Genomic DNA, 57,671 nt, shown 5'->3' with positions numbered 1-57,671 from the left:
CGTCTCCGGCAAGGGGATTGTGTTAAATGAGCCATCAGTAGTTGCTGTCAACACAAGTACAAACAAAGTGGTAGCAGTGGGAACCGAAGCATATAAGATGGTTGGCCGGACTCCGGGCAACATTCGGGTTATTCGTCCACTTAAAAATGGGGTAATTGCCGACTTTGACATTACCGAAGCGATGCTATCGTACTTTATTGAAAAATTAAACGTAAAAGGCTTCATGTCCAAGCCAAATATTTTGATTTGTGCGCCAACTGGTGTAACTTCAATTGAGCAGAAAGCAATTATTCAGGCAGCAGAAAAATCTGGTGGCGGTAAAGTCTACCTTGATTTTGAGCCGAAGGTTGCTGCTGTCGGTGCTGGTTTAGATATTTTTAAGCCGCAAGGTAATATTGTGATTGATATTGGTGGGGGAACAACTGATATTGCTGTTCTGTCAATGGGTGAAATTGTTACCAGCCAATCTTTGCGTTATGCCGGCGATCATATGAACCAAGCAGTTGTGTCTTACATTAAGAATAAGCATAATTTACTAATTGGTTCTCGGACTGCTGAACAGATTAAGATTGAAATTGGTAGTGCATTTGAGCCGGATAAAGATGAGACCATTACGGTGCGTGGCCGGGATATGGTCGATGGCTTGCCTAAGCAGGTAACTGTTTCTGCACCTGAAATTCAGGAAGCACTGCAAGATGGTCTGATGACGATTATTGCCTCAACCAAAGAGGTTTTGGAGAAGACCCCGCCAGAGTTATCCGCTGATATTATTGACCGCGGAATTATGCTTACTGGTGGTGGGGCATTGCTCAAGAACATTGATAAGCTGATTTCATACTATTTGAAAGTTCCTGTTTTGACAGCTGACCACCCATTAGAAGCTGTTGCCTTGGGGACAGGTACCTTGCTTAAAAATATTGAAAAGCACCAACGTCATTAATTCGCGGGGGAAGTTAACTTGCGTAAGATTTTGATTTTTTTAGTTAAAATTTATCAGAACTTGATTTCACCAATTTTGCCGCCAACATGTCGGTACTATCCAACGTGTTCAACCTATATGATTGATGCTCTGACAAAGCATGGTCCCTTGTTAGGGCTAATTATGGGCATTAGCCGCATTTTGCGGTGTAATCCGTTTGTTCGCGGCGGTGTTGACCCTGTTCCTGATAATTTTACTATTTTTCGTAATCCCCATCCTGAAAAGTATGAGGATGAGATCATTGCAAGAAAATTTCACCCAGATGTGAAGTAGGAGATAAAATGTCAAAAAAACCAGAGAATATTAATATTGAAATCAATGAAGTCAAGGGCAAAGAAGTCCCGACTTGGGAAGTGGTTATCCCGAACAAAAAGTCAATTGGCTTAATTGAAAAGATTACCGGTCGTTATCGGGCTACTACTGTTAAAACTAACAATGTTTTATACGCAAAGACACTTGAAAGCAGTGTAAATGACCTATTGTCATACTTTGCGCTACATGAAAAATAGATGTGATAAATAATGGTAAAAGTAGAAAATAAAACGGATTTATTTGACCGGATTGCGTGGAATATTGTTATTCCTGTTATCCTACTTGCTTTAGTGGGTCTGTATTCGATTTATTTTGCGGCAATTGATGATCCCAGTCATATGGGTAGTCCGATAAAAGCGGTCGTTATGCAAGGGCTGTGGTACGTCATTTCCCTTGCAATTGTCGTCTTTGTTATGCAATTTGACGCGGACCAATTATTGCGCATCGCCCCGTACATTTATGGCTTCGGCATTATCTTGCTGATTGCCGTCCTGTTTTTCTATAATCGCGGCGTTGCGGGAGATACAGGTGCTAAGAGTTGGTTTAAGTTAGGACCAATTTCGTTCCAGCCATCAGAGGTCATGAAGCCGGCATTTATCTTGATGCTGGCGCGAGTCGTTCATGAGCATAACCAAAAGTTTGCGCATACGATTAAAAATGATTGGCTGCTGATTGGTAAGATGGCTGGCTGGTTATTACCGATTGCGATTTTGTTAAAATTACAAAACGACTTCGGAACCATGCTGGTGTTTATCGCCATTGTTGGTGGTGTTGCCTTAGTTTCGGGTATTTCTTGGAAGATTATTGCTCCGATGTTTGCCGCCGTGTTTGTTTTAGCGGCAGTTGTGATTTTCATGGTAACGACACCGGGAGGGCAGGCTTTTCTTAGCCATTTCTTCCAGGCCTACCAATTCAAGCGGATTATGTCATGGCTCAATCCGGCAACTGACACCTCAAAGGGTGCTTATCAGTTGTGGCAAAGTATGCAGGCTATCGGCTCCGGACAGCTGTTTGGTAATGGCTTTGGTAAGTTAAGCGTCTATGTGCCGGTTCGCGGCTCAGACATGGTTTATTCCGTTATTGGCGAGTCATTTGGCTTTGTCGGCAGTGTGGCGGTTATCTTGCTTTATTTATACCTAATCATTCAAATGGTTAAGATAACCTTTGATACGCGGAACGCTTTTTATTCTTATGTATCCACAGGGGTTATCATGATGATTTTGTTCCACGTTTTTGAAAATGTGGGTATGAGCATTGATTTACTGCCGCTTACGGGGATTCCGCTACCGTTTATTTCACAAGGTGGTTCGGCTTTGATTGGTAATATGATTGGAATTGGGATGATTTTATCCATGAAATTCCATAATCGAGATTACATGTTCAGTCAAGCAGGCGACTTTTAAATATGAAAAAAGCATTCAACTTAGTTGAATGCTTTTTTGTGTTGTCGAATAATTATTTAGTTAAAGCTGAATTTTCTTTTGAACGGCAAACTAGAACGTCACAATTTGCTGTTCTAGTAACGTATTCAGTTACACTACCGATTAATAGACGTTCAACAGCGTTAAGTCCAGTGGCACCAATGACAATCAAGTCAACTTGATGCTTTTTAGGGAAATCATGCGCAATAATTGCTTTTGGTGAGCCAAATTCAATTGAAAAATGAACTTCCTGCACACCTGCTTGCTTGGCATCCTTGTAGTATTGTTCCATTTTTTCTTTTGCATCATTAGAAACTTGTTCAATCATTTCAGAGTCAAAGCTCGATACATTTTGGAATGACCGCGTATCAATAACGTGCAGGATTTCTAATGTTGCGTCGTTGCGCATGGCAACAGAAGTTGCTTTTTTGAAGGCTAAGTCAGCCTCTTTAGAACCATCAACAGCGACTTGGATGTGGTGATATTGTTTCATCATTTAAAAACACCTCTTTCACCATCTATTTTACCAAATTTTTGGTTAATTATTCATTCTTTTGATTAATTAATAGGCTAAAAATCAAAATTGTCAGCGAACTAATAATCAAAGTCAGCAAGTTGAGATAGCGATTTCGCTGCAGTAGTAGGAAAATGCCCAAAATTATTTCAATCATAAGCAGGATAGAGGTCCAACGCATAATTGTCTTAAAATTAGCGGTACTTTTGCTACTATAGATTAAAAATTGCTTGTCTTGACAGTGCCAGAGATAAAGGGAAGTCATCAGTAAGATTAGGAGATAAATCCCCATAATAATTTTAATAGCCATAAAAACTCCACAAAAAAACGGTCTAACGACCGTTTACTTAAATTTCAAAATAAATCCGAGCTGACCAAACATAGCATAATGACGCTTGTTGAACCCGCAGTGTTCAAAAATTGAGTAGTAGCGCAGCGAATATGGATCCTATTCAATGATAGTTTTCCGATTCGGTAGTTATTTACTAACTCGCACGTCTTTAGTTTGATCGGTCAACTTTAATACATTTAAGCCTGTCGATCAACTCAGATCAGTTATTATACTACCCAAGATCAGAATAAATGTCAAGAGTTTAACACACCTATTAGTTAGCGCTTTCAAAATAACGAATAAATTTTAGAAATGTCGTGATTAAGAAGGTTGGTCACTTTAATACTTATAATTGATTTTATGCAGTTTTGTATATTTAACAATGATGAATAATTTGTTTGTAAAAAAATATCATAAAGCATGAATTGCTTAGCGGAAATTAGATATATTAATATTCTGGTTTGCTTAATAATTCTTGAAAGTAAGTTTATATATTAATCTCTTTAATAATTTAAAATAATAAAATTAAAATTATATAAATTTATCTTTAAAAGTTCGAATAAATTATAGTCATAAATATCATTTAAGTAAGTAACACGGCGGATTTTGTAAATGGAAATAAGAATTCTATTTTTAAATATTATTGTATAGTTATTTATCTAATAAAAATTTTGTAAGCGATTTCCAGATAAACAAAAATACTTTTTAGACAAAAACATGTTAAATGTTATGTTATTTTATATGCTATATAAAGCTATAATAAGCTGGATTTTTGAAATGAATTTGTTCTTTAGCAAAAAGGATTAGTGAAAAAATGTAAATTATTGTTATTTATAAAAGCACAAATAATAACAAAGCTTATATTTACATTTATAATCAGATAATTTACAATTTAATATGTATATTCGTATTTGATTGGGAAAACTTATAAGGAGTAATTATGCTAAGTAAAAATAATTTCAATGAAAGATTAAGAAAAATGGAAATGCAAGTCAAGCAGGACCATTTTTCGATTCGAAAATTGAGTATTGGTGCGGCTTCGGTGCTGCTTGGCTTTACCTTTTTTGGTATGGGCAGTCAAAGTGTACAAGCGGATACTGTGACCCCCGCATCGCAGATTAAGGACGCTGCAAATCAACCAGCTTCTACTGAGTCTGCAGCTAATAATGAGTCAGTTGATAAGGCTAAACAGATAGTTACGGCGCCAAAAGCTGATGACGATTCGCAAACTAAAAAGGTCGACAATGACAAAAAAGAACAGAAGCTTGATACTTATGAAAAGTTAAGCAAATTCCTGCGTGATGGTGTAGCTGTTGCAGTTAGTGACGGTAGTGTAGCTGAACCATCTACACCAACTAGTTCAACTGAACCAGTAGCTAAGCCGGACCAAAAGCCGACTACCCCAACAGGTACCAATACTGCAAGTGATATTACTGCTAATAATGGTACGACTGTACCAGCAAACACTAACAAGCCTACAGATGATAAGCTGCCAGCAGATGCCGATATTGCATCTGCAACTGCTAAACCTAACCAAAAGCCAGTTACTACTGATCCGGTTACTGGAAGTGCGACAATCACAAATGGTGATAAGCCAACTGCCCCAGAACAAGACGACAAGAAGAAGCCAGCAACTCAGGATGAAGTCACGTCACAGAAACCAACAGATGGTTTAGGATTTGATAAAACCACAGATGCTATTGTTTATGTAGCAAATTGGGATGATTTTGTTGATTCAATAGGTAATGTAAATGTTCATAATATTGAAATTATTCATGACTTTTCTGCACCTGAAACTGGAGAACTTTATGTTGGTACACCTGAAAGACAGCTAACTATTGAGTCAAGTAATAAATTTAGTAACATGCCTAAAGGTGGCTTTAATTTAGATTTTAGAAATTTCTCACCAAGAATGGCGATTCCTTCTTGGTATACATCAAATATAACTAAAATATATAGACAGGCTGGTTCTTATGATAAGGGTACCAAAGGTAGTTTAGATGTAACTTATAACAATTTACGTTTGTTTGGTGAATCTTACTTTGGTTTATTTAATACTTATGACAACATGGATGGCGATGGTGCTAGAGTAACTCTTAAAGATGTTACATATACTGGCTCACAGACCTTATATACAGGTGCGTTTACTGAAGTTCATATTCAGGGTAATGTAACAGTTGATTCCGTTGGTTCATATATTAGTCCAATTGATGGGGCAATTTGCAAAACTCAGGGTGGTGATGGTCAACAAGTTTTTGAACTGCAAAGAACAGGTGATACAATAACTTTTGATAAGGATTCTGTTTTTACAGGTTCATCAAGTGATGGTAATGTAATTGAGTTGCATTCTGGTGATAATGGGACAACAAATGTTGTTGTTAATGGTCAAACTAAGACGCTATCTAATCGAGATGTAATTAATATTGAATCTGGTGCTACAGTTACTTTAAATCCTCGTAAAAATGAACATCGTTCAGATATTTATAATGCTCAAAATACGTATAAATCAGCAGCGATTAATGTTTATACTGGTTCAGGTGATATAAATATTGCGACTGGCGGCATATTAAATATAAATGTTGCCCCTGCTAGTGGTGGCTTTAATAATGGTAAAACTACAGCAATTTTAATGAAGCCAGATGATGATAATGCTACAGTTGATGCTAATATAAATGTTAGTGGAACAATTAATGTAACTACTAATGGTAACATTAGTGATTGGGGCAATATGCATACTGATCCAAGTTTCAAAAAGGATGATAATGTTCTTGTTTATGATGGAGGTAATTTAAAAGTTAACCCAGGTGGAGCTCTGAATATCATTGGCACTAATATGAGGACATATTCTGGTACTTTACTATATATCGGTGGTAAAGCTGATCTAGAGAATGGTACTTTGGATGTTGAATTGCAGAATGATCCTAATTATCCAGATGATCCAAATTATGGTGCTGGTACTGGAAAGATAATATTGGTTGATGTTGCCAGTACAGATGCTTTGAAAGTTAACAACCCACAGAAGCTGGTATTAAATGCTTCATTGAATAATGCTGATGGTACAAGTATTATTGGTAATAATGAAATTGATATTACTAATGTTCGTCAAGTATTTGATTTTTCTGACAAGTTTCCTAATATGTCACCGATTATGTTACCAGCATTCCACGTGTTAAAGATTAAAAAGACTGATTCAGGAATTAGTGTTATTCCTAATGGGATTGAGGTCTTAAATGGTAAACAATCGCTTAGTAGGGATGTTCTGAGCACCATAGCTAGTGATCTGAAAGAGAAACCTGAACTAGCAAATATACTGATACAAGCATTTGGAGTTTCGGATGCCAATACTTTATTTGATACTCTTCAAAACGTTGCAACTTCTAAAGTGTCATTTGACACAATTTTTGAAAATGTTATTGAAAAAGCCTTCACATCCAAAGGTAATATTGGATATAACAACATTACAATGGTGCCAGCTAATTCTGGTGGTTTCTTAAATATTCAAGATGACAATGGAAATGTAGGCAAGCCTTCATATCATCAAAACGATGATGGTTCTTTGACTGTTAGCGGGAAAGTCACTGGTTATAATAAAGATGTCGATGGTTACGATCAACCGAATAATTTATTTAGTAAATTAATGCATTGTGGTACTGATATTTATATTGCTGTAAAGATTGGTAACTCAACAGAATACTATAAGCCAACTAAGCCAATTGAAGACCCATATGTAGATACTAATGACGGACAAAAAGGAGTTACTAATGATTTGCCTCATACTTATGTAGCAAAGGCTGATCCGGATACCGGCGTATTTTTATTTACATTGCCTGCTGGCGTATACCAAAAGGGTGATGTAATTAATGTTGTTCCAGAAGCTAACTTTATTAGCTATGATCCTAAAGATCCAGCAGATAGTCATTCTACAGGATTAAATGATGGCATTGCAGATCCTGCTGGAAAGCAAAAAGATGCAGTCAATGCAATTAATACGGCAGCAAATAATGCAAAAGAAGCAATCGATGCTGCTGCTAAGGCAGATCCTAATCAAACTCCAGAACATCAACAAAAGTATACAGATTATAAGCAAGCAGTTGACGATGCAGTTAATGCAGCTACTGCTAAACCAACTTTAGATAATGGTCAGCCTAATCCAAATTATGATGCAGATAAATCTTTTTATGGTTCTGATGATTTTGGTAAAATTAACACGGCTAAAACTAATGCGCTGAATTTAATTAGTGCAGCTCAAAATAAGGCTCAAGCATACAGCGATATTCAACAATATATTGCAAAAGCTAAGGATGATTTGAATAAGGCAGGAGTTGATACTGCTGACTTTGCAGGTGAAGGCTCTGGCTTAACTGATGCTGATATTGATAACGCGCTTGATTCCATGATTGCTGATGGTTCTAACAAGGACACGGTTGTTAATGGTGTTAAGCAAACAGCTTTTAATAAATATGAAGAAAAGATACCGACTGCAATTACAGATTATGATGGTACAAAAGGTACCGAATTATCCGGTTTGACATTACCTACTGGTTCTACATATCAAAGTGACATTGATAATTCTAAAAATAATGTTGCTAATGGCTTAACATTTAAAGGTGACGGCAACGAGTTTACTGGCAGTACTAACATCACTAATGCTAAGAAAGCAATTGATTTAACCGTTGCTAAGGCAAATGCTGCTTCTGAGTTGCAAAAGTATACTAATAGTATGACGAATGCGCATACAAATTGTATGGCTGCTATTAATGCTGCTAATAATGATATGCAGGCTGCAATTAGTGGGGAATCTAATATTGCCAACTTGCAAGATAGTACTCATGCCAATGCTAATGCAGACAACCATGACAGCGTTACTGATGTTAAAAATGGTATTGATGCAATTAATAATGCTATTGCAGGCTATAAAGATGGGTTGAAGAGTCACCTTAATGCTCAAATTAATGGTGGTACTGATAAGAACGGTAATACTTACGAGAGTTTGACCAATAAAGTTAGTGACTTGAAGGGTAACCTAGATGGAGCTGGGATTGGTACAGATACTGATATTGTCCAAGGAATTAATGCGCTTAACAAAGAACTAAATGATGCAGCTGCCATTGCTAAAGACGGTGGTGCCATTGATACTGCTAAGAATGATACGGATGCTGCCACTAAGAATAAGCAAGCACAAGCCTTAATTGATGATGCTACTAAACGTTTAGCTGCACTTAATAAATTAAAGTCAGCAGCTGATCAGGCTAAACAGACTCACCCTGAACAAGCACCGGCTATAAATAATGCTTGGAAACAAGCAGTTAAAGATGTACTTAATGCAGCTAAGGATACGGACAAGAATACTGATAAGAATGGCAATGGTCCTATTGAAGCAGCAGCTGATAATGGAGGCAACATAATTAATAATGCTGTTCTACATGATGATGCAGAAAAAGCAATCTATCAAGCCTATCAAGCTGCCAAGACTAGAGTTAAGAATTCCAATTTGTCTACAAGTCAACAAGATAAATATAACCAAGCTCTTGATCAAGAATATAAGAATGCGACTGACAAGACTAATGCAAATAGCAAAGATTCAATTTTTGCTACGAATAATACTAATTATATTAATAATCGCAAGCAAAGAGCTCTTAATAAGTTTAATATGGAAGCTACTCAAGCAGAAGTTGCCGGTTATGCAAATCAAATTAAAAACGATTTAGGTATCACAGATGATAATAAGAATATTGATTATGGGTTAAATCTTGGTGAAGGATTGTTTAATAAGATTCCTGAAACTTCAGCAGATAATTCCAAGGTAATTGCTTCAAATGAACAAGCAGCCAAGGAAATTATTCTTACATTTGCTAAACAAGCTGCTCAAGATTTGCTTGCTCAAAAAGAAAAAGCTGTTGAGGATGCTTTTGATAAGCTGGCAACTTTAACTGGAAATAATTTAACTACAGCAAAGAAAAGGGCTAAAGATATCATCAAAGCTGCTGATGAGAAAATTAATGCAGCTCAAGATAAAGAAGGTGTTAGAAATGCCTACAATGATGGTATCGCTAACCTTAATAATTTATTAGCAAGTGAAACTAATAAGGATAAGCGTAGTCAAGCTGTTCAGGCAATTAAGGATGAACGCGATAGGGTTTTAGCTGCTCTTGATAAGAGTAAGGGCAAATATCCTGACTTAACTGATGACCATCGTCAGCAATTAATCAATGATGCTAATAATGCGGCTGATGCTGGAATTGATGCACTTGCGACAGCAAATGATTCTGAGGTTGAGGATGATAAGAATAAGGCCTCTACTAATATTGATAATGTTCTAACTAATGCTGCAAGTGAAGACAAGTCTGATAAAGAAAATAAAGAGAATGAAGTTCAAAAAGCCAAGGTTGATGCACTGGATAAGTTAAAAGAAGCATATGACGCAGCAACTTCTAAGGTTAACGGTTATAAAGACACTCAAGTTAGCTCAAGTGATAAATCGAAAATTATTGGTCAACTAACCGCTGATTATCAGGCTGCCCAAGCAGCAATTAATACGGCTACAAATACTGCTGATGTTAATACTGCAGAGCATAATGGTGAAAATCAGCTTAATCAAGATGCTGTTCAAGCCGATCTTGAAGCAGCAAAATCTGATGCAATTACTGAATTAGATACTGCTCGTGATAATGATCTTCAGGTAGTTGAAACTGCACATACTAACCATTTAATTACCGATGAGCAATGTACTGACATGAAAGACGAGATTAATAGCTTCCATGATGCTGGCACTAGTGCGATCAATAAGGACATGACAAAAGATCAAGTTGACCAAGACAAAGAAACTGTTATTAATGAAATGCAGGGAGTTGTTGATGGTATCTCCAATACGACTTTGTCCAACAGTAAAAATGCTGCGTTGAGTGCTCTTGAAGCTGCAGCTGATAAAGCTAAGAAGCATATTGATGACTTAACTTCTCTTGGCTCAGATGAAAAGAATACTTTAAAGGGCAAGGTAGATCAAGCATTAGGTGATGCTGAAATTGCTGTCAATACTGCAACTACACCTAATGATGTAACTAGTATTGAGGCAAACGCTAAGACGGAATTTGCCAATATTAGTGCAGCAGCTGATTTGAAAAACGCTAAGAATGCTGGTAAACATCAACTGGATGACAAGCAAACAGCAGTTGATAATGCTATTGATGAATTGAATAATCTTGATACGCAAAGTAAAGAAGCTCTGAAGCAGAGCATTAAAGAAGCCTACGATGCTGCATTAGGCAAAGTTAATAATCCTAACCCAGCAACCCCAGTTCAAGTTGGCTCTAATGCTCAAGCTGGCTGTGATGCCATGCAAGATATCCTTGGTAAAGCCCAAGGTCTTGATACTGTTAAAGATCAGGATAAAGCTAAACTAGATCAAGCTGCTCAAGAAGCTAAGGATCGAATTAAACAGACTAGTTTAACTGATAATCAGAAGCAAGCTGCTTATACAGCAATTGAGACTGCTCGCGATCAAGCTAAAGCTGATGTCGATAAGGCAACAGATACACCTAGTGCTAATAAAGTCGAAAAAGATGGTGAAGCTGCAATTGTTGCTGCTGAAGCAGTTGCTAATAAGAATTATCTTGATGGCTTAAAGGATCAAGCTAATAAAGATATTGATGCAGCATGTGATGATGCCGAAAAAGATTTAGCCAATGAATGGGCTACCTTAACTCCTGCTGAACAAGCTGAGGCCAAGCCAGCCTTTGATAAGGCTAATGCCGATATTGAGTCTGTTAGAAAAGATAGCAAACAAAAAATAACTGATGCTAAGAACAAAAAAGGTATAGATGATGCGGTTGCTACTGCTCAAACTGCCGCTGCAGCTGAAAAACCAGCATTGTTAGCTTCAGCTAAAGCTAAGGGTAAGCAGGCTATCAAAGATTATGGTAATAAGGTTAAGGGGCAATTAACTAACCAAACTGATAAAGATACAGTTGATTCACTCGTAACTGCTGCTGAGAGTGAAATTGATAATGATGATCAACTGCCAATAGATATCGACAATACAGTCAATAAGTACAAACAAAAAATTGATGGTGTTAAGAATACAGCAGATTCTATTGCAGCGGGTAAAATTAATACAGCCAAGCAAGATGCAGTTATCGCTTTAAACAATAAGCTAAATGGTGATGGTAAAGGAAATAAGGGTGTTCTTAATCAAATTGATGATTTAAAGAATGACCTAACCCAAGATCAATTAGCTCAATATAAGGATCAAGCTTCAAAGGCTCACGATGATGCTGTAACTAATGTCAAAGGTGATTCTGATATTGCTCAGATTAATGATGATCGCGATACAGGTATTAGTGGTATGCAGGCAGCTTTAGATGCAGCTAGCTTACAAGCAGCTAAGAATAATGCTGATAAGAAGTTGGAACAAGATGCACAAGGTGCTATTGACAAGATTAATGGTATGACTAACTTGACTGATAAGCAGAAACAAGATGCCATTGACAAAGTTAATAATGCAATCTCAACCAAACCTGATGGTGGTCAATATGAGATCAATCAGGCTACGGATCAAAGTAAGATTCCTGATATTGTTACTAATACAGAGAATGCTATTAACACTATTACTGATAATGCTTCTAATACTGCTTACACAGCTGCTCAAAAGACAGCTAAAGATCATTTAAAAGATAAGGCTGACAAACTTAAGCAAAAGATTAAGGATGATTTAGTAGCTGGTAAGTTAAGTGAAACTCAAGCTAATGGTACTGATGGCAAGGGCGGTCTAAACGCAGAAGTTGATAATGCTTTAAGTACAGCAGAAGGAAAGATTAACACTGCGACTGATCAAACTGGTATTGATAATGCTGAGAGTAATGGTATGCTAGCGTTAAATACTGTTAGCGATGATATTAATAAAGACGAAGCTCAAAAGGCTGACTTAGATAAGGTAGCTGCTGCAGCAAATGCTGCAAAGACTGATGCTGACAAATTACTTGCAGAACACCCGAATATGACTTCTAAACAGAAGCAGAGTGTTTATGATTTAATTAATAGTATTAATAATGCAGCTAACAATAGTATTAATAAGGACCGTCAGAATCCTAAAAATACAATTGATAAGATGAATACTGATGCTAATGAAGCTGTTAATCAATTGACTAACTTAACCAATGGTTGGGATATCAAAGAAAAGGCAGTTGAAAAGTTAAAGGCACATGCTAAAACTGATCGAGATAATGTAACTAATACCAATCCTGATTTTGATCAATTAACACCGGTTGAAATTGCGGCAGCTAAAGAGGCAATTCATACAGCTCAGCGTGCTGGTGAAGATACAATCTTTGGTTTAGATCCTAATAAGGATGACTTAGCTAAAGTAGAGCAAGGTTGCGAAACTGATGTTGATAATGCATTGCTCCCTTATAAATTGTTGAATAATCAGCATCGTCAAACAACTATACTTAATGATTACGCTGATGGCCAATCTGGGGATGATGCAATCAATGCTATGCCTAATTTAACTGCGCAAGAAAAGGATGACTATAAGCAGCAAATTGAGACTGCCCGCCAAAAAGCTGCTAAGAACATTAACGGTGTAAAGTTACCAGATAAGCCAACGAGTGATGATTATACTACTGCTGCAAAAGAAGTAGACGATGCAGAAAAAGCTGGCGAAGATGCTATTGCTGCGATTATTAATAAGGCAAAACTGAGTGATGATAAGCGGCAAGCTGACAAAGATTTGGAAGATGCAGCTAATAATGCGAAAAAAGATAATCCTACTTTAGCAGACGATATTAACAAGATAGTTAGTGATGCTGAAAAACAAATTGCTGATACTACTGTTTCTGATCCAACTAACCCTGACTCTTCAAAAGGCATTAAAGATAATGCAGTTGATAAAATTAATAAGTTGGTTGACAGTGCTAAGGTTAATAATCATAAGGAGAATGCAACTAAGAAGTTAGATCAAGAAAAAGCTGATGCAGATAAGATTATTGATCGTTCACAATTAACTGATGATCAAAAAGTTGCAGCTCATAAGAAGCTGCAAGACCTTTATGATGAAGCACAAAAGCGACTTGAAGATAATAAAAAAGATAAAGCTGGTCAATCGTTATCGGCAGCTGCTTATGAAAAAGAGACAGAACAGATTGCTAATGATTATCAAAAGATGATTGACAGAGTCATTAAGCAAAACCAAGAAAATACTACTTATCCTTGGTTTGATAATGAAGTTGACAATGCTCACGGGGATTTGAGTGACAAGTGGAATAGCTTTAAAGATGGTTTGTCTGATGCGCAAAAGGATACGTATAAGGATTTAATTGATACTGTCAATAACAGTATTAAGCAACTTGATAAGTCACAGGATGGTCATAAGACTTCAATTGCTGATGCAACGCAAACCTATGATGACGGTTTAACAGTTTTGAACAAGCTTAAGGCAATCAAGGACGTTGAAGATGCTGAAGCTGCAGCCAATGACGCAATTAATAACAGCTCTAACTTAACTGACGATCAAAAGAAGCCGTATAAGAATGACGTTTACAGTGATGCTACTAATGCAATCAATAATATTCTTGGTGTTACTCCAAGTGCTAACGACACGATCGGTAACCAAGACACGATTGATAAAGCTAAGAATGATGGTATTGATGATATGAATACCCATGTTAATAACGCTAAGAACGATGATGCTGGTAAACTTGCTGATGCTAAAACAAGTGCAGCAGCTAAGATTGATGCAGCATATAACTCGGCTAAAACAAAATTAGGAGATGCTTATAAGCAAGGTGGTGAGCTTGATCAAGTTCACCAACATGAACTCGATCAATTGAACGGACTATCTTTAGATGCACTGCAAAATATCGATGATGCGATCAAGAATGTCGATAAGGCAGCAGTTAATGAAGCTGGAACTTATGCTAAGGGCCAAATTGATAATTTAACTAACTTTACCGATCACCAAAAAGAAGCCTTGAAGGGTCAAATTGATAGGGATGTTGCACATGCAACTGGCGATAAAGGTACAATTACAACTGGGACGACTGATCCAGATACTGTTACTGATGCTCGTGATAAAGCTATTGACACAATTTTGGCTGATGCAAAAGGTGATACTCAGAATGATAAGGATGCTTTGAATAATGATATTGCGGTTCAAAAAGAACGTTCAAAAGCTAAATTAGATAGTGATTATCATAAAGCTATACAAGAATTGCATGACAAGTTTGGCAAAGATGCAAATACCTCTAAAGTTGATGCCGCAAATGATGCTGCCCAAAAAGCAATCGATGATCCTAAGAACACAACAGTTGAAGATGTACAAAAAGCAGAAACAGCTGGAGAAAAAGAAATTTCTAAGAGCGTAGTTGAAGATGCCCAAATGGCTGCTGGCAAGTTAATTCAAAATATTAAGCATAAGGATAATAAGCCATATACTGCTCATGAGCAACAAGCTTTAACTAATGCGATTCAAAATCTGGTTAATAAAACTAATGGTAAAGATGGTCAACAAGGTTCACTTGATACAACTAATGACGTTGACAAGACACGTCAAGATGCAATGAAAGATATTCTTGAGACGGTGACTGATGGAACTGACAAGAACAAAGCAGTTTTGAAGGGGGATAAGGCTGTTCAACTCGATGAAGCAAAGAAGGCAGCTAAAGACAAGTTACAACAAGCTTATAATACTGTAATTGACAATGGTGTAACTAAGGAGGACGCTGGACCAGTTCAAACAGCTGCTAACACTGCAATTGATAATGCAACTGATCAAGACGGAATCAATGCTGCTGAGCTTGCTGGAGAGAAGGCTTTAGCGAAACTTGAAGTACAAACTGCAGCTAATAAAGCAAAGCAAGCAGTCGACAAGTTAACTAATCACAAAGATGGCACTCCTTATACTGCTGCTGAAAAGCAAGCAATTAAGGATGCTATCCAAAAGGAAGTTGATAAGGCTGATGGTACTAAAGATAATCAGGGTACTATTGATGCTGCTAATACAGCTGCTGATGTTGATACCGCAAAGAAGACAGCTATTAACGCAATTAACCAGATTAAAGATGATTGTGACAATAATGATGAAGCTGCAATTAATGCAATTATTAATCATGATTCTAAAGTTGAGCAAGAACGCCGCGATAAGCAAAATGCCCAAACAGCTGTTCAAGCTGCAGCTGATAAAGCTCGTCAAGATTTAGGAGTCGAAAAGGGTAGCGATAAAGCAAAGAAAATTGACAAGGCAGAGCAAGATGCATTAGACGCAATTAATCAGGTAACTAATGGCAAGTATAAAACGGCTGAAAATTCAGGTTTAGCTAATGTTGTTGAAGCTGAAAAGAATACTGCAAAAGATCAATTAGGCAATAGCGCTGACACAACGGCAATTGACGCTATTACAAGTGCTGATACAACAAGTGCTAATGTCACTGATAAGCAATCAGCAATTAAAACTGCTTTTGACTCCAGCAAGGATAAACAAGCAGCAATTACTACTGCTAATAATGCTATTAGTGCAGCTCACCAAGCTGCAGTTGATCAGCTGCACCACCAATATGGTTCAAACGCTGATACTTCAAATACTGATGCTGCATTTAATAATCATCATGTTGCTCAAGGTGATACTGTTGAAGCAATTAATGCTGATGCCTTAGAAGTGGAAAAGGAAATTGCTAAGGGTGACGTGGCAGATGCTGCAGCTAATGCTAAAGATAAGATTGATCATTTGACTAACAAGCTAAATGGTACGCCTTACACTGATGCTGAAAAGCAAGCGCTAAAGGATGCCATTCAACATGAAGTAGATCAGGCCAATGAGGCGGGCAAGGGAAGCATTGATCAGGCCCAAACGAATGACGATGTAACTAACGCCGCCAATGAGGCGATTGAGGCAATCAACAAGATAACCGATGCCGGAGCTAATAACGATAATAGTGTTCTTGAGCCAATTTTTGATACTAATGCGGGTGTAAGCAGTGAGCGGAAGAATAAGGCGGCCGCAGCGGCCGCAATCAGTGCCGCCGCCGACAAAGCGCGCCAAGACTTAGGTGTCGAAAAGGGTAGTAAGGCCGCTGCCGCCATTGACCAAGCGGAGCAAGCTGGGTTAGCTGGCATAAATCAGGTAAGCGATGGCAAGTATGAGACCGCCGAAAATACGGGTTTAGCTAATGTAGTTGAAGCGGAAAAGACGGTTAGCGATGATATCTTAGCAAGTGCCGAAAGTGCCGCCGAAAGCGCGATTGACAAGACTAGTGGGTTAAGTGCTGGCGATAAAGATAAGGCGAAGCAAGCAGCTCAAGGTCAGTTAACGACAACAAAAAATGAAGTAGGAAAGGTAAGTAGTGACGATGTAAGTAGTGCGAATGTCACTGACAAGCAGAATGCGATCAAGGACGCCGTTAATGCCGGTAAAAATAGTATTAATGGGACAGCCGGAGCAGCCAGCGATTTAGGCGCAGCCAAGCAGCAGGCTAAGGAGAAAGTCAGTGACGCCGCCGCGAGTGCGAATAAAGCAGTTGATCAGCTAGCTAATCATCAAGATGGCACACCATATACAGCAGCAGAAAAGCAAGCGCTAAAGGATGCGATTCAAGCTGAAGTAGATAAAGCTAACGGTACCAGCACAAATCAGGGTACCATTGATAAAGCTAATACAGCTGCTGGTGTTGACACTGCTAAAAACAATGCCTTGAATGCGATTAACAAGTTCAAAGATGATAGTAAGAACAATGATGAAGATTCATTGGCACCAATTGTTAATGGTAATTCAGCTGTCCAAAAGGAACGACAAGACAAGCAAACGGCTCGTGATAATGTTTCTGCAGCTGCCGACAAAGCGCGCAAAGATTTAGGCGTTGCCAAGGGCAGTAAAGCAGCAGCAGCCATTGACAAGGCAGAGCAGGATGCATTGAATGCGATTAATCAGGTAACTGATGGCAAGTACTCAGATACTGAAAATTCAGGTTTAGGAAATATCGTTGAGGCTGAGAAGAATACCGTTAAAGAAGAACTAGGTGGTAACTCAGCAGCACTTGATGCCATTTCAAGTAGTGATACCAACCCTGATAATGTTACTGGTAAGCAAAATGCGATTAAGGATGCCTATCATGCAGGTAAGGTTGCTGCTGCCAAGCAAAAGGCTGCGGATAAATTAAAGGCAGCCTACGACGCAGCTAAACAAAAGCTCGGTGCTAATGCTGACTTTTCAGCCCTAGATAGAAGTTATCAATTGGCACTCAATAACCTGCAGGGTGAGTCTGATGATGAACTTAACAAGTCAGAATTTGCCGGCGAACGTTTGATTGGTAAGGGCGCAGTTCAAAGTGCATACGATACAGCAGCTAAGAAGATTGAACAAATGTGGCCAGATGACAATTTACAAACTGCTAAAGATAAGAAGAATGCCTTATTAGAGGCTGCCCAAGGTCTACTTGATGAAGCCAACGAAGTTGACAATGGTACAATTGATCAAGCTCAGCATTCAACTGGAGTGAGTGATGCGCGAAATGATGCGATTGATAAGATCAAGGGAATTCATTCTGACAAGGATACAATCAATAACATTGTTGATAATGATAAGGTGGTCCAAATTGATAAGGCACATGATACGGCCGTTGCCAGTGGTGTTGATCAAAATGAGGTTCAACAGATTCGTGATAATACGGCCAAGCAAATTAAGCATGACCTGCAAACTGGCGATAAAGAAGCAGCCAAAGAACATGAATTAGCTGGTGAAAAAGAAATTGCCAAGTTAACTGTTCAAGGAGCTGCAACTAATGCCAAGGACAAGATTGATCATTTGACTAACAAGCCAAATGGTACGCCTTACACCGATGCTGAAAAGCAAGCTTTGAAGGACAAAGTTGACAAGGAAATTGATGACTATGTTACTCAGGGTGATCAAGCTATCACTGCTTCAGATACAACAGATAAGGTTAATAAGGCTAAAGATGAGGTAATTAATAATATTAATGATGCAATTTCTGATAGTCATTTAGCCGACATCTTAAGTAAAGACCCTAATGTTGCTAAGAACGATGCTGAGAATGCCATTGATAATGCGGTTGTAGAAGCCAATGAGGCAATTGATAGCAACAAGAATTGGAGCAAGGAACAAAAGGATAAGCTGAAAGATAAAGTTAAGCAAGATGCCCAAGCTGGCAAAGATAAGATTGAGCATGATTTTGATATTAATACTATCAATCAAGATAGAGATAATACTGTCAGTCAGATCAAGAATGATTACACTGATCAGGCAACTATTAATACTATTGTTGGTAATAGTATTAATAATTCTTCATCATCAAATACTGAACCTGTACAGCATTCAGATGAAGGCGAAAAAGATCTAATCTTGATGCATAATGCTTATCTTTACGATGAGAATGGCGAACGTGCTAACATGGTTGACTTAAAGGCTGGTTCAGTCGTTGAGACTTATGGCAAAGAGAAGATTGGTGACAAGGATTACTTTGTTTTAATCGATCATGGTGCTAATGATAAGAAGTATTACGTGGTATGTACTAATATTAATAGCGTCCACACGACTTTGAAGCATAATGCCTATGTTTATGACGAGTATGGTCAAAGAATTAAGTCTCGTCATGCTATCAAGGCTGGTACTAATATTGCTACTTTCGGTGATGCTGTTACAATTCGTGGTATCAAGTACTACATTATCGGTGAGAATAAATTTGTTCGGGCTACTAATGTTTCAGAGACAGAGGCTGCTGATACTAAAACTGTAACTAAGACTGCTAAAGTTGAAGCAACGGTTGGTCCAATCAGCGACAAGCCTGATGCACCAGTTCAAAAGAAGATTATGCATAATGCTTATGCTTACAACGACAAGGGTGTTCGTGCAAATGGTTTGATTTTCAGTGCTGGCACAGTTATTCCAACTACTGGAGCTAAGTCAATTGACGGTGTGCTTTATTACGAACTTGATGATGGTATGTATATCAAGGCTGCTAATATTGATGCCAAGAAGTTGCGCTTACAGCACAATGCTTACATTTACAGCCAATACGGCAATCGTGAAGGCAAGCGGGTGCTTAAGAAGCATAAGTTAGTTAAGACTTATGGTGACCCAATTTCAATTCATGGCAAGAAGTATTACATTACAGCCAAAGGAAAATTTGTTAAGAAAGCTAACTTCAATAAGAAATAAGCTTTAAAGTAAAAATGTCCCAAATTGTTAAAATGACAATTTGGGGCATTTTTTGTTTTATATAGAATTATTTCTGTTTGTTAAGACCATCTTTTTGCATTTGCTGCAAAATTTGGTATTGCTTCTTGAGTGCTTTTTCAATTTTGGAATTGCCCTTGGGCGTAAAATATTGTTTGTCAACTAATTGATCGGGCAAGTATTGCTGGGCAATCCAGTCATTGGGGTAATCGTGAGGATAAGTATAACCTGCACCATGGCCCAACTTTTTGGCGCCAGAATAATGGGCATCCTTAAGGTCGGCTGGAATTGAGCCAATATCATTTTGACGAACGTCGCTAAGGGCGGTATCAATTGCTGCCATGGCACTGTTACTCTTAGGCGAAAGTGCTAGTTCAATAACTGCGTTAGCCAAAGGAATACGGGCTTCGGGGAAGCCAAGACTTTGGGCAGCCTGAATGGCAATAATTGCGTGTTGTGCTGCTGCAGGATTAGCTAAACCAACGTCTTCATAGGCAATGACACTCAGGCGTCGGCAAATAGAAACTAAATCGCCGGATTCGATTAAGCGCGCCAAGTAGTGTAGGGCGGCATCAGTGTCAGAACCGCGAATTGACTTTTGAAAAGCTGAGACCAGATCATAATGGCCGTCGCCAGAGGCGTCAAAATTTTGACTGCGCATCTGAATCGAATCGGCCATTTCTTCTTGAGTAATGGTAAAGCCAGTATCTTCTTTTCCGTCAGCAATCAGTTCCTGCTTGGTTGACCGCACGGCTAATTCCAGGCCGTTTAAGGTTGCACGCAAATCGCCGTTTCCTTTTTGAATTAGTAATTTTTCCGCATCATTGGTTAGTTTTACCTGATATTCACCAAGACCATTTTGCTTATCAGTTAGGGCACGATTAATTGCCTGTGCAACATCGTTTTCAGCTAACGGTTTAAGTTCGAAAATCTGACAGCGAGACCTGATGGCGGGAGAAATTGAAATGTATGGATTTTCAGTTGTGGCACCAATTAGAATAATTTGACCAGATTCAAGTAGCGGCAGAAGATAATCCTGCTTAGTTTTGTCCAAGCGATGAATTTCATCTAGTAATAAAATTACTGTCCCGCTCATTTTGCCTTCGGCGGCTACTTGTTCCAGCTGTTTCTTACTGTCAGTGGCAGCGTTTAACTTACGAAAAGCATACTTGGTTGAACCAGCAATTGCGCTAGCAATACTGGTCTTACCAATTCCCGGCGGTCCATACAAAATCATGGAAGAAAGTAACTTGGCTTCAACCATTCGGCGAATAATCTTACCGGGACCAATCAAGTGCTGCTGCCCGACAACCTCATCAAGATTTTGTGGGCGCATGCGATAAGCTAATGGCTTCATTAATGTCCTCCATGAAAGAGTCGGTGCCAGAAGCTTGGCTTTTTCTCTTTAGACTGTCCCAATTCCATCTTGGGCATTTCTGGCGGATAAACTTGACCAATTTCAACGCGCATCTTGTTGATTGCAGTTTTGGCTACGACAAGGACAGCAGTATCTTGGGCACCAGTTCGTGCAGTTTCATTGTTGACGAGGGTGAAAGGAACATTGTATTGCCCACATTTAGCTTCAATTTGGTCCAAAAATTCACCGCTTAAGTTGCCGTTAATTAAGATTGAGTAATCACGATAATCGGCAAAATGTTCTAAAAAAGTAGTAGTTAATTCAGGCTTTTCGACTTCGGTATTGTCCATTCTGACTAATACACGCTCACGCAAAGAACCCAAAAAACGCCGCCGCTCATCTGGCTTAGTTTGCGGGGTAATTCCTTGGGCAGCATTTTCAACTCGAGTATTCAAATCTTCTGTCATAACTGATATTTCTTCTTTCTTGGGTAGCAAAAACCCCTCTCCAAAGTGGAAAGGGGCATGCGAATGTAGAAATTAAAGTAACTTGTTGTAGTATTCAACAACGAGGGCTTCGTTAATTTCTGGTTCCATTTCATCACGTTCTGGAAGACGTACAAGAGTACCTTCCATCTTGTTGTCATCAAATGAAACAAATGATGGACGAGTTACGACTGCTTCAAGAGCATCCTTAACTTGTTGTAAGTTCTTTGACTTTTCCTTCAAGCCAATGGTTTGACCAACTTGAACTTCGTATGAAGGAATGTCAACACGTTTACCATCAACAGTGATGTGACCGTGGTTAACTAATTGTCTAGCTTGTTGTCTAGTAGTAGCTAAACCTAAACGGAAAACAACGCTGTCCAAACGACGCTCTAACAAGATCATGAAGTTAGTACCGTGTTCGCCTTCACGAATCTTACCAGCTTGAGTGAACAAAGTTCTAAATTGACGTTCGTTTAAACCGTACATCCAACGTAACTTTTGCTTTTCGTGCAATTGCTCGCCGTATTCTGATAAACGACCACGTGAGTTAGGACCGTGTTGACCAGGAGCATAGTTACGACGACTAATTTCCTTGCCAGTACCTGAAAGTGAGATACCTAATCTTCTTGAGCGTTTCCAACTTGGACCTGTATATCTTGACATAAAATCCTCCAATAAAATCTGATAACAGTTTCTGGAGTAAAATATTACACATAAGTTCAACATTCGTGCATCTTAATTTTCATTTTCGCCTGTTGCAGCGTCGGTTACTCGTTCACTAAAACGTATTAAGATGTTGACGTTCTTGTCACTTATAGCTGCAAATATTTTACACGAAACTTATTATATCGGTGTTAACTTGCTAAAGCAAGGAAAAAGCCGATTTTAACTGCTTTTATGCTTAAAAAATGATATTTTTTCAATTAAATTGTACACATCTTTAAAACTACAGCCCACAGTAAGTGAGAAGTTTGTTATAATAAAGGGTAGTTTTGGAGGAGAAAATATGTCACCAACCCAATCTATAATCGTAGTAATTGCAGTTTTGCTAATTCTAATTGTTGTTGCCCTCATGCTCTACATTAACCGCCGTCAATTGCGGGAGATTTTGGAGCTGGACGACTTAATTACTAAAATCGAAAAAATGCATTTGCAACAAGATATTGACCGGTTAAATAAAATGGATCTTGCGGGCGAAAGCCTGACTACCTTAACAACTTGGCGCAAGAGTTATCAGGAAGCAACGAGTAAGAAAATTCCGCAGGTACAAAAGTTGCTGGAACAGGCGGCTGATGAAAATGTTCACTATCGTTTATTGAAGTCGCACCAAAATATTAAACAGGCGCAGGCAATCATGAAGCAAACCTTTGATGATGCCAAGAATACCAAGGATGTTTTTACGGAATTACTTGAATCTAACCGGGAAAATCAGGTGCAGTATGAGGCCCTAATTAAGATTTATCACCAGTTACGCAAGAATGTGCTCGCTGATTCGTTTGATTATGGGACCGCGTTAGATCAGATTGAAAATAACTTATCGAGTTTGGAAAATGACTTTACTGAAGCCAAGAACTTATCGTCTCAGGGCGATCAAGTCGAAGCCAAGCGGATTTTATCAAAGATTAAGGCAACCTTGACAACGCTCCAAGAAGAATTGCCGGAGCTTAAGGAAAGTCGGCATGAGTTAGATTCAGTTTTTCAAGATCAATTGCGGGAGTTGTCGGATTCCTATAAAAAGATGATGGCCAACAAGTACTACATTACTGAAATTGATATTTTGGATAAAATCAAAGAAATTCGGGATCAGGTTACTGAGGCTGGGCAATTTTTAACGGAACTAAAATTATTAGAATTGTCTAAGTATATTAAGGAAATCAAGCAGGAAATTGCCAGTCTCTATGATGTTTTAGCCAAGGAATATAAGGCACGGCCATTTGTCGAGGAAAACCAGGATAAAATTCAACGCTTATTATCGCGTGAACAGGTAGAATCCAAGAATTTGGTTGCCAAATTGCGCCACATTGATGAGAGCTACGAGTTGACACACGGCGAACTAGCAAAGAGCCGCCAACTTGAGCAAGAAGTAAACGACATGAACCGGCAATATACAGTTGATACGCAAAACGTTGCTGACGGCAAGGGCGTTTATTCAGAAATCAAGGACTCCTGGCTGGCAATGCTGGAACGCTTACGAGAAATTGGCGAGCAGCAAAAGCAAATGTCAGAAGATGTCGACGGTCTGTATGATTCGGAAAATGTGGCTAACGACTCAATCAACCGCTTTAAGCAGGAAGTTTCTTTGGTCTATCGGCGCTTAGAACGCAAAAAACTGCCGGGTAATCCTGATACCTTTGTACAAATGTATACTCTAGTAATTAATGAGATTGGTCATGTTGCCAAGGAGTTAAGTGAAGTGCGAATTAATATGGAAAAGATTTCCAACGAATTAATTCAGATTTCTGATGATGTTGAGCGTTTAAAACGTGAAGCTGATGATATTATTAATTCTGCTGATCTGGTTGAGTTGACATTGCAATACTCCAATAAGTATTCGGATAATGATGCAATTAAACGTGCCCAAAAGAAGACAATGCAGCTTTATAGTCAAGACTTTAATTATAAGGAAGCTTTAGATACCATTGCGACGGCAATTGAGAAGGCAGAACCTGGGTCATACCAACGATTAGAGAATTTATATTATTCCGATAAAAAGGTTGAATAAATCTTTAAAACAGTTTTAGGAATTTTCTAGAGCTGTTTTTACTTTAAAATTAATATTAATTGAAGCAAAGCTATATTTAAGTTACAATTTATAAGTTGAAGAAGTGCCTCAGTAGGCTTTTTTGAGGGGAGTAAGGTTTGTGATTTATTTTGACAATAGTGCGACAACTAAGATTGATCCGGCAGTGTTAGCTACCTACGATCAAGTTGCGCAAAATATTTGGGGGAATCCGTCTAGTTTACATAAGATGGGCGATCGGGCTTATCAATTACTGACAAGCTCGCGCAAACAAATTGCAAGCCTGTTGGGTGCCAAGCAGGATGAAATTTTCTTTACTTCTGGTGGAACCGAATCCAACAATACGGCAATCAAGGGGACAGCAATTCAGAAGCGCGAATTTGGTAAACACATTATTACTTCAAGTGTTGAACATGCTTCGGTTGCCAATGCTTTTAATGCGTTAGAAAACTTAGGTTATCGCGTGACTCGGCTTCCGGTTGATAAGGAAGGCCGCGTGAATGTCAATGATTTGCGGAACGCTCTTGATACGGATACAACGTTAGTTTCGATTATGGGTGTTAATAATGAAATTGGGACCATTCAACCGATTGAAGCTATTAGCGATTTATTAACGAATTACCCGACAATCCAATTCCACGTTGATAACGTTCAGGCTTTGGGCAAGAACATTTGGCCGCGGGTATTTACACCGCGGGTTGACTTGTCTAGTTTATCAGCGCACAAGTTCCATGCGCCACGTGGTATTGGTATTTTATATAAAAAAGAAGGCAAGATGTTGTCACCACTTCACGATGGCGGCGGCCAAGAAAAGGGCCTGCGTTCTGGTACAGAAAACTTGCCGGCAATTGCGGCAATGGCTAAAGCAATGCGGCTGGTACTAACTGATGAGGCGGATAAGGCTAACCATGAAGCAGCAATTAAACGTAAGATTGTTGATTACTTGCAGGATAAGCCAGGAATAAAGATTTTTTCACCGGTTAGTGATGATTTCACGCCGCACATTTTGTGTTTTGCCTTAGAAGGTATTCGCGGGGAAACGCTGGTTCATACTTTAGAAGAACATGACATTTACACGTCAACAACTTCTGCTTGTGCTTCAACTAAGACTGATGAGGCAAGCACATTAGTTTCAATGCATGTTGATGATAAGATAGCGACTAGTGCTATTCGGTTAAGCTTTGATGAAAGCAACACTATAGAAGAAGCCGATGAATTTATCGCCGTCTTCGATAAGATTTATCAGCATTTTGCTAAAATTAATCACTTGGGAGAATAATTAATGGAATATACGGAAATTATGGTTCGCTACGGTGAACTATCGACAAAAGGAAAGAACAGGAAGGACTTCATTGGTAAGCTTGCCGGTAACGTAACCAAGGTGCTGCGTAAGTTCCCGCAAGTTGAAATCCATCCGCGTCATGACCGGATGCACATTGTTTTGAATGGGGCACCATTTACTGAAATCGACCAACGGTTAAAAAAGGTCTTTGGGATTCAAACTTACTCACCAACAATTAAGGTAGAAAAAACGCTGCAGGCAATTGAAGAAACATCTTTAGCTTTAATGAAGGAAACTTTCAAAAAGGGCATGACCTTTAAAGTTAACACTAAGCGTAGTGACCACCATTTTGCCTATGATACCAATGAGTTAAACTCATTGGTTGGTGATTATTTATTTGAAAATATGCCCGACCTAAAGGTAGAAATGAAGCAGCCTGACTTAGTGCTGCGCATTGAAGTTCGCCAAGATGCAATTTATATTTCTAACCAATTACTGCACGGTGCCGGCGGGATGCCTGTTGGTACTGGTGGTCGTGCTGTCATGATGCTTTCAGGCGGGATTGACTCGCCGGTTGCATCATATTTGGCATTAAAGCGCGGGGTTGATATTGAAATGGTCCATTTCTTTAGTCCACCTTACACTACCGAAAAAGCCTTGAACAAGGCAAAGGAATTAACTGGTATCTTGGCAAATTATGCTGGCCGGATTAATTTTATCGCCGTACCGTTTGCGGAAATTCAAGAGACGATTAAAGAAAAAGTGCCGGAAGGTTACTTGATGACGGTTCAACGTCGGTTTATGTTGCGGCTTGCTGATGAAATTCGGGCTAAAAGAAACGAATTGGCAATCTTTAATGGCGAATCAGTTGGTCAAGTTGCTTCCCAGACTTTGGAATCAATGATGGCAATTAACGATGTGACGACCACTCCTGTTGTGCGGCCAGTAGCGACAATGGACAAGACCGAAATTATTCGCTTGGCTGAAGATATTGGTACATTTGACTTATCTATCAAACCATTCGAAGATTGCTGTACTATTTTTGCCCCGCCGCGGCCAAAGACCAAGCCAAAGGTTGATAAGGCTCGTGAATATGAAGCTCGTCTTGACGTTGAAGGCTTAATTGAACGGGCTCTTGCCGGGATCGAAGTTACGGCAATTTACCCTGATGACAAGTTTTTGGCTGATAAAGCTGAAGAAGATGCTGCATTACTGTAAAAAAGTGCTATAATAACTAGCAAAGCAATAACCAAGAGGTATTAACTTTACAAACAGAGAAAGGCTAAAATGGTGCAAGGCCGAAAGTTAATTGGTAGCTTGGTTTTAACTGATTGACTGAACTAACAGTAAGTTAATCCGGCAAATTTCGCCGTTATCACGATGTAAGAGAAGCAGTAGTTGCTTAACTTAGGTGGTACCGCGGTTAGTAAATCGTCCTAGACATAGCGTCTAGGACGATTTTTTATTATCAGAAAGAAGGAAATTATATGACAGATTTGGCGCCAAAATATGACCATCAGGCAGTTGAAGATGGTCGTTACCAAACTTGGCTAGATGAGGACTTATTTAAGCCGTCAGGTGATAAAAAGGCTCATCCATATTCAATTGTTATCCCCCCACCAAACGTAACGGGTAAGTTACACTTGGGCCATGCTTGGGATACCGCAATTCAGGATACCTTGATTCGTTTTAAGCGGATGCAAGGCTATGACACCTTGTATTTGCCAGGAATGGACCATGCGGGGATTGCCACGCAAGCTAAAGTTGAAGCCAAATTGCGCAAGCAAGGCAAGGATCGTCACGAAATGGGACGTGAAGCTTTTGTCAAGCAAGTTTGGGACTGGAAAGATGAATACGCCAATATTATCAAGGGTCAATGGGCCAAAATGGGTCTGTCACTTGATTATTCGCGTGAACGTTTTACCTTAGATGAGGGCTTGTCTAAGGCTGTTCGGCGGGTATTCGTTCAATTATATAATGAAGGCTTAATTTATCGCGCCCAATACATTATTAATTGGGATCCAGCTTTGCAGACAGCCTTGAGTGATATTGAGGTTATTCACCAAGACGACAAGGGTGCTTTTTATCACATCAAATATCCGTTTGCGGATGGCTCGGGCTTCGTTGAAATCGCAACAACTCGGCCAGAAACAATGTTTGGTGATACGGCCGTTGCGGTTGCTCCTGGGGATGAACGCTACAAGGACTTTGTTGGTAAAGAATTGATTGTGCCACTTGTTGGCCGTCATATTCCAATTATTGAAGACGAACATGCTGATCCAGATTTTGGTACTGGTCTGGTAAAGATTACGCCGGCTCACGACCCGAATGACTTTGCCACAGGAAACCGTCATAACTTAAAGCGGATTAACGTAATGAACGATGACGGTACGATGAACGAGGAATGTGGCAAGTATGCTGGTATGGATCGGTTTGACTGCCGTAAGCAAGTCGTTGCCGATTTGAAGGAACAAGGCTACTTGATTAAGGTTAAGCCAATTGTCCACGCCGTTGGTCACTCAGAGCGTTCAGGTGTTCAAGTTGAGCCGCGTCTGTCAACGCAATGGTTTGTTAAGATGAAGCCATTAGCTGACAAGGTTTTAGCTAATCAAAAGACTGACGACAAGGTTAACTTTGTTCCTGAACGCTTTGAACAAACACTTGAACACTGGATGGAAAATGTTCATGACTGGGTAATTTCACGGCAACTATGGTGGGGACACCGGATTCCAGCTTGGTACAACAAAAAGACTGGCGAAATGTATGTCGGTGAAGAAGCACCTAAGGATATTGAAAACTGGGATCAAGATCCAGATGTTTTGGATACTTGGTTCTCAAGTGCTTTGTGGCCATTTTCAACAATGGGTTGGCCTGATGAGGATTCAGAAGACTTTAAACGTTACTTCCCAACTAATGCTTTAGTTACCGGCTATGATATTATTTTCTTCTGGGTATCACGGATGATTTTCCAGAGTTTGCACTTTACTGATGAGCGTCCATTTAAGGATGTCGTTCTTCACGGCTTAATTCGTGACGAACAAGGTCGCAAGATGAGTAAGTCATTGGGTAACGGGGTTGACCCGATGGATGTTGTGAACGAATATGGTGCCGATGCATTGCGTTGGTTCTTATTGAACGGGACTGCTCCTGGTCAAGATACTCGTTACAATCCAAAGAAGTTAGCTGCAGCTTGGAACTTCATTAACAAGATTTGGAATGCATCACGATTTGTAATCATGAACCTTCCAGAAGATGCTCAACCGGCTCATATGCCTGATACCAGCAAGTTTGACTTAGCTGATAGCTGGATTTTTGACCGATTGAACCACACGGTGGGTGAAGTTATTCGCTTGTTTGACGAGTATAAGTTTGGTGAAGCTGGCCGTGAACTGTACAACTTTATTTGGAATGATTTCTGTGATTGGTACATTGAAATTTCTAAGGTTGCTTTAAATGGTGATGATGCTGAATTAAAGGCAAGAAAGCAGGATAATTTAATCTGGATTCTTGACCAAATTCTGCGGTTAATTCACCCAATCATGCCGTTTGTAACTGAAAAATTATGGTTGTCAATGCCACACGCTGGCAAGTCAATCATGGTTGCCAAATATCCTGAAACTCACAGTGAATTTGTTAACCCTCAAGCTACCCGTGATATGTCGTTCTTAATTGAAGTTATCAAGGCAGTCCGGAATATCCGCATGGAAGTTAATGCGCCAATGTCATCACCAATTGATATCATGATTCAACTTGATGATGCCGCAAATGAACGGATCTTGACAGACAACGAAGACTACGTTAAGAACTTCTTGCATCCGAAGAAGTTAGAAATCGCCACAGAAATGGCTGCACCAAAATTAGCTAAGACAGCAGTTATCTCTGGTGCCCAGATTTTTGTTCCGCTGTCTGAATTAGTTAATGTTGATGACGAAATCGAACGGATGGCAAAGGAAGAGCAAGACCTTGAAGCAGAAGTTGCTCGTTCAACCAAGAAGTTAGCTAACCAAGGCTTTGTTGCTCATGCTCCAGCCGCTGTTATTGATAAGGAAAAGGCTAAGAAGGCTGACTATGAAAGTCAATTAGCTAGTGTCCGTCAACGGATTCAGGATTTGAAAGAGAGTAAATAATGTGATTTTTACCAAAGCGCAAGATGTGATATCTTATTTATATTCGTTACCTAAGTTTCATGCTAAGGGAGACCTAACCTTTATTAGAAGGGTCTTGGCAGAATTAGATAACCCGCAAGATAAAGTTAAGATGCTGCACGTTACAGGCACTAATGGTAAGGGTTCTACTTCGTATTATTTAAGTAATTTATTGCAAAAGGCCGGTCAAAGGACTGGCCTTTTTGTCTCACCATATATTTTTGCTTTTGGTGAACGGATTCAATTAAATGGTCAAAATCTTAGTGATGACGATTTGGTAGCGACTAGCAATTTGATTGAGGAAGTTTTGCAAAAAATTAGGCAGACAGACCCGGATTTTGGGTTAGTTACCTTTGAATACGAAGCAGTGATGGCTTTTACCTATTTTGCCCAAAAAAAATGTGATTATGCTGTAATTGAAGTGGGAATTGGCGGTACTCACGATTCAACCAATGTTATTAATCCGGAAGTTAGTATTATTACTACTGTTGGCCTTGACCATGAACAGGTTATTGGTCCGACAATTCAAGATATTGCCCGTGAAAAAAGTGGAATAATTAAAAATCAGCGGCCAGTTGTTGTCGGGAATGTACCACCAACAGTTCTGCCAATCATTAAGAACAAGGCTAAGGAAGAACAAGCACCGCTATTTGAGTTAGGGCAAGACTTTACGGTAAGTAATTCTGTGCAGATAAATTATCAGGACGCAGAGCGAAAATTAACTTTTGCCATTAGACCAGAAGTTGAAGGCTACGACATTGCCGTTGCTGTTCGCGCCTTCAGCACGCTTAATTTGGCGTTGAGTAATTCAAAAATTGAAGAAGCGATTAATCAAACAATAATTCCGGGTCGCTATCAAATTTTGCAAGAGCAGCCCCTAATTATTTTGGATGGGGCGCATAATATGCAGGCAATGCAAAACCTGCTTGATTTTGTCCACCAGCAGCAGGCAAGGCGTCAAGGCAAGGTTCGGGTATTGATTACAATGATGAAAGACAAGGATTTGACGCAGGTCTTTTCTCTGTTTAAAGAATCAGATCAAGTAGAACTGACGACAATTGCATATCCGCGGGCTGCTAAAATGGCGGACTTCCCACCTACAGTGCAGGCAAAATATCCTTACCACTCAGATTGGCAATCTTGTTTTACCCAATTAAAGCAGAATAGTCAGCCGAATGATATACTGCTAGTAACGGGATCCTTTTATCTTGTCGGCGAAGTTTTGCAATTGGAGGCCACAAATGCGCGTTCAAGGAATTGATGAAGAAATCAAGGGAATCTTATTTGACATGGACGGTTTGCTGGTTAATTCCGAAAATTTATACTGGCAGGCTAATATTCAGGCGTCGAAAGAAGATCATTTAGGGACACCTGATGATACTTATTTAAAATTGGTCGGCTCGACTACAAAGGAAATGCGGGCATTTTATCAGCGTTATTTCAAAACCGAGGAAGAGCGTGTGCGGTTCATTGAACGAACTAATGAATTAGTAGAGCAATGGATTGCGGCTGGTAAGCTCAAGCTGCAGCCGGGAGTTCAGCGGGCACTTGATACATTTTATGACCTTAACTTGCCGCTTGCAGTTGTTTCTAGTAATTATGAAAAAGATATTGAACAGGAAATGTGGGCGACGGGAATTCGTAATTATTTCCAGTTTCACTTAAATTATGATGACGTCCAAAAGCATGACTTAAAGGCTAAGCCAGCACCAGATATTTACTTGTGGGCTGCGCAAAAAATAAATATTCCTAAGCAAAATTTGCTGGCCTTTGAGGATTCATCAACTGGGGTTGCCGCAGCTAGTAATGCCGGACTAAAATGTGTTATGATTCCAGACTTACTATCGCCAACTAAAGAAGATCAAACAAACGCAACGTTAATTTGTCATGATTTTAATGAATTTCTAGAAAAAGTTAAGTAGTTTTGGCGTACGTAAATAGTGAAGGGAGTGATTTGAATGGAAATCATTAAGTCCAATCACTATTTAGTAAAGACCGATATTGAATTACTAGGAAGTTTATTTAATCAGCTGCGGACAAGCGGTTTAAACGACTTAACAAAGTTAGAGACCCAATTAGCCCAGTTGCACCTAAGCAGCTTTAATGATTTGATTAAATATTTCTCAGGTCCTGACTGCAATCCACAATTAGCGGTAGTTGGCGAGGAATTAATTGACCGTTTGCGCAGTACAATTCCAGATCGTGAAGCTGTTTTAACCTCAAGCAATGAAGTGGGAACATATTTAGCTGATAAGCTTGCTGGTCATAAGCAGGAAGAATTATGGGCGATTTATATTGATAACAGTAACCATATTATCGCTGAGAAGTGTCTGTTTAAGGGAACAATTGACAAGTCCGTGGCTCATCCGCGAGAGATTTTTCGCTGGGGTCTGATCTATGCTTGTGCAGGGATGTTTGTTGTTCACAATCATCCTAGTGGTAATTTAGTGCCATCGCAGAGTGATCTTAAGTTAACGCGAATGCTTGATGAGTCTGCAGCCATGTTGCAGATTGATTTTTTAGATCATTTTATTGTCGGAAAAAACCAATTTTTGAGTATGCGTGAGCATGAATTGTTTTAAATTCGTCTAAAACTTGCTGCGGAATTCTTTTTTAAACAGTGCTTTGTGCTATAATTATTCAAGATTTAAAGACTGCAATAATTAAGGAGAGATTTTCGTGTTTGGATTTGGAGCAAAAAATATTGGTATCGATTTGGGTACGGCCAATACACTTGTTTATATGGAAGGTAAGGGGATTGTCCTTAGAGAGCCTTCCGTTGTGGCAAAGAATACCCGGACTGATAAAGTAATCGCAGTTGGTTCTGAAGCCAGAGAAATGATTGGTAGAACACCTGCTACAATCGTTGCAATTCGCCCGATGAAAGACGGTGTAATTGCCGATTACGATACAACTGCATCAATGCTGAAGTACTTTATTGATAAGACTGTTGGTAATTCCAAGCCATCAGCAATGATTTGTGTGCCTTCAGGCGTTACAGAAGTAGAAAAGCGGGCAGTAATTGATGCTGCGCGTGTTGCTGGTGCTCGTGAAGCTTACGTCATTGAAGAACCATTTGCTGCAGCAATCGGTGCTGGTCTTCCAGTAATGGACCCGACTGGTTCAATGGTTGTTGATATTGGTGGTGGTACTACTGATGTTGCTACGATTTCACTTGGTGGGATTGTTTCATCAACTTCGATTCGTCAAGCTGGCGACAAGTTCAATTCAGCAATTGTTAATTACGTTCATTCCAACTTTAATTTATTAATTGGTGAAAGAACTGCTGAAGATATTAAGATTCAAATTGGTTCAGCTTCAGTTGAAAAGGCTAAGAAAATTGAATCAGTTAATATTCGTGGCCGTGATTTGGTAACTGGCTTACCTAAGTCAGTTGATGTTAAGGCAGTTGACGTTGCTAAGGCAATTCAAGACGTCGTTCAAGATATTATTATTGCGATTAAAGAAACTTTGGAACAAACTTCTCCTGAAATTGCAGCTGATGTAATCGATCACGGTATTGTGTTGACCGGTGGTGGTGCTTTACTTAAGAACCTTCCAGATGTTATTTCTGAGGCTACTAAAGTGCCAGTATTTATTGCCCAAGATCCACTTGATTGTGTAGCAATTGGTACTGGTGAATCACTTAAAAATATTGAATTAATGCGTAGAAGTCGCAAATAATACTGAAGCCGGCTGTTTTTGCCGGCTTTTCTTTTAGGATCAATCCCATATGAAAAAATTTCTACAGAATAAAAAATTATTAACGGTATGTGTTGTTATTATTGCTATTTTTTCTGTGTTGGGTATCAGTGTTCATTTACGTAATAAACGCAATACGCCGCTAATCATTCAAAGCTTAGGTAATGATGTTGTAGCAGTCGGGACTAGAGTGGTTGACTTTCCGATCAGTCTGGTTTCTGGAGGATTAAGCAACGTTAATGAACTGCTGAATACACAGAATGAAAATAATTATTTAAAGAGTAAGGTAACTGATTTAGAGCAGACTAAAGCACGCAATGAAACCTTAGAAGCTGAAAATAAGCAATTGAAGTCAGCCTTAAAGATTAAGGGAACATTAACTGACTATGACTTAATCAATGCCTCAGTTATTTCACGGTCGCCTGATAATTGGTCAGATTTATTGGTAATCAATAAGGGAACAACATCTGGATTACGTAAGAATATGGCCGTGATGAGCGGCGGGGGCGTAATCGGCAGGATTGTCGAAGTCAGTGCAGCTTCTTCCAAGGTTGAATTAATTACAACTAGCGATAAGGCTGCTAATCGGTTTGCAGTTGAGGCGACAGCAACTAATGGCAAAAAGGTTCATGGCATTATTACCGTAGTTGGCAATAATTCTTTGGCCTTTACGCAGGCACTTGATAGCAATAAGTTAAAGCAAGGAACCAAAATTTATACTAGCGGAATGGGCGGCAATTCTCCTAAGGGACTTTTAGTTGGGACAATTGCCCGAACAACTCATGATTCCTTTGGCTTATCCGATTTGATTAAAATTACGCCAGCAGGTGAGTTAAATGATCCTTCTGTCGTAACGGTCATCAGGAGAAAGGTGGAAGACTAATGCGGTCTTGGCGCAAGTTTATTTTGGCTTTTGCCTTATATGTAGCTTTGGTACTTGACGGCAGTTTGGCATTATTTTTGCATCAATTCATGGCTTACGGTGATGCAGCCTGTTTAATCATGCCAATTGGTATGATGCTAATTGCCTTATTTGATGATTTAAATGGTAAGGAAATTTGGCTGGCTTTGGGAGCAGGTATTGTTGCCGATATTTATTTCTTTGGTATTATTGGTGCGTATGCGGTTATTTTACCAGTGGTAACTTGGCTCTTGCAGAAATCAGCAAGATTTTTACCGGAAGTCTTTTGGGCAAGATCACTCGCAGTTTTACTTGGAGTTGTTCTTATTTGTGTCTATAATTGGCTGATATTGAATGTTGTTGGCATAATTGCTGTTTCACCTAAGGCGATGCTCTTTAGTTTATTGCCGACATTAGCTTGGTCGTTTCTTTTTGTGATTTTATCGTATTCAATTTGGGGACGGTTAGCACGAAATTATCCGTTTATGGTTAATTTAGATAATTATCAACACTAAAAAAGCGTGAGAAAATTCTCACGCTTTTGTTTTTAACCGAATGTACCGTTGTTAACCAATACGATTGCTACTTGAGCAACGATTGCTGCTAAAGTGATGAATGCCATCAGCCATGCCATTATAATAGTTAACTTTTGAAATCCTGATTTTTTCTTCTTTCTCCGTGCCATTGGTTGACCTCCTTGTTTGAACAATATTTTATTCTTATTAGGAGTTTTTTTCAATTACGTAGTAAGATAAAATAAGTAATGGAGGAATTATCATGCTTTTTGTCTTTTTATTGCCGCTTGCCGGTTTGGCTTTAGCGTTTGTCCTGAACAGATTTTTTCCTAAGGCACAATTTCGCGGTTATGATGTCTTGCCACTCTTTTTGATTTTGGCATGTTATTTTATTACAAAGGTAGAAAAAAGACCAAGTTTTCTGCCATACGGCTTTTTTGTCTTCTTTATTTTGGTAATTATTGTTGCCGTTAGTGAGGCAATTAAAAATAAAAATATTTCACTTGGAAAAACACTATACCAAATTTGGAATTATTTAACCGTTTGCAGTATTTTTTGGTATCTCGGTTTGCTGGTAATGATGATTTAATCCCCACTAATTTTAAAAAATTAATATCTGATAAAAAGGCTAGAATTCAATGGATTTTAGCCTTTTTTTGCTTTAAATTAATTTAATAATTAAATAACGGACTTTTTTGGGGAAATTGTGGTAGAAAGTGGTGAAGTGTGGTAAATTATTCATTGGAAGGGGGCTAGACCATGTTCATGGGTGAATATCATCACAATCTTGACAGCAAAGGGCGGCTAATTATACCGGCTCGTTTGCGGGAACAGATTGGTGAGAAAATGGTATTCACTCGCGGAATGGAAGGCTGTATTTTCGGCTATACCACCGAGGCATGGCAGAAAATGGAAGCCAAGTTAGCGCAACTTCCGTTGACTAAGAGAAATGCGCGTAGTTTTACGCGTTTGTTTTACTCTGGTGCGATGGAATGCGAATTCGATAAGCAGGGGCGTGTCAATCTGACCACAACATTGAAGAAGCACGCAAACCTGACTAAAGAATGTGTCATCGTTGGCGTTTCTGATCGAATTGAAATTTGGTCTCAGCAGCGCTGGGAGAACTTCAGTGATGAAGCGAACGAAAATTATGATGATATTGCAGAAGATTTGGACGATATTGAACTATAAATTATGGAATTCAAACACACCAGTGTACTCTTACACGAAACAATAGATAATTTAAAACCAAAAAACGATGGTCTTTACGTAGATGCAACTTTTGGCGGTGGCGGACACGCAAGCTACCTGTTAAGTAAGCTTGAATGTGGAACATTGATTGGTTTTGATCAAGATGAATACGCAATAAAATCGGCTAAGTTAAACTTTACTGATTTATTGCAGGCTAACAGTAATCCTAGGTTAGAGTTAGTTCACGACAATTTCAGTCATTTGCAAAAGAACCTGGTTGAGCTGGGTTATACAGATGGCATTGACGGAATTTACTATGATTTAGGTGTCTCTTCACCTCAGTTTGATCAAGCAGGACGCGGCTTTTCATACCGCTTTGATGCTCGATTAGATATGCGGATGGATCAAAGCCAGACCCTTGATGCTTACCAATTAGTGAACAATTCAAGTCAAAAGGACTTGGCAGCTATCTTGTACAAATATGGCGATGAAAAATTCTCACGTCAAATTGCCCGTAAAATCGTTGAAAGAAGACAAATTAAGCCAGTTGAAACAACATTTGAATTGGTGGATTTGATTAAGGAAGCAATCCCGGCATATGCAAGACGAACGGGAGGACATCCAGCTAAAAAGACTTTTCAGGCATTACGTGTGGCTGTTAATCATGAGCTTGATGTTCTTAGAGAATCACTTGAGGAAGCCATTAAACTTTTGAAGCCTAATGGCAGAATTAGTGTAATTACCTTTCAGTCTGACGAAGACAAGATCGTTAAAAATATCTTTAAAAAATATTCTGAGGTTGAGGTACCGCGCGGAATGCCAATGATACCAGACAGTATGAAGCCAACGCTTCGTTTGGTTAATCGCAAGCCGATCGTTGCCTCAGATAAAGAGTTAGATGACAATAACCGCTCACACAGTGCAAAATTGCGAGTTGCGGAAAAATTGTAAAGAGGAAAAAAGATGGCTGATAATTTAGCGAGAAAAATAGAGTTTAATCCTAATAAGCAAACGGAAACAGAAACTCAGCAGCGAATGGTGCTTGACCACCGCCGCGTTACTTGGTCTGCTTTTGAAAAATCTCTGCTTGTATTGGGAACCTTAATAACTTTAGGTTTGATGACCCTGTTAGTTTCTTCTAGTATTTCTGCTACTTCAGCTCAACATGAACTCACCAACGTGCAACAGTCAGTTGCTAAGAAACAAAGTCAAGTCAGTGATTTACATCAAGAAATAGGTGAGTTAACTTCAAGTGCGCGGATGAATAAGATCGCACGTAGTAAGGGATTAACTCTGATTGAAAAGAATATTAGGACTATTCACTAATGAAAAAACGCATTAGTAATTTAAGATTACAAAAATCCAAAGCCCACAGCTACCGCTTCACAGTAGGGAGATTTCTCCAAGTAGCTGTAGCTTTGGTTTTTCTTGTATTTACAGGTAGATTTTTATATATTGGTATCTCGCAGAAGGTTAGTGGTGAGAATTTAAGCCAACGTACAGAGCAATTATATAAGCGTAATGAGGTATTAAAGGCTAATCGCGGCACAATTTATGATCGTAATGGCTTGGCGGTTGCTCAAGACTCACATTTATATACTGTGTATGCGATTTTGGATAAGACTTCGATTAATTATCACAATAAGCCTGAATATGTAGTTAATAAAGAAAAGACTGCAGAAAAATTAGCTAAGGTTTTACCACTTTCGGCAGATACAATTTTGCATTATCTAAATCCTGCGCATACAGCTTTTCAAGTGCAATTTGGCGCTGCGGGCAGCGGCTTAACTAAAGAAGATAAAAGTAAAATTGAGCAGATGAGGCTGCCGGGGATTAAATTCTTTGAGACGCCGGCGCGACTGTATCCTAATGGTAACTTTGCTTCACACGTTGTTGGGATTGCAACGCCAAAATATAATAAGAAAACGAACTCAGAAAATCTGACGGGTACAATGGGCTTGGAAGCTTGGTATGATGACTTGTTGACTGGTAAAGATGGGTACCGGATTTCGTCAGTTGATGCTTCTAATTACCAAACACCGAATAGTACACAGGATTATCAGGCACCCAAAAATGGTGATAATCTTTACTTAACGATTGATTCGCAGCTGCAGGATTACTTGGAAGATCGTCTAACTTATGTGCAGAAGACTTATAACCCTGTTTCAATGACAGCGGTTGTTGAAGATATGAAAACGGGTAAGGTGCTTGCCGCATCACAGCGACCGACGTTTAATCCGCAGACTAAGAAGGGAATGTCCAAGTCATATCGCGATATTTTGGTTCAAGATACATATGAGCCTGGTTCAGTTTTCAAGGTCTTGACCTTGTCGGCCGCAGTTAATAGTGGTAATTATCATCCGTATCAGTACTATAATTCTGGATCAGTTACTGTTAGTGGGTCGACAATTCACGACTGGCAAACTTCTGGTTGGGGCAGCATTCCGTTTTCACAAGCCTTTCCGCGTTCAAGTAATACGGGATTTGTTCATATTGAACAACAGATGGGTGCCAAAACGTGGCGTAAATATTTGCGCAAGTTCCATATTGGGCAAAAGACCGGTGTCACTCTACCAGGTGAACAAGTGGGACTATTAGCCTTCAAGTCGCCGATCGATCAAGCAGTAACTAGCTTTGGCCAAGGGGTCAATGTTAATGTGATGCAAATGATGCAGGCATTCAGCAGTTTGGCAAATGATGGTCAAATGGTAAAGCCGCAATTTGTTGAAAAAGTAACGAACCCTGATGGTAAGACAATTACTGGTTACCAAATTAAAAATGTGGGTCAGCCCGTGTATTCCGCAGCGACAGCCAAAACAGTCTTAGCCAATATGCGGCGAGTACTTAACAAACGAATTGGTACGGGTTATGCATACAAGATGGATAATGCAAGTATTGCTGTCAAAACGGGGACAGCCCAGATTGCTAATCCTAAAGGCGGCGGCTACTTAAAGGGCGACAGCAACTATACTTTTTCAGTCGTTGGCGTCACCCCAGCCAAGCATCCACGTTACTGCATTTATATCACATTGAAGCAGCCACGGCAGATGAGTAAACCAGCAGAAACTATTTTGTCATCAATTTTTAAGCCAATGATGCGGCAAATTATCTTAATGGCGAAAAACGATCAAGATAATTCAACCGTAGTTAAAGTTCCCGATTTGAAAGGTCTTACTTATTCGGCTGCTGAGCAGGAAGTACAACGAGTAGGCTTGAGAATTGTTAAAATTGGCACAGGTGATAAAATTACTGCTCAGTCATATGCTAAGGGTCAAAAAGAACAGTCTGGCAAGCGAATGTTTGTTTTGACTTCAGGCAAGATTGTCTGTCCTGATATGAAAGGCTGGACACTAGATGATTTGCGGCAATTTGCGGAATTAACTGGTGTTAAGCTGAAGATCTCAGGTAGTGGTACTGTCGATAAGCAGAGTATTGCCCCCAAGACCAAGCTCAAGTCCAAAACCAAAATTGTAATTAATTTAAAGGAGTAAACACAATATGCTCATTACTAGCATCATTGCATTAGTTAGTTCATTAGTTTTAACGGCAATCTTTTTGCCGTGGATGATTATTTTTATGCGGTCACACCACGAGGGTCAAGAAATTCGAGATGAGGGTCCAAAATGGCATCAGAAAAAATCTGGTACCCCAACAATGGGTGGCGTTATTTTTGTCTTAGCAGCAGCCATTTCTTCAATCTGGGTTGCGGCTTGGCAACATAGCGTTAATAAAACCATTTGGATTTTAGTCATCAGTCTTTTAGGCTATGGCATTATCGGCTTTTTGGATGACGGCATTAAGCTCTTTTATAAGCGTAATCTAGGTTTACGGGCATGGCAAAAATTGTTGTTACAAATTTTGATTGCCGTAGTTATTGTTTGGATTGCAGCAACAGATAACTTTAAATTTAATTTGTTTATTCCGTTCTTTGGTGTCATTACCAATGTGATTTTGTTTACGCTGTTTGTCATTTTTTGGTTGGTTGGCTTCTCTAATGCGGTTAACCTTTCGGATGGTCTTGATGGTCTAGCAACAGGACTATCAATAGTTGCTTATGGCACATATGCTTATCTTGCCTTTAAGCAGAAGAACTTTGCTATTTTGATTTTCTGTATGAGTGTAATTGGCGGCTTGATTTCGTTCTTTATTTTCAATCATAAGCCGGCTAAAATTTTCATGGGTGATGCTGGTTCACTTGCCTTGGGCGGTGGACTTGCTGCTGTCAGCGTCTTTTTAAATAGACCATGGTCGCTGCTTTTAGTTGGTATTGTGTTTGTTTGTGAAACTGCCAGCGTTATTTTGCAGGTAATTTCGTTCCAAACAACGGGAAAACGAATTTTTAAGATGACACCTGTCCACCATCATTTTGAAATGTTAGGTTGGTCAGAATGGAAAGTCGATACTGTTTTCTGGCTGGTAGGACTAATCGGCAGTATTTTGTATTTAGTAATCTGGGGTTAAGATAGTAAAAATGAAACAGATTGACACGTATAAGAATAAAAACATTTTGGTTTTGGGTCTTGGGAAGAGCGGTTTTGCAGTAAGTACGTTATTGCTTAAACTCGGTGCAAAGCTGACTTTAAATGACAAGACAGACTTAGACCAAAATGAACATGCACAGGAATTGGTAAAGATGGGGGTTCGGGTAATTGGCGGCCACCATCCAACTGAATTGTTTGACCAAGAACACTTTGATTATTTGGTTAAAAATCCGGGTATTCCATACGAAAATCCGATGGTTCAAAAAGCAGCCGAATTAGAAGTACCAATTATTACAGAGCCCGAAATTGCATTAAGTGTCAGTGAAGCACCGTATGTCTGTGTTACTGGATCAAATGGTAAAACAACAACAGTAATGCTGACGCAGCAAATTTTGGATCATCATTTAACTAAAAATGGTCATCATGCCTATGCCGTAGGTAATATTGGCGTACCGATTTCTGAGGTAGTCACTAAGGCAACTAAAGATGATATTCTTGTCGTTGAAATGTCTAGCTTTCAATTATTGGGTGTAACTGACATTGATCCACGTGTAGCAGCAGTCGTTGATATTTATCATAATGTCCACCTGGATTATCATAAAACCTTTGCCAATTATGTTAGTGCCAAACTGAACGTTACAAGAACTCAGTCTGCTGCTAATTACTTCATTGCTAATTTGGATCAACCAGAGATTTTGGCCCAAGAAAAGGCAATTACTAAAGCCCATATTCAAACTTTTTCGGAGACAGATCGGACTGCCGATTATTTTATTGCTGACGGCTATTTACAGAGCCAGACAGATAAGATTATTAAGACAAGTGAAATGAAGTTGCCAGGGGTCCACAACCAGCAGAACGCTCTGGTTGCAATTGCAATTAGCAAGTTAATGGGTGCAGATGATGAAGACATTCAGGAGGTCTTAACAACTTTCACTGGTGCAAAACACCGGCTGCAATATGTGATGACTTTGGATGACCGTAAAATTTACAACGATTCTAAGTCAACTAATATTGAAGCTGCAACGGTCGCAATTCCATCATTTACGGAACCAGAGGTTTTGATTGCTGGTGGCCTTGACCGTGGCTTTACCTTTGATTCGTTAGTGCCGCTGTTTAAAAAGCATGTTAAAGCAATCGTGCTTTATGGCGAAACGCGGTATTTACTAGCTGATGCCGCTCGCAAGGCTGGTATTAAGCAGATTGTAATTGAAAACACCTTGCAAGAAGCGGTTCCTAAGGCATATGAACTGACTACGGCTGGCGATGTTTTACTGTTTTCACCTGCATGTGCTTCTTGGGATCAATTTAGAACCTTTGAAGAGCGCGGCGATTACTTTATCAAGTTTGTTAAGGATTTAAAGACAAAATAAAATGAGAGTTATTTTTACTGGTGGCGGTACAGGCGGCCACATTTACCCAATTATGGCAATTATTGAGCGGCTGAAGGAACGGCAGCTTGCGACAAATGATGAAATTTTATTTGTTGGTACTGAGCGCGGACTAGAATCGAAAATTGTTCCGGCAGCTGGAGTTAATTTTAAAACAATTGAAATTCAAGGTTTTAATCGTAAACATTTGTTAAAAAACTTCAGTACTATTAATATGTTCCTTAAGGCAACTAAACGTGCTAAAAAAATCCTGCAGGAATTTAAGCCGGACGTTGTTTTAGGCACAGGCGGCTATGTCAGTGGTGCAATCGTTTATGAAGCTGCAAAAATGGGGATTCCAACAATGATTCACGAATCTAATTCGGTTGTTGGAGTGGCCAATAAGTTCTTGGGTCATTATGTTGACAAGATTTGTTACAGCTTTGATGATGCTGCCACGCAATTTTCAGAAAAGAAAAAGCTAGTTAAAACTGGTAATCCGCGTTCACAGCAGGTCTTGGGCTTAAATGAGCAACATGTTAACTTAGAAAGTGAATGGAATTTTAATCCTAAAATTCCGACTGTTCTTGTCTTTGGCGGTTCACGTGGTGCCTTGGCAATTAATCGGGTAATGCTGCAGTCATTATTGAAATTGAAAGACAAACCATATCAAATTGTATGGGCAACGGGAACTTTGTATTTTGATAAAGTTCAAGAAAAATTGCAGGGAATTGATTACGGTAATAACATTAAAGTCTTGCCATATATTAAAGATATGCCTGCAGTCTTGCCAGAAATGACTTGTGTGATTTCACGTTCTGGCGCTACAAGTATTGCGGAATTTACGGCATTGGGTGTTCCCGCAATTTTAATTCCTAGCCCTAATGTTACGCATAATCACCAGATGAAAAATGCAACTGACTTGGAAAAGGCAGGTGCAGCACTGGTGATTGCGGAAGATGATTTAAATACTAATAGTTTTGTATCTTCAATCGATCATATTTTGCTCGATACAAAATATGCAAATGAAATGAGTGAGTCATCAAAGAAGCTGGGTGTTTCTGATGCTTCCGATCAGGTAATTAAGGTTATGCAGTCGATTGTCAAGTAATGAATAAGGGAGGTGAGGCAGATGTCGAAAAAACGGATAACTAAGATTGATCCTAAAGAAAAGTTAGATCATTATTTGGATTATCAAGCTGACCAGAACAAACATCAGCAACATAAAAATAAGGTCTCTGCCTCGCTTAATCACTTGCATAGTGAACGGAAATCAGCGCTGATTAGACGATTAGGCTTAATTGTTGGGATTGCTCTATTCGCAATCATTGGACTGGGCTATTATATTTCACCGCTTGCTAACATTAGAAGTGTACAAGTGACTGGTGGTGATGATTTGCCAGCTAAAGAAGTAGTTGCAATATCAGGAATTAAGTCGAGTGACAAGGTTTGCGACTACTTTTTAAAGCAAGCAGCAGTTAATCACAAACTAACTAATAAATACACAGAAGTTAAAAACGTTTGGTTTACTGTTAAAAATTTCAATCAATTGGTTTTGCATATCAATGAATTTAAAACAATTAGTTATATTAAAACAGATAATAGGTACCGTAAAATTCTTTCGCATGGTAAACTAGGTACAAGGCTTTTGCCGTGGAATATGGTAGATCATGATAAGCCAATTTTTGTAGGTTATAGTCATAAGGTTTCTTTAAAACAAGATCTTTTATTATTTAATAGTTTACCTAGTGATTTTCAGGAACAAATAAAATTATTAAGTGGTAATACTAGACGTAAATCACAAGTCATTTTTGTAATGAAAGATGGCAATGTGATTACAGGAAATGTTTCTACTCTCAAAGATAAAATAAAGTACTATAATGAAATCAAATCTAAAGTAAAGAAAAATAGTTTAATTGATTTAGAAGTAGGAGTTTTTAGTAGACCGCTCACAACAAGTGAGAAGAAGGCTTATGGCATATCATAAACTTGATTAGAGTTTTGCTAAAACTTACTAATGCGTATCGATGGGGGGTTAATTTTGGACAATTCAAATTTATTAGTAGGCCTTGATATAGGTACTACGAGTGTGAAAGCAGTAGTTGCTGATTCCGGTAAGGTAATCGGCGCAGTTGCAATTCCTAATAAGGGCATGCGACATGGTAATATCATTGATATTGATGAGACGGCGAGTGCAATTAGTCGTGCATTAAAAGAAATTGCCGATAAGACAAATGCACGGATTTATAGCGTAGTTACGGGGATACCTGTTGGACTCTTGCAACTAGAAACAGCCAGTGATTTGATTAATGTTAGTGATAACGGTCAAGAAGTTGGCAATAGTGATGTTAAACGTGTTTTGCGAGCTGCAGTTAAGTCCGCAGTTAAAAATGAGCGTGAACCAATTGCTTTTTTACCAAGCCGATTTTTGATTGATGGTAAAACTGAGGTTGATGATCCGCGCAAGATGATTGCCCACTCCCTTGCAGTTCAAGGAATTTTACTGACTGCACCAGCTAGTCCTTTGCATAATATTAAAAAGGCAATTGAACGCGCTGGCTACCAGAACAATTTCTTTGTGCCAACCCCTCTGGCTATTGCAAGTGTTGCTCTTGATGAAAGTGAACGTACTTTTGGTTCAATTATTCTTGATTTGGGCGGCGGTGTGACCACTGCCACTGTTATTCATGACGGTCAGATCAAGTATGCAAATATTGACTTTGAAGGCGGCAGCGATATCAGCAATGATATTTCAGTTGTCCTGAGCACTTCCAAAAAGGATGCAGAACAAATCAAGTTAGACTATGGCTATGCCGATCCGGAATTGGCATCAACAAAAGACAAGTTTGCCGTTAACAGTGTTGGCACTGATGGTCAGCAAATGGTTGATGAAGTATACTTGAGCAATATCATTAATGCACGGCTGATGCAGACCATTGAACGCATTGGTAAGGGCTTAAATAAGCATGATGCCTTAAAATTGCCAGGCGGTATTATTATCACTGGCGGCAATAGCCTGCTTCAGGGAATTGATAACATTGTTGCCAAGGCTTTAGGAGTAAAGACACGGATTTATCAACCAGATCAGATTGGGATGCGTAATCCAGTATATTCTGCCGCTTATGGTATTGTTAACTATTCGTATAGAATGTCTGATATTGACTTTTTGGTTATTAGTGCAATTTATGGCAAGAGTTTGCTTGGGCAAACAGATGATGAGCCGACTCCTGAGAATTTAAAAAAATCAAAAAGACCGGCAGCTGCTAGTGAAACCAAAGTAAAAGAAGAATATAATAGACATGAGATGCTGAAGCGAGACAAAAAATCGCAAAGTAAACAAAAAAATAATAATCAAAATAAAGATAAAGGCATTAAGAATTTTTTGAAAAAGTTCTTTGATTAAAGGTGGTTAATTTAGATGGATTTTACGTTCGATTCAGACGACAATAAAAATGCTGTGATCAAAGTAATTGGTGTCGGCGGTGCTGGTGGTAACGCTGTTAACCGAATGATTGATGACGGTGTTCAAGGCGTTTCTTTTGTTGCAGCCAATACCGATGTGCAGGCACTTAACAGTAATAAAGCAGAAACTAAAATTCAGCTAGGGCCTAAGCTGACCAGAGGACTAGGTGCGGGTTCGCATCCGGAAGTTGGTCAAAAGGCTGCTGAAGAAAGTGAACAAACAATTGAGGATGCACTTAAAGGCGCTGATATGATTTTTATTACCGCCGGAATGGGTGGCGGTACCGGTACTGGTGCTGCGCCAATTGTTGCTAAAATTGCCCGCGAAACTGGTGCTTTGACTGTTGGTGTAGTAACACGACCATTTACTTTTGAAGGACCAAAGCGTTCTAAAAATGCGACTGAAGGTATTGCCCAATTAAAGCAATATGTTGATACATTAGTTATTATTGCTAACAACCGTTTGCTTGAGATGGTTGATAAAAAGACACCAATGATGGATGCCTTTAAGGAAGCTGACAATGTCTTAAAGCAAGGTGTTCAAGGAATTTCTGACTTGATTACCTCAACAGATTACGTTAACTTGGACTTTGCCGATGTTAAGACAGTCATGGCTAACCAAGGTGCTGCATTAATGGGAATTGGTCGTGCTAGCGGTGAAAACAGAACGGTTGAAGCTACTAAGTTAGCAATTTCTTCACCGTTACTTGAAGTTTCAATTGATGGTGCTAAGCAAGTATTGCTCAACATTACTGGTGGTCCAGATTTGACCTTGTTTGAAGCTCAAGATGCTTCTGAAATTGTATCTAAGGCAGCTGGCGATGATGTTAACATTATCTTTGGTACATCAATTAATCCTAATTTAGGTGACGAAGTTGTTGTGACTGTGATTGCAACTGGAATTAGTTCTCAAGCTGAAGAAGAAGCTTCAAAACAGCTTCCGGGCCGCAGCCACCAAGTTAAGGCACAAGAAACAACCAGCGAGATTAAGCATGAAAAGTCAGAACCTCAAGAACAACAAGTAGTAAGTCATGAACAAACTGTAGATCAAGCACCGGTTCAATCTGCACCAAAGCATAAGCCAATGGTCGATCCAACTAGTGTTTGGGGTTTGAACAATGACAGTCAAGAAACAAGACGGTCAACACCAAACATCAATCAACAAGATAATTTCAACTCATTTGATGAAGATGAGCAGAGCAGCATTTCACAAATCGAAACAAGTGCCCAAGATGATGACGATACTGATGATATTCCATTTTTTAGGCACCGTGGTGAGAACTAATAGGAGGCAAAAGAATTGGCTTTTAGTAAAATAGGTAAATTTTTTGGCATTTCTGATGAAGATGATGACATGCTTGATGCAGAAGAATACCTTGATGACCAAGAAGTTGACAACGACAATGTTCCAGCCAATACAATCGATCATGATAAGATTGTTTCAATTAAGTCAGGGATGAATTCTGCTAAAAGTAAAATTGTCTTATATGAACCGCGAGTTTATTCTGATGCTAAAGATGTTGCCCAAAATTTGCTGAATAACAAAGCAGTTATCATTAATTTTAGTAGAATGGAAGATACGTCTGCGAGACGGATTGTTGATTTTATTACGGGGACAGTTTATGCATTGAACGGTGAAATTCAACGCATCGGCGACAAGATTTTCTTGGCAACGCCGCCTAAGTTTGTAACTAACGGTAAAATTAGTGATTTAGTTGATAAGAAAGATAATTTAAGTTAATGCTCACAATAGTTTCTTATGTTTTAGGTGCAATCAACTGGCTAATCTGGCTATATAGTATCATTATGGTAATTGATGCAATTATGAGTTGGGTGCCGTTTTTGCGGGATTCAGCTGTTGGGAGATTTCTTAACCGAATAATTGATCCCTACTTAAATATTTTTCGCAAGGGTCCAATTCAAAAGTTATCGTATGCAACTGGGTTAGACTTGTCTTTTCTGCTGGGATTATTAGTCCTTTACTTTGTGCAGGATTATGCCCTAAATTGGATAGCTAATATACTCTTTCGGGTGTTAGGCTGATGCTCAAGAGACAGGCAAGTAGCTTTTACCCACACTTTGATTCAGAAGAAAAATCGACTGTTGACAAGATGGTCGGTTTTTTTAATCAGGTTATTTTTAAGCATGAGGCAATTCTGACAGACTTTTTAGATCCAGCCCAAAGGGATATTTTAAAGACTGTTGTTGGCGGCGACTTATTTATTCAGGAGTTTGGCGGCTACAATGATGCGGAAAAAAAGCGAGTTTATTTAAGCGAAGAATGGGTTAATTTAATGCCGGTGGACTATCAAGTAACGGCATGTGAAATTTATTATCCTAGCAAGTTTGCCCAATTAACTCATAGTTCAATTTTAGGAACATTAGCCAATTCTGGAATTGAGACGAATACCTTCGGCGATATCATTACTGATGGTGTTGGTAAATGGCAGTTTTTCATTAAAACAGAACTACTTAATTTTTTTACTGAGCAGATTGACCGCATTGGCCGCACGCAGGTCAAGGTTCGTGCAATTTTGCCGACGGAAATTCTAATTCCAGAAGATGATAGTCAGATTGTTCCACTGTTTGTTGCTTCTCTTAGAATTGATGCGGTTCTAGCTGGCATCAGTAAGACTAGTCGTGGACAATTAAAAACGGCAATTAATACCAATTTAGTAAAATTAAATTGGCATGGAGTGCAAGATTCTAATATAATAGTAAAAGTAGGTGATGTCCTTAGCCTAAGACATTTTGGCAGAAGTCAAATTATGGACATTACAACAACTAAAAAAGGTAAATATAGGGTGGTGCTAAAACTGTGGCAGACAAAAAAACACAAGTAAAAAGATTAACGCCAATGGACATCCACAATCAAGAATTTAAAAAGCGTGGACTTAACGGTTATGATCGTCAGCAAGTTGACAGCTTTTTAGATCAGGTTGTCGATGATTACGGTGACGCTTTAGACCAGACGGTTGATTTAAAAAACAATATTGTTGGCTTAAAAGATCAAGTTGCAAAATTACAGACGCAGGTTGACCAGTATCAGCAAACTGAAAAAGCAGCTGAGCAAACACTTGCTAATGCGCAAGAACAGGCACAAGAAATTATTAATAATGCAACACAGCAGATTGCGACAAATACTAATTATGAAAGACAGCAACAGGAAACTCTTCAAGCTGACTATGAACGTCTGAAGAAAGAAATTGCTGGTTATCGTAATCATCTTCAAGACCTGTTGCAAATTGCAATCGATAATTTAAGTGATGAGAAGTGGCAAAAGGCCCTCGACAAATATTTTTCAACTGAACGTTTTTATCCGCCAGATGGCTCTGAGCCAATCACTTTGGTTGATGACGATGAAGATATTGAAGATGACGAAGAGCTAGATGAGCTTGACAATGATGATGAAGATGACGTAAACTTTGAGGAAGATATTGAAGAGGATCAGTCTCTGGACCAACCACACCCAATGGCTGGTGATAGTCCAAGTAACGAAACTGTTAATCGTCAATCGTCTAACTCATTAGATAATGATTCTGGACCAGTAATTATTTTTCCAGATGATTACAAAGATCATAATTAATAATAAACTGACAGTAAAACTTGCAGGCAATTCAGCGAATTAGCGCTGGTGGGAGGCTAATGTAAGAGCCTAATAGTTGATCGGCTGCCTTATTTAGTTTATTTGCGTCAATTGCACGATACGCAATACATAAGTGGAGTTTAACAGCTCAATTTAGGTGGTACCACGATGATAAACCTCGTCCTAATTTAGGGCGAGGTTTTTTTGCAGAAAGGAAATTGAAAATGAGAGTAAAAGATACACTCAATTTGGGTAAAACCAAATTCAAAATGCGGGGCAACCTGCCTGTTCGTGAAGCCGAATGGCAAAAAGATTGGGAAGAAAATAAATTATATGAACAAAGATTGAAGTTAAACGAGGGTAAACCACGTTTTGACTTACATGATGGCCCGCCATTTGCCAATGGTAATATTCACATGGGTCATGCAATGAACAAAATTTCCAAAGATATTATTGTTCGTTACAAAAATATGGATGGCTATTATGCACCATACGTTCCGGGTTGGGATACTCACGGCTTGCCAATTGAGCAACAATTAGCTAAGCAAGGGATCGACCGCAAGACGATGGATCGAGCAGAATACCGTAAGCTCTGTGAAGAATTTGCTAGAAAAGAAATTAAAAAGCAAATGGCTGACTTCAAGCGGCTTGGCGTGATGGGTGATTGGGATCACCCATATATCACTTTGCAGCCTGAATATGAAGCTGAAGAGATTCGGGTTTTTGGTAAAATGTACGAAAATGGCTACATTTACAAGGGTAAGAAGCCGGTTTACTGGTCACCATCAAGTGAATCAACCTTAGCTGAAGCTGAAGTAGAATATCACGATATTAAATCACCATCAATTTATGTTGCTTTCCCAGTTAAAGATGGTAAGGGAATTTTAGATGACAAAGATACTTACTTTTTAATTTGGACGACAACACCATGGACGATTCCAACTAACCAAGGAATCACGGTTAATCCAAGATTTGATTATTCTGTTGTCCAGGTTGGTGATAAGCGCTATGTTGTAGGCACTGATCGTCTTGAAGCAGTTGCTAAAGACCTTGACTGGACCGATTATGAAGTTGTTCAACATATGCAGGGAACTGATATGGATCGCATGGTTGCTAAGCACCCATTGTATGACCAAGATTCACTAGTGATGAATGCACTTCACGTTACTTCTAGTGACGGTACCGGCTTAGTCCACACTGCTTCCGGCTTTGGTGAAGATGACTATAACGTTAGTCAAAAATATGGTCTGCCAGTTTTCAGCCCAATGGATAACAAAGGCTGCTTTACTTCTGAAGTTCCTGATCCAGATTTAGTTGGTATGTTCTATGATGATGCCAATAAGGTTGTTAGTGACAAACTGGAGAAATCTGGTAACTTACTGAAATTAAGCTTCTTTACTCACTCATACCCTCATGATTGGCGGACCAAGAAGCCGGTTATTTACCGGGCAACTACTCAATGGTTTGCTTCAATTAAAAAGTGTCGTGACCAAATTCTTGAGCAAATCGACAAGGTAAACTTTACGCCATCTTGGGGTAAATTACGTCTGCACAATATGATTAAGGACCGTGGCGACTGGGTAATTTCACGTCAACGGGCATGGGGTGTGCCACTACCAATTTTCTATGCCGAAGATGATACCCCAATTGTTACTCCAGAAACGATTGAACATATTGCCCAAATTTTCGCTAAAGAAGGCTCAAATGCCTGGTACACACATTCAGCTGAAGAATTACTTCCAGAAGGCTTTACTTCAGAGCATTCACCAAATGGTAAGTTCAGAAAAGAAACTGATATTTTGGATGTTTGGTTCGATTCTGGGTCATCACATCAAGCAGTTATGGCTCACCGTGAAGACTTGCGCTTCCCAGCTGACTTGTACCTTGAAGGTAGTGACCAATACCGTGGCTGGTTTAACTCTAGTTTAATTACTTCTGTTGCAACAACTGGTCAGGCACCTTATAAAGAAATTCTGTCACAAGGCTTTGTTCTTGATGATAAGGGTCATAAGATGTCGAAGTCCCTTGGCAATGTAATTTCACCAAACGATGTAATCAAGCAAATGGGTGCGGAAATTATTCGTCTGTGGGTAGCTTCAGTTGACACTACTTCTGATGTTGCCGTTTCACAAGATATTTTGCGTCAAACTTCAGAAGGTTACCGTAAAATCAGAAATACCTTCCGTTACATGCTTGCTAATACAACCGACTTTGATCCAAGCAGCAATCGGGTAGCTTATGAAGACATGAATTCAATTGACCAATATATGGAAGTCAAATTGAATGACCTGATTAAGGAATGCCTTGACAGTTACGATCATTATGACTTTAATAGTGTTTATAAGAAGGTCTTTGCCTTTATTTCTAATGACTTGTCAGCCTTTTATCTGGACTTTGCCAAAGATGTTTTATACATTGAGAGTGAAGATGGTCTTGCAAGACGTTCAATGCAAACAGTTATTTATGATGCTGCTGTTAAGTTAGCCAAAATCTTAACGCCAATTTTGCCGCATACAATGGAAGAAATCTGGTCATTCTTAAAAGAACCAGAAGATTACATTCAACTTGCAAATATGCCAGAAGTTGAAGAATTTGCTAACCATGACGCATTATTAGATAACTGGACGCATTTTATGCACTTGCGTGATGATGTTTTGAAAGCATTGGAAGAAGCACGGGATAAGAAGTTAATCGGTAAATCATTTGAAGCTGCCGTTACTATTTATCCAACTGCAGAAACTAAGGCTGTCCTTGATGAATTGGATGCTGACTTTAGACAAATTTTGATTGTTTCTAAGTTAGTCATTGCTGACGGTGAAGCCCCAGCAGATGCTGAACAACTGCCAAATGCTGCAATTGTTGTTGAACATGCAGCAGGCGAAGCTTGCCCACGTTGCCGGATGATTAGGACAGATATCGGTAGTGATACTGATTTACCTTTGCTTTGTGGTCGCTGTGCTGCCATTGTTAAGGAAGATCATCCTGAAGCAGTTCAAGAAGGATTAGAAGAATAATGCGTTTAGGAACAGTAAAACAATTTGACCAGGACAGTAGTTTTGGTTTTATTGAGGATAACGACAACCACAAATCGTACTTTGTATTTTATACAGCGATTAAAGAGGAAGGCTACCGCCGTCTTCAAGTGGGCCAAAAGGTTAAGTACCAACTTGCACAAGGTAAAAATGGTTTGCAGTGTGTCAACGTGTATTTAGCTGATACGCAGGAAAGTGAGTAAATGGATTTAACAGAGACTGAAATTTCTTCAAAAGAAATTTTTAAGGGCCGAATTGTTGATCTTGATGTTAGAACAATTAGGCTGCCTAACGGTGCTAGTGCAACTAGAGAAGTGGTTAACCACCAACCGGCTGCAGCTGTAATTGCGGTTAACAGCAAGCAGGAAATGCTGCTGGTTGAACAGTGGCGTGAGCCTATTAAAGAATTGACCTTGGAGATTCCAGCTGGGTTAATTGATGAAACTGATGCTAGTCCACTGGATGCGATGAAGCGTGAGCTGAACGAAGAGGGCGGCTACCGCGCAGACTATTGGGAAAAAGTCGCTGAATTTTATTCTTCACCCGGTTTTACTAATGAAAAATTGCATTTGTTCTATTGTGATACATTAACCGAGTTAACTGATAAGCGGCCACTTGATACCGATGAGTTTTTAACTACTCATTGGTACAATCTAGCTGATTTAAAGCAACTGTCTGCTCAGGGTAAAATTGTTGATGCTAAAACCTTATATGCAATGAGTGTATGGGAAAATATGCTGCTGACAGGTGCAAAAGCGAAGGAATAATATGACTGAGAAACGATCCGATTACCGCAAACAAGTAAAACGTAAAAAGAATAATAATCTTTTACATACAATTAAGTCGGCTTTTGATGGTGAAGACGAAGAAGTTGATGTCAATCCTGACTTTAAGCGCGATCCTGAAGAAAAAGAGCGTAAGACTGCTTCGGGATCAAAGGTGCGCCAGCATGCAACTCGTGAGGCTGAGTCACAAAAGACGACGAAGCAAGGAAAAGAACCTAGTGCTGACAAGGCACTACTCTTGAAGAAAAAGCTGAATCGAGCAATTTTGATTGTAATTGTTTTAATTGTTTTGGTATTATTGGCGTTGTTTCATTTATAAAGATAAAATTTTATTTGAGGATAAAGATGAAGATAGCAATTATTGTCCCAATGGCAATTGAGGCAGAATATTATCGTAAAAATTTTCACTCAGGTAACAAAGAAATGTTCGGATCAACCGTATTCGAGCATTTTTGCGTTAAAGACAATGATATTTACTTGGGCTTGAGTGGAATTGGCAAGGTACAAGCAGCAATGAACTTGGCAAGCCTGCTAAGCAATGTTGATATTGATTTAATCTTGATGACGGGAACTGCTGGCTCACTAGCTGCTGCAGTTCACAAGGAAGACTTATTATTAGCGGATTCGTTTACTTATCATGATGCGCATAATACCTTGGCTGGTGATTACGTTGAAGGACAAATCCCGGGAGAACCGGCAGAGTTTAAATTAACCTCGCCAGCTAGAGAAAATTTCAAGCAATTCTTAATTGAGCAAAAGGTACCGTTTAAAGAGGGTTTGATTGTTACTGGGGATGCCTTTATTGGTTCCGATGTCCAAAAAGATGCGATTAAGCAGAATTTCCCTGAAGCCTTAGCCGTAGAGATGGAAGGAGCTGCCTTTGCGCAGGTTGCTTACCATTTTAATAAGCCGCTGATAGCTTTGCGGGCAATTTCTGATAACGGTAATGATGATGCAAATGAAGATTTTGACGAATTTGCTCAAAAAGTTGGTGCTAAAGCTGCTAAACTAATTTGTGCTTATTTAGAGAAGATGAATTAAATGCAAGAAATTTATTTAGATAATGCGGCAACTACACCAATGTCACCGCAAGTTATTGATGTTATGACCCGCGAAATGAAAAGCAATTTTGGTAATGCATCTAGTACTTATGAATTGGGGCGTCAGGCCCGTCGTGCAGTTGACCGTGCTCGCAGTCAAATAGCTGCGGCGATTAATGCGGAAGATAGTGAGATTGTCTTTACCTCGGGTGGTTCGGAAAGTAATAACACGGCTATCTTTGGTGTGGCACACAGCCGGCAAAAGATTGGCAAGCAGATTATTACGACGAAGATTGAGCATCCATCAGTTTTAAACCCGATGCGCCAATTAGAGCGTGAGGGGTATGATGTTACTTACTTAGACGTTGATGAGACCGGTCATATTTCGCTTACTGACCTGAAAAACGCGCTGACACCCGAAACAATTCTGGTATCAATTATGGCCGTGAATAATGAAGTTGGCAGTATTAATCCATTGGCAGAAATCGGCGCAATTGTGGCCGACAGCAACGCTTATTTTCATGTTGATGCCGTTCAGGGCTTGGGCAATATTGACCTTGACGTCAAAGAAATGCAAATTGATCTATTATCAACTTCTGCACACAAGATTAACGGACCAAAGTTTTTGGGCTTTTTGTACGAAAACAAGCAAATTACCTTGCCGCCATTAGTCTTAGGCGGTGAGCAGGAAACTAAACGGCGGGCTGGTACAGAAAATGTGCCGGCAATTGCGGGCTTTGGTGAAGCCGTTAGTGAAATTGCGGCAGTTGATAAAGCCGTTTTACAGGCAAAGTATGCTCATTGGCAAGAGATGATTTTGCAAGAACTTAATCAAGCTGGTGTCGCATATGAGATTAATGGCGGGTGCGGTGAACATGTGTCGCATCATGTGCTTAATTTGCGAATTAACGGTGTCAGCACGACAATCTTGCAGGCAAATCTTGATTTAGCTGGATTTGCGGTTTCGGGCGGTTCTGCCTGCACAGCGGGTTCACTTGAACCTTCGCATGTTTTGGTAGCCTGCTTTGGTAAAGATTCGCCGCGTGTTAACGAATCAATTCGGATTTCTTTTGGGCGGTATAATACTGATGAGGAAGTAGCTGCTTTTGCACAAGAATTAAGCAAAATTGCTCGTAAAGTACAAAAATAATTGCTTTCTTTGGCACATTAACTTATTATAAGTAAGTGAGGTAAAATTATGGCAAATACAGTTGTAATTAATGGCGATCAGCGTAAGTTTACACTTAGTCCTGATTTAAAGCTTTATGCGTTGATTGATGCCGGTTTTGTTAAAACCGCTAAGGGCAATTATAATTATGAGCACCCGCTTTATAATGATTCCCCTTATGATGCACCAACTAAACTTAAAATGACGATTGACAAGGACATGACGCGGTTAACGATGGTGGTAACTGACCGTAATGGCTTGCAGAAGGTAAATATTTTTAAGAACAAGCAATTGGCGCAAACAGTAGAACTGTTGGATTATATTTTAAAGGATCTCGAAGAGCGCAAAATTATTGTTCCAGTAAAGGATTGATGAAGGTTGACAGAAAAAAAGACAAGAGTCGTTGTCGGCATGAGTGGTGGTGTAGATTCATCTGTGTCCGCCCTGCTATTAAAGGAGCAGGGCTATGATGTCATTGGCGTCTTTATGAAAAATTGGGACGACACTGATGATGCTGGTGTTTGTACAGCAACCGAAGATTACGATGATGTTAAAAAAGTAGCGGATCAAATTGGCATTCCATATTACTCAATTAACTTTGAAAAAGAATATTGGCAACGAGTATTCGAATACTTTTTAAGTGAATATAAAAAAGGCCGCACACCTAATCCAGATATTATGTGTAACAGCCAAATCAAATTCAAATCATTTTTAGAATTTGCTTTGAACTTAGATGCCGATTATATTGCCATGGGTCATTATGCTAAAACAGTTACTGACGCAAACGGTGTTGCTCATATGATGCGACCAAAAGATGGCAATAAAGATCAAACTTATTTCTTAAGTCAACTGAGTCAAAAGCAGATTAGTAAGGTTATCTTTCCACTAGCAAACTTGACCAAGCCGCAGGTACGTGAAATCGCAATTAAGGCAGGCTTGGCAACGGCTAAAAAGAAGGATTCAACGGGAATCTGTTTTATTGGTGAACGTAATTTCCGTAAATTCCTGAGTGAATTTTTGCCAGCTAAGTCTGGTAAGATGATTACGCCAGATGGTAAGGTTGTTGGCGAGCATGCAGGTCTGATGTATTATACAATTGGTCAGCGTTCGGGCTTGGGTCTTGGTTCAACCAAGGAGTCAACTGATCCGTGGTTTGTTGTTGGTAAAGACCTAGAGAAGAATGAATTGATTGTTGAACAGGGTTACGATAGTGAACTATTGTATGCAACTAAATTAGAAGCTAGTGATATGTCATTCTTTACTGGTCAGCCAGATCATGACTTCAAGATCCATTGTAGTGCGAAGTTCCGCTATCGCCAGTGTGATGTTGGCGTGACTGTTGAATATCATGCCGAGCAAAATACTGCGACAGTTTACTTTGATGAACCAGCTCGGGCAGTAACTCCAGGACAGGCACTCGTACTTTATAATGGTGAGGAATGTCTTGGTGGGGGCAATATTGATGCCGCATACCAGGAAGACAAGCAATTACAGTTAGTTTAATTTGATTTAAAAGAGGAAGGCACAATTTGCTTTTCTCTTTTTCTTTTACCTTCATTAAATGATAAACTAGACAAGTAACAGCAATAGAAAAGAGATAAAATTACTGATGCAGATTTATTTTGTACGGCATGGGAAGACTGAGTGGAACCTTGAGAAACGTTTTCAAGGCGGACAAGGAGATTCCCCACTATTGCCGCAGAGTCTAATTGATATTAAAAAACTGGGGCAACATCTAAAAAACACCAAGTTTTGGGCAATTTATTCTAGTCCTTTAAAGCGGGCCTTTGCGACTGCACAGGGAATTGATGATGCAATGAATGCGCAGTTGCCAGTGATTATTGATGAACGTCTGCGTGAATTTAATTTAGGTGAGATGGAGGGCATGCAGTTTGAGGCTGCCCTAAAAAAGTACCCAGCACAAGTTGATGATTTGTGGCACCATCCTGATTGGTATGATGGGCATGCAATTAATGGTGAGGATTACCCAGAAGTTATTGCTCGCGGGCAAAATTTTGCAAGTAGTGTTGCTCAGAAATTTACTAACCCAGATGATAAGGTGTTAGCAGTTAGTCATGGGGCTGCTCTTTCAGCAATTATGGGCGGTCTGTTAGGCTTTTCTCTTAAAAATTTACGGCAAAACGGCAGTCTAAATAACACTAGCTTGACGATTTTAGAGACAAGTGACCAGGGACAGACCTGGCACTCATTAATTTGGAATGAAACTGACTTTTTAGACCGCAAACTTTCAGAAACGGACGCATTATAAATGGCAAAACAGGACAAACATCAAGCAGATATTGATCGTAAAATTCATCAATTAATAGCTAAAATTGATCGCGAGCCGCAGAATCCAGATAATTATTTGCAGCTAGCAACTTATTTATTAAATGAAGGCAGCTTTGCTCAAGCAACACAGTTATTGGAGCAGGCCAAGCAGCTAGTTAAAAAGCCGCAGGATCTAGATTATGATTTGGCAGTATGCTACTACATGCAGGGAAATTTTGACAAGGCATTGGCGTTACTTGACCAAATTCCTAATGATGATTTAGTTTTATACCAAAAGGCCTTAGTCTATCTTAAAATCGGTCAAAAGCAAAAGGCTTTAGCCTATGCGTTAACAATTAAGCAGATTGATAATCGCGTGCGGGAGTTATTAGGAGATATTTGGCTTAGCCTTGGGGAATTAAAGGAG

The 57,671-nt window shown here is 39.3% G+C and carries 45 protein-coding genes (2 of these 45 running past the window's edge); 40 read left to right on the top strand and 5 right to left on the bottom strand.

The annotated features are described in order from the left end of the window. The 4 genes in view from PT278_RS01965 to PT278_RS01950 are tightly spaced (at most 18 nt apart) and all read left to right on the top strand, a layout consistent with a single transcriptional unit that may run on beyond the window. Nucleotides 1-940: the 3' portion of a rod shape-determining protein gene (locus PT278_RS01965; RefSeq protein ID WP_277129774.1), read on the top strand. 50 nt of this gene lie to the left of the window's left edge; only the last 940 of its 990 coding nucleotides appear in the window; its start codon lies off the left edge, out of view; its stop codon occupies nucleotides 938-940. Nucleotides 941-958: 18 nt separating this feature from the next. Beyond that, nucleotides 959-1,252, top strand: a complete 294-nt coding sequence (gene yidD, locus PT278_RS01960; RefSeq protein WP_277129773.1) for a membrane protein insertion efficiency factor YidD — start codon at nucleotides 959-961, stop codon at nucleotides 1,250-1,252. A gap of 8 nt (nucleotides 1,253-1,260) precedes the next feature. Continuing rightward, nucleotides 1,261-1,488, top strand: coding sequence for a DUF2969 domain-containing protein (locus tag PT278_RS01955; protein WP_277129772.1), 228 nt, complete (start codon nucleotides 1,261-1,263; stop codon nucleotides 1,486-1,488). A gap of 12 nt (nucleotides 1,489-1,500) precedes the next feature. Beyond that, nucleotides 1,501-2,694 (top strand): FtsW/RodA/SpoVE family cell cycle protein, encoded by a 1,194-nt coding sequence (locus PT278_RS01950; RefSeq protein ID WP_277129771.1) that lies wholly within the window; start codon nucleotides 1,501-1,503, stop codon nucleotides 2,692-2,694. A 52-nt stretch (nucleotides 2,695-2,746) separates the two neighbouring features. Here the strand turns inward: PT278_RS01950 and PT278_RS01945 are convergent, their stop codons facing one another. Next, complete coding sequence (locus PT278_RS01945) at nucleotides 2,747-3,208, bottom strand: universal stress protein (RefSeq protein WP_277129770.1); 462 nt, start codon at nucleotides 3,206-3,208, stop codon at nucleotides 2,747-2,749. A gap of 1,328 nt (nucleotides 3,209-4,536) precedes the next feature. Here PT278_RS01945 and PT278_RS01940 point away from each other — a divergent pair. Then, nucleotides 4,537-19,716, top strand: a complete 15,180-nt coding sequence (locus tag PT278_RS01940) for an SLAP domain-containing protein (protein WP_277129769.1) — start codon at nucleotides 4,537-4,539, stop codon at nucleotides 19,714-19,716. A gap of 67 nt (nucleotides 19,717-19,783) precedes the next feature. Here PT278_RS01940 and PT278_RS01935 read toward each other — a convergent pair whose 3' ends face one another. From PT278_RS01935 to rpsD, 3 genes are all read right to left on the bottom strand, one after another. Next, on the bottom strand, nucleotides 19,784-21,091 hold the full coding sequence (locus PT278_RS01935) for a replication-associated recombination protein A (protein ID WP_277129768.1): 1,308 nt from the start codon (nucleotides 21,089-21,091) through the stop codon (nucleotides 19,784-19,786). Next, nucleotides 21,091-21,558: a YueI family protein gene (locus PT278_RS01930; protein WP_277129767.1), complete on the bottom strand. Its 468-nt coding sequence runs from the start codon at nucleotides 21,556-21,558 to the stop codon at nucleotides 21,091-21,093. Before PT278_RS01930 ends, PT278_RS01935 begins: the two co-directional genes overlap by 1 nt. 72 nt (nucleotides 21,559-21,630) lie before the next feature. Next, on the bottom strand, nucleotides 21,631-22,242 hold the full coding sequence (gene rpsD / locus PT278_RS01925) for a 30S ribosomal protein S4 (RefSeq protein WP_277129766.1): 612 nt from the start codon (nucleotides 22,240-22,242) through the stop codon (nucleotides 21,631-21,633). Nucleotides 22,243-22,585: 343 nt separating this feature from the next. On the opposite strand from rpsD, the gene ezrA reads away from it, so the two are divergent. From ezrA to mreD, 10 genes are all read left to right on the top strand, one after another. Continuing rightward, the gene (gene ezrA / locus PT278_RS01920; protein WP_277129765.1) at nucleotides 22,586-24,301 is read left to right on the top strand and encodes a septation ring formation regulator EzrA; all 1,716 of its coding nucleotides are present in this window, start codon (nucleotides 22,586-22,588) and stop codon (nucleotides 24,299-24,301) included. A 139-nt stretch (nucleotides 24,302-24,440) separates the two neighbouring features. Continuing rightward, nucleotides 24,441-25,598: a cysteine desulfurase family protein gene (locus tag PT278_RS01915; RefSeq protein ID WP_277129764.1), complete on the top strand. Its 1,158-nt coding sequence runs from the start codon at nucleotides 24,441-24,443 to the stop codon at nucleotides 25,596-25,598. A gap of 3 nt (nucleotides 25,599-25,601) precedes the next feature. Further along, nucleotides 25,602-26,819 carry a tRNA uracil 4-sulfurtransferase ThiI gene (thiI, locus tag PT278_RS01910; protein ID WP_277129763.1) on the top strand — a complete coding sequence of 406 codons (1,218 nt, stop codon included), beginning with the start codon at nucleotides 25,602-25,604 and terminating at the stop codon, nucleotides 26,817-26,819. 269 nt (nucleotides 26,820-27,088) lie between these two features. After that, nucleotides 27,089-29,728: a valine--tRNA ligase gene (locus PT278_RS01905; protein WP_277129762.1), complete on the top strand. Its 2,640-nt coding sequence runs from the start codon at nucleotides 27,089-27,091 to the stop codon at nucleotides 29,726-29,728. Between the two features lies 1 nt (nucleotide 29,729). Then, nucleotides 29,730-31,007: a folylpolyglutamate synthase/dihydrofolate synthase family protein gene (locus tag PT278_RS01900; RefSeq protein ID WP_277129761.1), complete on the top strand. Its 1,278-nt coding sequence runs from the start codon at nucleotides 29,730-29,732 to the stop codon at nucleotides 31,005-31,007. Beyond that, on the top strand, nucleotides 30,988-31,668 hold the full coding sequence (locus PT278_RS01895) for an HAD family phosphatase (RefSeq protein ID WP_277129760.1): 681 nt from the start codon (nucleotides 30,988-30,990) through the stop codon (nucleotides 31,666-31,668). The genes PT278_RS01900 and PT278_RS01895 overlap by 20 nt, the downstream gene beginning before the upstream one ends. Before the next feature lie 36 nt (nucleotides 31,669-31,704). Beyond that, nucleotides 31,705-32,328: a JAB domain-containing protein gene (locus PT278_RS01890; RefSeq protein ID WP_277129759.1), complete on the top strand. Its 624-nt coding sequence runs from the start codon at nucleotides 31,705-31,707 to the stop codon at nucleotides 32,326-32,328. 97 nt (nucleotides 32,329-32,425) lie between these two features. Beyond that, nucleotides 32,426-33,430 (top strand): rod shape-determining protein, encoded by a 1,005-nt coding sequence (locus tag PT278_RS01885; RefSeq protein ID WP_277129758.1) that lies wholly within the window; start codon nucleotides 32,426-32,428, stop codon nucleotides 33,428-33,430. A 49-nt stretch (nucleotides 33,431-33,479) separates the two neighbouring features. After that, on the top strand, nucleotides 33,480-34,331 hold the full coding sequence (gene mreC, locus PT278_RS01880) for a rod shape-determining protein MreC (protein ID WP_277129757.1): 852 nt from the start codon (nucleotides 33,480-33,482) through the stop codon (nucleotides 34,329-34,331). After that, on the top strand, nucleotides 34,331-34,864 hold the full coding sequence (mreD, locus tag PT278_RS01875) for a rod shape-determining protein MreD (protein WP_277129756.1): 534 nt from the start codon (nucleotides 34,331-34,333) through the stop codon (nucleotides 34,862-34,864). Before mreC ends, mreD begins: the two co-directional genes overlap by 1 nt. Nucleotides 34,865-34,896: 32 nt before the next feature. Here mreD and PT278_RS01870 read toward each other — a convergent pair whose 3' ends face one another. Beyond that, complete coding sequence (locus tag PT278_RS01870) at nucleotides 34,897-35,034, bottom strand: DUF4044 domain-containing protein (RefSeq protein ID WP_277129755.1); 138 nt, start codon at nucleotides 35,032-35,034, stop codon at nucleotides 34,897-34,899. Nucleotides 35,035-35,126: 92 nt separating this feature from the next. On the opposite strand from PT278_RS01870, the gene PT278_RS01865 reads away from it, so the two are divergent. From PT278_RS01865 to PT278_RS01745, 25 genes are all read left to right on the top strand, one after another. Beyond that, a complete protein-coding gene (locus tag PT278_RS01865; RefSeq protein WP_277129754.1) occupies nucleotides 35,127-35,453 on the top strand; it encodes a DUF3397 domain-containing protein in 327 nt (108 codons plus the stop codon). A 170-nt stretch (nucleotides 35,454-35,623) separates the two neighbouring features. Beyond that, nucleotides 35,624-36,055 (top strand): division/cell wall cluster transcriptional repressor MraZ, encoded by a 432-nt coding sequence (mraZ, locus tag PT278_RS01860; protein WP_277129753.1) that lies wholly within the window; start codon nucleotides 35,624-35,626, stop codon nucleotides 36,053-36,055. A gap of 3 nt (nucleotides 36,056-36,058) precedes the next feature. Further along, entirely contained in the window at nucleotides 36,059-37,006 is a 948-nt protein-coding gene (gene rsmH / locus PT278_RS01855; protein ID WP_277129752.1) for a 16S rRNA (cytosine(1402)-N(4))-methyltransferase RsmH, read from the top strand. A 12-nt stretch (nucleotides 37,007-37,018) separates the two neighbouring features. Beyond that, the gene (gene ftsL / locus PT278_RS01850; protein ID WP_277129751.1) at nucleotides 37,019-37,381 is read left to right on the top strand and encodes a cell division protein FtsL; all 363 of its coding nucleotides are present in this window, start codon (nucleotides 37,019-37,021) and stop codon (nucleotides 37,379-37,381) included. Then, complete coding sequence (locus PT278_RS01845) at nucleotides 37,381-39,546, top strand: penicillin-binding transpeptidase domain-containing protein (protein WP_277129750.1); 2,166 nt, start codon at nucleotides 37,381-37,383, stop codon at nucleotides 39,544-39,546. Before ftsL ends, PT278_RS01845 begins: the two co-directional genes overlap by 1 nt. Before the next feature lie 7 nt (nucleotides 39,547-39,553). Then, entirely contained in the window at nucleotides 39,554-40,516 is a 963-nt protein-coding gene (mraY, locus tag PT278_RS01840; protein WP_277129749.1) for a phospho-N-acetylmuramoyl-pentapeptide-transferase, read from the top strand. 10 nt (nucleotides 40,517-40,526) lie between these two features. Next, nucleotides 40,527-41,906 (top strand): UDP-N-acetylmuramoyl-L-alanine--D-glutamate ligase, encoded by a 1,380-nt coding sequence (murD, locus tag PT278_RS01835; RefSeq protein ID WP_277129747.1) that lies wholly within the window; start codon nucleotides 40,527-40,529, stop codon nucleotides 41,904-41,906. Between the two features lies 1 nt (nucleotide 41,907). Continuing rightward, nucleotides 41,908-43,014 (top strand): undecaprenyldiphospho-muramoylpentapeptide beta-N-acetylglucosaminyltransferase, encoded by a 1,107-nt coding sequence (murG, locus tag PT278_RS01830; protein WP_277129746.1) that lies wholly within the window; start codon nucleotides 41,908-41,910, stop codon nucleotides 43,012-43,014. Between the two features lie 21 nt (nucleotides 43,015-43,035). Further along, a complete protein-coding gene (locus PT278_RS01825) occupies nucleotides 43,036-43,890 on the top strand; it encodes a cell division protein FtsQ/DivIB (protein ID WP_277129745.1) in 855 nt (284 codons plus the stop codon). A 54-nt stretch (nucleotides 43,891-43,944) separates the two neighbouring features. Next, a complete protein-coding gene (gene ftsA, locus PT278_RS01820) occupies nucleotides 43,945-45,306 on the top strand; it encodes a cell division protein FtsA (protein ID WP_277129744.1) in 1,362 nt (453 codons plus the stop codon). A gap of 15 nt (nucleotides 45,307-45,321) precedes the next feature. After that, complete coding sequence (gene ftsZ / locus PT278_RS01815; protein ID WP_277129743.1) at nucleotides 45,322-46,650, top strand: cell division protein FtsZ; 1,329 nt, start codon at nucleotides 45,322-45,324, stop codon at nucleotides 46,648-46,650. A gap of 69 nt (nucleotides 46,651-46,719) precedes the next feature. Then, nucleotides 46,720-47,106, top strand: coding sequence for a cell division protein SepF (gene sepF / locus PT278_RS01810; RefSeq protein WP_277129967.1), 387 nt, complete (start codon nucleotides 46,720-46,722; stop codon nucleotides 47,104-47,106). Beyond that, nucleotides 47,106-47,408, top strand: a complete 303-nt coding sequence (locus tag PT278_RS01805) for a YggT family protein (RefSeq protein ID WP_277129742.1) — start codon at nucleotides 47,106-47,108, stop codon at nucleotides 47,406-47,408. Before sepF ends, PT278_RS01805 begins: the two co-directional genes overlap by 1 nt. Continuing rightward, the gene (locus PT278_RS01800) at nucleotides 47,408-48,208 is read left to right on the top strand and encodes a YlmH/Sll1252 family protein (protein WP_277129741.1); all 801 of its coding nucleotides are present in this window, start codon (nucleotides 47,408-47,410) and stop codon (nucleotides 48,206-48,208) included. Before PT278_RS01805 ends, PT278_RS01800 begins: the two co-directional genes overlap by 1 nt. Beyond that, nucleotides 48,184-48,951, top strand: a complete 768-nt coding sequence (locus PT278_RS01795; protein ID WP_277129740.1) for a DivIVA domain-containing protein — start codon at nucleotides 48,184-48,186, stop codon at nucleotides 48,949-48,951. Before PT278_RS01800 ends, PT278_RS01795 begins: the two co-directional genes overlap by 25 nt. Nucleotides 48,952-49,175: 224 nt before the next feature. Further along, nucleotides 49,176-51,965, top strand: a complete 2,790-nt coding sequence (ileS, locus tag PT278_RS01790; RefSeq protein ID WP_277129739.1) for an isoleucine--tRNA ligase — start codon at nucleotides 49,176-49,178, stop codon at nucleotides 51,963-51,965. After that, on the top strand, nucleotides 51,965-52,186 hold the full coding sequence (locus tag PT278_RS01785; RefSeq protein WP_277129738.1) for a cold shock domain-containing protein: 222 nt from the start codon (nucleotides 51,965-51,967) through the stop codon (nucleotides 52,184-52,186). The genes ileS and PT278_RS01785 overlap by 1 nt, the downstream gene beginning before the upstream one ends. Continuing rightward, a complete protein-coding gene (locus PT278_RS01780; RefSeq protein ID WP_277129736.1) occupies nucleotides 52,187-52,750 on the top strand; it encodes an NUDIX hydrolase in 564 nt (187 codons plus the stop codon). Nucleotide 52,751: 1 nt separating this feature from the next. Next, nucleotides 52,752-53,087: a hypothetical protein gene (locus tag PT278_RS01775; RefSeq protein WP_277129735.1), complete on the top strand. Its 336-nt coding sequence runs from the start codon at nucleotides 52,752-52,754 to the stop codon at nucleotides 53,085-53,087. A 26-nt stretch (nucleotides 53,088-53,113) separates the two neighbouring features. Then, a complete protein-coding gene (locus PT278_RS01770) occupies nucleotides 53,114-53,809 on the top strand; it encodes a 5'-methylthioadenosine/adenosylhomocysteine nucleosidase (protein WP_277129734.1) in 696 nt (231 codons plus the stop codon). Next, complete coding sequence (locus PT278_RS01765; protein WP_277129733.1) at nucleotides 53,810-54,958, top strand: cysteine desulfurase family protein; 1,149 nt, start codon at nucleotides 53,810-53,812, stop codon at nucleotides 54,956-54,958. Nucleotides 54,959-55,006: 48 nt separating this feature from the next. Then, nucleotides 55,007-55,348, top strand: a complete 342-nt coding sequence (locus PT278_RS01760) for a DUF1831 domain-containing protein (RefSeq protein WP_277129732.1) — start codon at nucleotides 55,007-55,009, stop codon at nucleotides 55,346-55,348. Between the two features lie 6 nt (nucleotides 55,349-55,354). Beyond that, complete coding sequence (mnmA, locus tag PT278_RS01755) at nucleotides 55,355-56,479, top strand: tRNA 2-thiouridine(34) synthase MnmA (RefSeq protein WP_277129731.1); 1,125 nt, start codon at nucleotides 55,355-55,357, stop codon at nucleotides 56,477-56,479. Nucleotides 56,480-56,585: 106 nt separating this feature from the next. Then, nucleotides 56,586-57,245 carry a histidine phosphatase family protein gene (locus PT278_RS01750; protein WP_277129729.1) on the top strand — a complete coding sequence of 220 codons (660 nt, stop codon included), beginning with the start codon at nucleotides 56,586-56,588 and terminating at the stop codon, nucleotides 57,243-57,245. Beyond that, a protein-coding gene (locus PT278_RS01745) for a tetratricopeptide repeat protein (protein WP_277129728.1) crosses the window boundary here: on the top strand, nucleotides 57,246-57,671 show its 5' portion. The gene runs 207 nt beyond the window's last position; 426 of the gene's 633 nt are visible here — the first part of the coding sequence; its start codon is at nucleotides 57,246-57,248; the stop codon falls past the right edge of the window.

It is taken from the genome of Lactobacillus sp. ESL0703 (genome assembly GCF_029433435.1).
GTDB lineage: Bacteria > Bacillota > Bacilli > Lactobacillales > Lactobacillaceae > Lactobacillus.
The sequence above is the reverse complement of the archived record's forward strand: the minus strand, read 5'-3'. Positions and strand labels throughout refer to the sequence as shown.

What these genes read in the sequence shown, in the direction of transcription:
- PT278_RS01955 (WP_277129772.1), top strand. Translation starts at nt 1,261, where the DNA reads ATGTCAAAAAAACCAGAGAATATTAATATTGAAATCAATGAAGTCAAG.
- PT278_RS01950 (WP_277129771.1), top strand. Translation starts at nt 1,501, where the DNA reads ATGGTAAAAGTAGAAAATAAAACGGATTTATTTGACCGGATTGCGTGG.
- PT278_RS01945 (WP_277129770.1), bottom strand. Translation starts at nt 3,208, where the DNA reads ATGATGAAACAATATCACCACATCCAAGTCGCTGTTGATGGTTCTAAA.
- PT278_RS01940 (WP_277129769.1), top strand. Translation starts at nt 4,537, where the DNA reads ATGGAAATGCAAGTCAAGCAGGACCATTTTTCGATTCGAAAATTGAGT.
- PT278_RS01935 (WP_277129768.1), bottom strand. Translation starts at nt 21,091, where the DNA reads ATGAAGCCATTAGCTTATCGCATGCGCCCACAAAATCTTGATGAGGTT.
- PT278_RS01930 (WP_277129767.1), bottom strand. Translation starts at nt 21,558, where the DNA reads ATGACAGAAGATTTGAATACTCGAGTTGAAAATGCTGCCCAAGGAATT.
- rpsD (WP_277129766.1), bottom strand. Translation starts at nt 22,242, where the DNA reads ATGTCAAGATATACAGGTCCAAGTTGGAAACGCTCAAGAAGATTAGGT.
- ezrA (WP_277129765.1), top strand. Translation starts at nt 22,586, where the DNA reads ATGTCACCAACCCAATCTATAATCGTAGTAATTGCAGTTTTGCTAATT.
- thiI (WP_277129763.1), top strand. Translation starts at nt 25,602, where the DNA reads ATGGAATATACGGAAATTATGGTTCGCTACGGTGAACTATCGACAAAA.
- PT278_RS01905 (WP_277129762.1), top strand. Translation starts at nt 27,089, where the DNA reads ATGACAGATTTGGCGCCAAAATATGACCATCAGGCAGTTGAAGATGGT.
- PT278_RS01895 (WP_277129760.1), top strand. Translation starts at nt 30,988, where the DNA reads ATGCGCGTTCAAGGAATTGATGAAGAAATCAAGGGAATCTTATTTGAC.
- PT278_RS01890 (WP_277129759.1), top strand. Translation starts at nt 31,705, where the DNA reads ATGGAAATCATTAAGTCCAATCACTATTTAGTAAAGACCGATATTGAA.
- mreC (WP_277129757.1), top strand. Translation starts at nt 33,480, where the DNA reads ATGAAAAAATTTCTACAGAATAAAAAATTATTAACGGTATGTGTTGTT.
- mreD (WP_277129756.1), top strand. Translation starts at nt 34,331, where the DNA reads ATGCGGTCTTGGCGCAAGTTTATTTTGGCTTTTGCCTTATATGTAGCT.
- PT278_RS01870 (WP_277129755.1), bottom strand. Translation starts at nt 35,034, where the DNA reads ATGGCACGGAGAAAGAAGAAAAAATCAGGATTTCAAAAGTTAACTATT.
- PT278_RS01865 (WP_277129754.1), top strand. Translation starts at nt 35,127, where the DNA reads ATGCTTTTTGTCTTTTTATTGCCGCTTGCCGGTTTGGCTTTAGCGTTT.
- mraZ (WP_277129753.1), top strand. Translation starts at nt 35,624, where the DNA reads ATGTTCATGGGTGAATATCATCACAATCTTGACAGCAAAGGGCGGCTA.
- rsmH (WP_277129752.1), top strand. Translation starts at nt 36,059, where the DNA reads ATGGAATTCAAACACACCAGTGTACTCTTACACGAAACAATAGATAAT.
- ftsL (WP_277129751.1), top strand. Translation starts at nt 37,019, where the DNA reads ATGGCTGATAATTTAGCGAGAAAAATAGAGTTTAATCCTAATAAGCAA.
- PT278_RS01845 (WP_277129750.1), top strand. Translation starts at nt 37,381, where the DNA reads ATGAAAAAACGCATTAGTAATTTAAGATTACAAAAATCCAAAGCCCAC.
- mraY (WP_277129749.1), top strand. Translation starts at nt 39,554, where the DNA reads ATGCTCATTACTAGCATCATTGCATTAGTTAGTTCATTAGTTTTAACG.
- murD (WP_277129747.1), top strand. Translation starts at nt 40,527, where the DNA reads ATGAAACAGATTGACACGTATAAGAATAAAAACATTTTGGTTTTGGGT.
- murG (WP_277129746.1), top strand. Translation starts at nt 41,908, where the DNA reads ATGAGAGTTATTTTTACTGGTGGCGGTACAGGCGGCCACATTTACCCA.
- PT278_RS01825 (WP_277129745.1), top strand. Translation starts at nt 43,036, where the DNA reads ATGTCGAAAAAACGGATAACTAAGATTGATCCTAAAGAAAAGTTAGAT.
- ftsZ (WP_277129743.1), top strand. Translation starts at nt 45,322, where the DNA reads ATGGATTTTACGTTCGATTCAGACGACAATAAAAATGCTGTGATCAAA.
- sepF (WP_277129967.1), top strand. Translation starts at nt 46,720, where the DNA reads ATGCTTGATGCAGAAGAATACCTTGATGACCAAGAAGTTGACAACGAC.
- PT278_RS01805 (WP_277129742.1), top strand. Translation starts at nt 47,106, where the DNA reads ATGCTCACAATAGTTTCTTATGTTTTAGGTGCAATCAACTGGCTAATC.
- PT278_RS01800 (WP_277129741.1), top strand. Translation starts at nt 47,408, where the DNA reads ATGCTCAAGAGACAGGCAAGTAGCTTTTACCCACACTTTGATTCAGAA.
- ileS (WP_277129739.1), top strand. Translation starts at nt 49,176, where the DNA reads ATGAGAGTAAAAGATACACTCAATTTGGGTAAAACCAAATTCAAAATG.
- PT278_RS01785 (WP_277129738.1), top strand. Translation starts at nt 51,965, where the DNA reads ATGCGTTTAGGAACAGTAAAACAATTTGACCAGGACAGTAGTTTTGGT.
- PT278_RS01780 (WP_277129736.1), top strand. Translation starts at nt 52,187, where the DNA reads ATGGATTTAACAGAGACTGAAATTTCTTCAAAAGAAATTTTTAAGGGC.
- PT278_RS01775 (WP_277129735.1), top strand. Translation starts at nt 52,752, where the DNA reads ATGACTGAGAAACGATCCGATTACCGCAAACAAGTAAAACGTAAAAAG.
- PT278_RS01770 (WP_277129734.1), top strand. Translation starts at nt 53,114, where the DNA reads ATGAAGATAGCAATTATTGTCCCAATGGCAATTGAGGCAGAATATTAT.
- PT278_RS01765 (WP_277129733.1), top strand. Translation starts at nt 53,810, where the DNA reads ATGCAAGAAATTTATTTAGATAATGCGGCAACTACACCAATGTCACCG.
- PT278_RS01760 (WP_277129732.1), top strand. Translation starts at nt 55,007, where the DNA reads ATGGCAAATACAGTTGTAATTAATGGCGATCAGCGTAAGTTTACACTT.
- PT278_RS01750 (WP_277129729.1), top strand. Translation starts at nt 56,586, where the DNA reads ATGCAGATTTATTTTGTACGGCATGGGAAGACTGAGTGGAACCTTGAG.